This window comes from Vibrio sp. Isolate22 (assembly GCF_022398115.1).
Classification (GTDB): Bacteria; Pseudomonadota; Gammaproteobacteria; order Enterobacterales; family Vibrionaceae; genus Vibrio.
In genome coordinates, this window is the sequence record NZ_JAKEUW010000045.1 from 1 (window position 1) to 43,014 (window position 43,014).

General features: G+C 43.7%; 38 protein-coding genes and 3 pseudogenes. 24 read left to right on the plus strand and 17 right to left on the minus strand.

Annotation, left to right across the window (positions count from 1 at the left end):
- Positions 1 to 194: pseudogene (locus L1D55_RS19950) on the plus strand (IS5/IS1182 family transposase); the annotation flags it as partial.
- 264 nt (positions 195 to 458) lie between these two features.
- Complete coding sequence (cqsA, locus tag L1D55_RS19955) at positions 459 to 1,640, plus strand: alpha-hydroxyketone-type quorum-sensing autoinducer synthase (RefSeq protein WP_239918587.1); 1,182 nt, start codon at positions 459 to 461, stop codon at positions 1,638 to 1,640.
- 221 nt (positions 1,641 to 1,861) lie between these two features.
- On the opposite strand, the gene L1D55_RS19960 is transcribed toward cqsA, so the two are convergent.
- The 5 genes and pseudogenes from L1D55_RS19960 to L1D55_RS19980 all read right to left on the minus strand — a co-directional run bounded on the left by L1D55_RS19960 (position 1,862) and on the right by L1D55_RS19980 (position 10,177).
- Positions 1,862 to 3,910: a hybrid sensor histidine kinase/response regulator gene (locus tag L1D55_RS19960; protein WP_239918588.1), complete on the minus strand. Its 2,049-nt coding sequence runs from the start codon at positions 3,908 to 3,910 to the stop codon at positions 1,862 to 1,864.
- A 233-nt stretch (positions 3,911 to 4,143) separates the two neighbouring features.
- Positions 4,144 to 5,007 carry an AraC family transcriptional regulator gene (locus L1D55_RS19965; RefSeq protein WP_239918589.1) on the minus strand — a complete coding sequence of 288 codons (864 nt, stop codon included), beginning with the start codon at positions 5,005 to 5,007 and terminating at the stop codon, positions 4,144 to 4,146.
- Positions 5,008 to 5,215: 208 nt separating this feature from the next.
- Positions 5,216 to 6,993, minus strand: a pseudogene (locus tag L1D55_RS19970) (ABC-F family ATP-binding cassette domain-containing protein).
- Positions 6,994 to 7,304: 311 nt separating this feature from the next.
- On the minus strand, positions 7,305 to 8,120 hold the full coding sequence (locus L1D55_RS19975; protein WP_239918590.1) for a TauD/TfdA family dioxygenase: 816 nt from the start codon (positions 8,118 to 8,120) through the stop codon (positions 7,305 to 7,307).
- Between the two features lie 464 nt (positions 8,121 to 8,584).
- A complete protein-coding gene (locus tag L1D55_RS19980) occupies positions 8,585 to 10,177 on the minus strand; it encodes a S8 family peptidase (protein WP_239918591.1) in 1,593 nt (530 codons plus the stop codon).
- Between the two features lie 475 nt (positions 10,178 to 10,652).
- On the opposite strand from L1D55_RS19980, the gene L1D55_RS19985 reads away from it, so the two are divergent.
- On the plus strand, positions 10,653 to 11,054 hold the full coding sequence (locus L1D55_RS19985) for an ACT domain-containing protein (protein ID WP_239918592.1): 402 nt from the start codon (positions 10,653 to 10,655) through the stop codon (positions 11,052 to 11,054).
- Between the two features lie 13 nt (positions 11,055 to 11,067).
- On the opposite strand, the gene L1D55_RS19990 is transcribed toward L1D55_RS19985, so the two are convergent.
- Positions 11,068 to 11,961 carry a LysR family transcriptional regulator gene (locus L1D55_RS19990; protein ID WP_239918593.1) on the minus strand — a complete coding sequence of 298 codons (894 nt, stop codon included), beginning with the start codon at positions 11,959 to 11,961 and terminating at the stop codon, positions 11,068 to 11,070.
- A 101-nt stretch (positions 11,962 to 12,062) separates the two neighbouring features.
- Here L1D55_RS19990 and L1D55_RS19995 point away from each other — a divergent pair, with 101 nt between their 5' ends.
- Entirely contained in the window at positions 12,063 to 12,914 is an 852-nt protein-coding gene (locus L1D55_RS19995) for an alpha/beta hydrolase (protein WP_239918594.1), read from the plus strand.
- Positions 12,915 to 13,050: 136 nt separating this feature from the next.
- Here L1D55_RS19995 and L1D55_RS20000 read toward each other — a convergent pair whose 3' ends face one another.
- The gene (locus L1D55_RS20000) at positions 13,051 to 14,946 is read right to left on the minus strand and encodes a methyl-accepting chemotaxis protein (RefSeq protein ID WP_239918595.1); all 1,896 of its coding nucleotides are present in this window, start codon (positions 14,944 to 14,946) and stop codon (positions 13,051 to 13,053) included.
- A gap of 316 nt (positions 14,947 to 15,262) precedes the next feature.
- Between L1D55_RS20000 and L1D55_RS20005 the strand changes: the two genes are divergently transcribed.
- Entirely contained in the window at positions 15,263 to 15,964 is a 702-nt protein-coding gene (locus L1D55_RS20005) for a YafY family protein (protein WP_239918596.1), read from the plus strand.
- Between the two features lie 77 nt (positions 15,965 to 16,041).
- Complete coding sequence (locus L1D55_RS20010) at positions 16,042 to 16,401, plus strand: VOC family protein (protein ID WP_128160951.1); 360 nt, start codon at positions 16,042 to 16,044, stop codon at positions 16,399 to 16,401.
- A 55-nt stretch (positions 16,402 to 16,456) separates the two neighbouring features.
- Here the strand turns inward: L1D55_RS20010 and L1D55_RS20015 are convergent, their stop codons facing one another.
- The gene (locus L1D55_RS20015) at positions 16,457 to 17,173 is read right to left on the minus strand and encodes a DUF1826 domain-containing protein (RefSeq protein ID WP_239918597.1); all 717 of its coding nucleotides are present in this window, start codon (positions 17,171 to 17,173) and stop codon (positions 16,457 to 16,459) included.
- Positions 17,174 to 17,449: 276 nt separating this feature from the next.
- Here L1D55_RS20015 and L1D55_RS20020 point away from each other — a divergent pair, with 276 nt between their 5' ends.
- From L1D55_RS20020 to L1D55_RS20045, 6 genes are all read left to right on the plus strand, one after another.
- Positions 17,450 to 18,022, plus strand: a complete 573-nt coding sequence (locus tag L1D55_RS20020; RefSeq protein ID WP_239918598.1) for a YceI family protein — start codon at positions 17,450 to 17,452, stop codon at positions 18,020 to 18,022.
- Between the two features lie 196 nt (positions 18,023 to 18,218).
- The gene (locus L1D55_RS20025; protein WP_239918599.1) at positions 18,219 to 19,463 is read left to right on the plus strand and encodes an NADH:flavin oxidoreductase/NADH oxidase family protein; all 1,245 of its coding nucleotides are present in this window, start codon (positions 18,219 to 18,221) and stop codon (positions 19,461 to 19,463) included.
- A gap of 155 nt (positions 19,464 to 19,618) precedes the next feature.
- Positions 19,619 to 20,314: a VC0807 family protein gene (locus tag L1D55_RS20030; RefSeq protein ID WP_239918600.1), complete on the plus strand. Its 696-nt coding sequence runs from the start codon at positions 19,619 to 19,621 to the stop codon at positions 20,312 to 20,314.
- 352 nt (positions 20,315 to 20,666) lie between these two features.
- A complete protein-coding gene (locus tag L1D55_RS20035; RefSeq protein ID WP_004741779.1) occupies positions 20,667 to 20,942 on the plus strand; it encodes an HU family DNA-binding protein in 276 nt (91 codons plus the stop codon).
- 454 nt (positions 20,943 to 21,396) lie between these two features.
- Entirely contained in the window at positions 21,397 to 22,311 is a 915-nt protein-coding gene (locus L1D55_RS20040) for a VirK/YbjX family protein (RefSeq protein ID WP_239918601.1), read from the plus strand.
- Positions 22,312 to 22,604: 293 nt separating this feature from the next.
- The gene (locus L1D55_RS20045) at positions 22,605 to 22,820 is read left to right on the plus strand and encodes a hypothetical protein (protein WP_239918602.1); all 216 of its coding nucleotides are present in this window, start codon (positions 22,605 to 22,607) and stop codon (positions 22,818 to 22,820) included.
- A 28-nt stretch (positions 22,821 to 22,848) separates the two neighbouring features.
- Here the strand turns inward: L1D55_RS20045 and L1D55_RS20050 are convergent, their stop codons facing one another.
- The 3 genes from L1D55_RS20050 to L1D55_RS20060 form a co-directional block, all read right to left on the minus strand.
- Entirely contained in the window at positions 22,849 to 23,940 is a 1,092-nt protein-coding gene (locus tag L1D55_RS20050) for a transporter substrate-binding domain-containing protein (RefSeq protein ID WP_239918603.1), read from the minus strand.
- Between the two features lie 242 nt (positions 23,941 to 24,182).
- On the minus strand, positions 24,183 to 25,586 hold the full coding sequence (locus L1D55_RS20055; protein ID WP_239918604.1) for a HAMP domain-containing sensor histidine kinase: 1,404 nt from the start codon (positions 25,584 to 25,586) through the stop codon (positions 24,183 to 24,185).
- A complete protein-coding gene (locus L1D55_RS20060) occupies positions 25,570 to 26,244 on the minus strand; it encodes a response regulator transcription factor (RefSeq protein ID WP_239918605.1) in 675 nt (224 codons plus the stop codon). The genes L1D55_RS20055 and L1D55_RS20060 overlap by 17 nt, the downstream gene beginning before the upstream one ends.
- Positions 26,245 to 26,458: 214 nt before the next feature.
- On the opposite strand from L1D55_RS20060, the gene L1D55_RS20065 reads away from it, so the two are divergent.
- Positions 26,459 to 26,956, plus strand: coding sequence for a heme-binding protein (locus tag L1D55_RS20065; RefSeq protein ID WP_239918606.1), 498 nt, complete (start codon positions 26,459 to 26,461; stop codon positions 26,954 to 26,956).
- A 403-nt stretch (positions 26,957 to 27,359) separates the two neighbouring features.
- Here L1D55_RS20065 and L1D55_RS20070 read toward each other — a convergent pair.
- Positions 27,360 to 27,676 (minus strand): annotated as a pseudogene (locus L1D55_RS20070) (transposase).
- A gap of 118 nt (positions 27,677 to 27,794) precedes the next feature.
- On the opposite strand from L1D55_RS20070, the gene L1D55_RS20075 reads away from it, so the two are divergent.
- From L1D55_RS20075 to L1D55_RS27595, 6 genes are all read left to right on the plus strand, one after another.
- Positions 27,795 to 28,355 (plus strand): DUF1007 family protein, encoded by a 561-nt coding sequence (locus L1D55_RS20075; protein ID WP_239918607.1) that lies wholly within the window; start codon positions 27,795 to 27,797, stop codon positions 28,353 to 28,355.
- Between the two features lie 105 nt (positions 28,356 to 28,460).
- Positions 28,461 to 29,558 carry a nickel/cobalt transporter gene (locus L1D55_RS20080; RefSeq protein ID WP_239918608.1) on the plus strand — a complete coding sequence of 366 codons (1,098 nt, stop codon included), beginning with the start codon at positions 28,461 to 28,463 and terminating at the stop codon, positions 29,556 to 29,558.
- 283 nt (positions 29,559 to 29,841) lie between these two features.
- On the plus strand, positions 29,842 to 30,336 hold the full coding sequence (locus L1D55_RS20085) for a YcxB family protein (RefSeq protein WP_128160983.1): 495 nt from the start codon (positions 29,842 to 29,844) through the stop codon (positions 30,334 to 30,336).
- Between the two features lie 87 nt (positions 30,337 to 30,423).
- Complete coding sequence (locus L1D55_RS20090) at positions 30,424 to 31,149, plus strand: metallophosphoesterase (RefSeq protein WP_239918609.1); 726 nt, start codon at positions 30,424 to 30,426, stop codon at positions 31,147 to 31,149.
- A 182-nt stretch (positions 31,150 to 31,331) separates the two neighbouring features.
- Complete coding sequence (locus tag L1D55_RS20095) at positions 31,332 to 33,374, plus strand: FUSC family protein (RefSeq protein ID WP_239918610.1); 2,043 nt, start codon at positions 31,332 to 31,334, stop codon at positions 33,372 to 33,374.
- Positions 33,375 to 33,513: 139 nt separating this feature from the next.
- On the plus strand, positions 33,514 to 34,032 hold the full coding sequence (locus L1D55_RS27595) for a prepilin-type N-terminal cleavage/methylation domain-containing protein (protein ID WP_345772793.1): 519 nt from the start codon (positions 33,514 to 33,516) through the stop codon (positions 34,030 to 34,032).
- Between the two features lie 86 nt (positions 34,033 to 34,118).
- On the opposite strand, the gene L1D55_RS20105 is transcribed toward L1D55_RS27595, so the two are convergent.
- The 3 genes from L1D55_RS20105 to L1D55_RS20115 all read right to left on the minus strand — a co-directional run bounded on the left by L1D55_RS20105 (position 34,119) and on the right by L1D55_RS20115 (position 37,271).
- Complete coding sequence (locus L1D55_RS20105; RefSeq protein ID WP_239918611.1) at positions 34,119 to 34,961, minus strand: amidohydrolase family protein; 843 nt, start codon at positions 34,959 to 34,961, stop codon at positions 34,119 to 34,121.
- Entirely contained in the window at positions 34,958 to 35,206 is a 249-nt protein-coding gene (locus L1D55_RS20110) for a hypothetical protein (RefSeq protein ID WP_239918612.1), read from the minus strand. The genes L1D55_RS20105 and L1D55_RS20110 overlap by 4 nt, the downstream gene beginning before the upstream one ends.
- A 253-nt stretch (positions 35,207 to 35,459) precedes the next feature.
- Positions 35,460 to 37,271, minus strand: coding sequence for a PLP-dependent transferase (locus L1D55_RS20115; protein WP_239918613.1), 1,812 nt, complete (start codon positions 37,269 to 37,271; stop codon positions 35,460 to 35,462).
- A gap of 142 nt (positions 37,272 to 37,413) precedes the next feature.
- On the opposite strand from L1D55_RS20115, the gene L1D55_RS20120 reads away from it, so the two are divergent.
- Positions 37,414 to 37,869: an Lrp/AsnC family transcriptional regulator gene (locus tag L1D55_RS20120; RefSeq protein WP_239918614.1), complete on the plus strand. Its 456-nt coding sequence runs from the start codon at positions 37,414 to 37,416 to the stop codon at positions 37,867 to 37,869.
- Positions 37,870 to 37,902: 33 nt separating this feature from the next.
- Here the strand turns inward: L1D55_RS20120 and L1D55_RS20125 are convergent, their stop codons facing one another.
- Positions 37,903 to 38,373: a hypothetical protein gene (locus tag L1D55_RS20125; RefSeq protein WP_239918615.1), complete on the minus strand. Its 471-nt coding sequence runs from the start codon at positions 38,371 to 38,373 to the stop codon at positions 37,903 to 37,905.
- Positions 38,374 to 38,582: 209 nt separating this feature from the next.
- On the opposite strand from L1D55_RS20125, the gene L1D55_RS20130 reads away from it, so the two are divergent.
- Positions 38,583 to 41,069, plus strand: a complete 2,487-nt coding sequence (locus tag L1D55_RS20130) for an ATP-binding protein (RefSeq protein WP_239918616.1) — start codon at positions 38,583 to 38,585, stop codon at positions 41,067 to 41,069.
- A 134-nt stretch (positions 41,070 to 41,203) separates the two neighbouring features.
- Here L1D55_RS20130 and L1D55_RS20135 read toward each other — a convergent pair whose 3' ends face one another.
- On the minus strand, positions 41,204 to 41,824 hold the full coding sequence (locus L1D55_RS20135; RefSeq protein WP_239918617.1) for a type II secretion system protein: 621 nt from the start codon (positions 41,822 to 41,824) through the stop codon (positions 41,204 to 41,206).
- A 113-nt stretch (positions 41,825 to 41,937) separates the two neighbouring features.
- Between L1D55_RS20135 and L1D55_RS20140 the strand changes: the two genes are divergently transcribed.
- The 3 genes from L1D55_RS20140 to L1D55_RS20150 all read left to right on the plus strand — a co-directional run.
- A complete protein-coding gene (locus L1D55_RS20140; protein ID WP_239918618.1) occupies positions 41,938 to 42,324 on the plus strand; it encodes a hypothetical protein in 387 nt (128 codons plus the stop codon).
- A 22-nt stretch (positions 42,325 to 42,346) separates the two neighbouring features.
- Positions 42,347 to 42,688 carry a hypothetical protein gene (locus L1D55_RS20145; RefSeq protein ID WP_239918619.1) on the plus strand — a complete coding sequence of 114 codons (342 nt, stop codon included), beginning with the start codon at positions 42,347 to 42,349 and terminating at the stop codon, positions 42,686 to 42,688.
- A 63-nt stretch (positions 42,689 to 42,751) separates the two neighbouring features.
- Positions 42,752 to 43,014, plus strand: a 263-nt coding sequence (locus tag L1D55_RS20150; RefSeq protein ID WP_239918620.1) for a transposase, incomplete at its 3' end; no start/stop codon positions are given.

A 43,014-nucleotide genomic window follows, 5' to 3' on the forward strand; every position in this document is an offset into this window, starting at 1 on the left:
AGTATTGGAAAGAGCGGTATGGATACCACAAGCGTTCACTCTCAGAAACAGCGATGTATCGAGTTAAACAGTTGCTAGGAGGGAAACTGAGCTTAAGAAATTACAATGCCCAGGTGGGTGAAACTTACGCGATGATAAAAGCGTTGAACAAGCTTACTAGGTTAGGTATGCCTAAAACCTGTCGTATTGACTAAGAAATACGCGAAACGGGTTGGCTCTATATCTAAATTTAATTACGCAACAAAGCCCGTTATTTGTTATAAAAAAGGCATTTATTCTTCTGATTTAAACTGGGTTGAAGCCCGTTACCGTAAGGAAATCCACTCACCTTAAAACCCTTAAATGCTGAGTTTGCAAGGGTATGCCCATTTATGCAACTTAGCTAATGACACCTCATTTTTTGTCGTCAATATACACCCGTCAGCGCTGGCGTTTTACTGTATATGAAGAGAATTATTATGAGTGATAAAACCCAAAATAAACCACTACCTTCCTTTATTGAAGAACGCTTAAACCATTACATAGAAGATCTCATTACCCAGAACGAAAGCCAAACCCACTTAGTTCTGGGTAAACGTCCTAGGCGCAATTCAGTTATGATGCAAAGCAATGATTACCTCGCGCTATCGCACAACAAACAGATTCAACAAGCCCACCAGCAAGCGGTTGGTGAACATGATGACAATGTCGTCATGTCAGCTATTTTTTTGCAAGACGAGGATTCAAAACCCGCTTTTGAAAATGAGCTAGCGAGCTATGTAGGAATGGAGAGCTGCTTGCTGTCTCAGTCTGGTTGGGCAGCGAACATCGGCTTACTGCAAACCATCTGTCCACCACAAACTCCTGTGTATATTGATTTCTTTGCCCACATGTCTTTATGGGAAGGTATTCGAGCCGCAGGTGCGAGCGCGCATCCATTCATGCATAACAATATCAACCACCTGCGCAAGCAGCTTGAACGCTATGGCCCTGGCGTCATTGTTGTAGATTCCATCTATAGCACCATTGGCACGATTGCCCCACTCCGCGACATCTACGAAATGGCGCAAGAGTTTGATTGTGCACTCGTGGTTGATGAATCGCATTCTCTGGGGACTCATGGCACCAAAGGTGCTGGCCTTGTTGAAGCACTTGGGCTCACTAACCAAGTCGATTTCATTACTGTAAGCTTGGCCAAAACTTTTGCGTACCGTGCTGGCGCGATCTTAGGCCCCAAACAATTGTCTGAGACACTGCCCTTTGTCGCCTACCCTGCGATTTTTAGCTCGACCGTATTACCACAAGAGGTCGCGCGCCTAGAGAAAACATTAGCAGTCATTAAAAGTTCGGACGATAAACGAGAGGCTTTATTCAAACACGCTAAAGCACTCACTACGGGCCTTAAACAGATTGGCTTTAACATTCGCAGCGAATCTCAGATCATCGCTTTAGAGTGTGGTAGTGAGAGAAATACGGAACGTGTGCGTGATTTCTTAGAGGAACGAGATGTGTTCGGTGCGGTATTTTGTCGCCCAGCGACTGGCAAGAACAAAAACATCATCCGCTTTTCTGTGAATGCAGACATGACACCAAGGGATATCGATCATGTACTGACGGTTTGTCACCAGGCATACCATCATCCAGAACTAGAGTTCGTATAGCTCTGAACCCATTAATTTAATCACCAACCAAACGGCAGGACGGAATGGACGCTATCATGTCGCAAAACTAAAAGAGCCCAGCCTATTGCTGAGCTCTTTCTCGAGTTACTTGGTCTACTTCAAACTTCAAACTTCAAACCTCAAACCTCAAACCTCAAACCTCAAACCTCAAACCTCAAACCTCAAACCTCAAACCTCAAACACAGTCGCGTACAAGCCCACTATATCCAATGGGCAATCTTGTCGAACAATCGGTTCTTGTCTGCCGGTTTCACAATAAAGTCCGACATGCCTGATGACTCCATTTTCTCTAGCGTGACTGGCGAACTGTCCCCTGTATGCGCAATGATCGGCACCGAAGAATAAGGCTTATTCGCACTTCTAATGAGTCGAGAAGCTTCGACACCGTCCATAATGGGCATTTCAATATCCATCAAAACCAAGTCAATAGCCTCTGAGTCTAGAGCGTCTAATGCCTGTTGACCATCTTCTTTCTGTACCACTTCAAAGCCTTGTTTTTCCAACAACATCGCCGTAAAACGACGTAGAGACTCGTTATCGTCCACTACCATAATGGTACGCTTATTTGCATTTTCTATTGGCTTAGCGGCCACCGAAGGCATCACGTAATTCGAGTCAAACAGTAAACGGTCAATCGTTGCTTTGGTGTTCAACAGCCAAACTTGAGTTTCGACCCAAATCGGTTCAAATGAAATATTTCTCACCCGTTGAATAGGATGATGTTCATACAAGTAAACAATTCGCGCTTCTGTAAACGACAACAAAGACTCAAGCTTATCAAGGCTACTTGCCCTCAAATCCAAACTCTCCATGTCGACGAACACTAGATCAAATTCGAACTGATACTCTTTGTTTTTAAGTGCAGATGCCACATCCAAAGTCGTGAGGTCAAATCCCATAAATCGAGACATTTCCGTCATTTTCTTATTCAGGACGGTTTGATCACTCACCATCAATACCGACTTTAACTTTCTCAATTCACTCTTAATCTCGTTGACTGAATTTGATGTTAAAGATGGGAATGTCATCGTAAATTGAGTCCACTGGCCGACCTCTGATTGGCATCTAATCTCACCACCAAACGAACGCATCACCTTCTGACAGAATGGTAAGCCTAACCCGTAATTGCCTGATTTACCGGTCGTATAGAAGTCTTGGAAAATATGACGTATTGCATCACTCGAGATACCAGCCCCGTTGTCCGTCACCACAATTTGATTGCTAACGTCATCGCTACTCATGGTGACATGAATATGAAAGTCTTCCGGGCTACGGTGGTGGAACGCATTTTTGAACAGGTTGTACATCACGTACTTCAACAAAGTGTCGCTTCCTAAGAAGTCAAAGTCGCTTTGTACATCCAAAGAAATGGCTGATTTATCCGACGCGCGCTTGTAGTTAAAACTGTCGATTGAATATTCAATCACCGCTTGTGCAGAGTGCTTTTTAAAGGTTGAACGAGATACACGGTTCTCATCAATCGACGTCAACAATAGATCGATGGTCTCGTTACCTGAATGGATGATTTCCATGGCCTCGTCACCTACGTCACGTAGCTGTTTTAACTCTTCGGCGCTCAGTGCATATGGCTCTTTGATGTCACCACTCTTTGGGTTTGGCAGTATCGATTGAATAACATCAATAGAAGTTAATAAGCCACTAAGAGGGTTTCTCATTTCGTGTGCAATACCGGCACCAAAAGATTTTGCTAGGGATACCTTATTCTCGTGTTCCACCTGATTACGGAAATAGAACAGGTTACCGAATAGATAGATAAACAAGAAAATCGGCACATGCGTCCAGTTCATGGTTATCTCAAGATAGAAGCCTTGTGCTACCCAAGCACAAAAGGTCGCAATCCCTATTCCGGCAAAGGTTTGTGCAAACATCACTCCTGTGACATGAACCAAAAGAATATGGAGGAATATTGCCGACATGAAAGACATGACCCAAACATTGGACCAATTGTTCATCAGCAACATGTAAAAGAAGAAACATGGCAGACAGAGCGTAATCGCGACTTGATAATACGCTGGCAGATACTTTCGCCATTCGAATGGAACGTGTTTACGGAAAATGATTCCGAAGAACAACACCGAGCATAATAGACGGAGAGTCAGATTTTCATAAGGCTGCGGGAACAGATACTCCCACACGACAAAGTAAACAGGGAAACCGACAAAGCCCATCCAACCTACGAGGGTTAGATTCGGTTCAGCATATTGATAAACTTTACGAATAGCGTTCATACGAAATTCTTTATTCTCTAAGCCCAGACGTTTACTAGTTTTATGATTGAGTTTTTGTTTTTATTATAACCGAACGATTATATTACACATCACCTCCGAGCAGTGAGGTTTGAATCAAATATATACGCGCTTTTGCATTTAATCTGTTTCAACCTAGCAGCTAAATACATGAAGACCTCGTTGATACGAGGCCTAATATTGATTTCATTTCTTGTTATCTGTGACTCATAAAGCTAGCGTATCGGCAGGTAGATGTTAGTCAGTAAATCGCATTCATCCACCTCATGGACTAGATTCACGTACTGGAAAAAACACGGGAAATCTCTCAAAGATTCGCCACTCTTTGGTAGCCAATCACGATATAGGTAACTTACCGTGTCACCGATTAAATCATGGTTGCCCTTGTGTATGGCAACCGCACAGCGCCCCCCTGGAATAGTCCCCTTCTTAACACCAAAGACATTTTCTGGGACATCCCCGTTATGACTTCCGCAAATATCAAAGCGATATTCATCTTCAGGGGTATCTAAAGGGTCAGAATAAGCCACACCAAATGTGTCACTGGTTTTTACCGGAGAAAAACCCGTCGACTTCCTCCAATCAATAAACTTAGCAGCAGTATTGTAAACCAGCTTAGGGCTTCCTTTATGCTCAATCAATGCAACCTCTGTTTCGCAAAAATCGACGACTTTCACATCCATTATCTCTTCTCCACTCTTTGGTGAGTTAAACTCATATTTTGAACGCCAATATGGCCAATTGGGTTGTTTTCTAAATTGAGAAGGTGTCTGTTCAAAGTGCCTCGAAAATGCTCGAGAAAATGCTTCAAGGCTCTCAAAGTGAGCCTCCAACGCAATATCGGTGACACTATACTCCGGCTCAAAAGCTAAACGAAAAGAAGCGCGCTTTAACCGAGCAAACAACACATACTGAATAGTGCTAATCCCCATAAACGACTTAAAGATACGGTGAAAGTGGTACTTTGAACTTGCCGCCACTGAGCTCAGCTGCTCCAAAGTTAATGACTCATCCAAATGTCTGTCAATGAAGTCACACACATTTCGTATTCGTCGTTCGTAATGTTTCGCTACATTCATTTTTGTTACCCAATAAAGAATTCAGAGAGATAATACCGACGAGGCGTTAAGTTCGCCTGATTGAGATTGCGAGACTGATTTAACCGTTGTGTTTAATTCTATATTACGTGGCAACAAAAGGCTCTTTAGCCAATACGGCACTAAAGAGCCTCAACCAACTCAACAGTAGATATTGAGCACTGTTATAACCAGTTCATTACAAGCTAGGCTAATTCAGTTCCAACATGGCATTAATCCGAACTATTTCTTGCTGCCATTCCATTTGCAGGTCAGGCTTCTGATGCTTTGCTTTACGAGCTTGATCCTTACTGAGTAATTCTTCGAGCTCTAATAGCCTTTCTAAAAGGCGCTCTTCATCATTTTGCGACTGCTGGTCGCCTGTTTTAGACAGCTCAGAACCTGAATCGATACAGACTATAGAGTTAGACTGAATCAACACAGAGCTAGTTTCCACGTTATTTCCTTGATGGCTGACAGACATCGCCTCATACACCGCATCTAAGTAAGTCATTTCCACAAGTTGACCGTCATTGATGTACCAGAACCGATTGTATGATTTTTCGATCAACTCTCGATCATGGCTGACCAAGAGTAGCCCCCTTCGAATTGAGTTAAGCAATTCGCTAGCTCTTCCTTACCCTCAATATCAAGGTGGTTAGTGGGCTCATCCAACAATAGGAAGTGATACCGCGCTAGCGATAGCCCAACAAACAGCAATCGAGAACGCTCGCCACCGCTCAGCTCTGCGATCTTTTGCTCGTGTCTTTCATAGGAAAAGCCCGCGCTAATCAAAGCCATTTTCCTAGCTTCCTGAGAAACAGGATAAAATGAGTAGAGTGAATCCATTAGTGAGTGGTCATCACTTAGTTGGTGCAAGCTTTGGTCGTAATACCCGACTTCAGCATTTGGGTGAAAATAACCATTATCTCCAAGTTGAGACGCCTGATAATTCGCCCACAATACTTTCAGAAGAGACGACTTACCTGCCCCATTTTTGCCTAGCACAGCAATACGGTCACCACTCTTTATCTGCTGGAACAGCACTTCGAACAGTGGCGCTTGGTCGTCAGCGGCGGTAATTGGCACCTCCGACAATTCAAGTAGTCGATTGGCTTTCATGGATTCACCGGACAAGCGCAGTGTCCATGGTTCAACGGAATCTAAACGTGTCATTGTCGAACGTAACCCTTCGGCTCGCTTTTCCATGCTTTTTGCTTTTCGCGACAGACCTTCATTGTCAAAGTCACGCCCCCAAATCGCTAAGCGATGAGCGCTCTTTTCGATGCGGTCGATCTCTTTCTTTTCTGCTTGTTGCCTTTCAGCATCCGATCGGTCTTTATCTTCCAATGCTTTTCGTGCTTCGCTGCACTTTTGGCTAAAGCTCAGTATCCTTTTGTCACGTAACACCCATGTAGAATCGGTGACGTGGTCAAGCAACCTTTGATCATGCGAAACCATGACAAACGTCCCTCTCCAATCTTTCAGAAACTGCTCTAGCCAAAGTAACGTCGGTAGATCTAAGTGGTTACTTGGTTCATCTAGCAACAGGACATCTGGCTCAAGAATCAATGCTCTCGCGACTAACACTCGTGCGTATTGCCCGCCACTTAAAGTGCCTATCGGCAGGTTCCAATAGCTTTCATCAAACCCTAAATTAGAAAGAGTAATTTGTGCTCGCCATTGTTCTGTTTGCTGCATGTTTAAAGGAAGGTTATCGGTCACAGCATCGAGCATTGAGAGGCTTAACAGTCGCTTAGGTAAGTGTTGCTCAATCAAGGCAACTACGGCATTCGAGGCGAAGGAAACATTCCCAACAAAGTCAGGTAACTCTTTGTTTAACAGACGTAATAAGGTGCTTTTACCACAGCCATTACTGCCAATAAGGCCAATGCAGTCACCTTTTTTAATGGTAAAGGAAAGCCCATCAAATAATCGGCATGATGTTAGATCGTAAGAAATGGATGATGTAGATATTAATGTAGTCATTTGTTTACTCAAGTTTCAAGCGCAACAAAGCGCTGTCGTCATTCGCTGACAACAACCAAGTAAACTAGAGTGAAGAAACTCTATTGAAGGTTATATTGAAATGCTTCGCTCAAGTTTTGGTTATCGCAGCACGATAGTGTTAAAACTTGAGTTTTGGTCGTACCAAAAAATATGCGCGAAGTTAAATTCACACACTTTCATAAAAATCCTCCTTGTATTTGTTTTGAGTTGAGCATTAGCGCTAAAAATAAATCACATTAATCGGTGAGTCAAAATATTTAGGCGCTTCGACTGGTACTTGATTTACAACGTTAGGTCACTGTTACGCGGTGCATTTTTCTTGGAGTATCACCGTAATCAATCACAGCATAATGCTGAGTGACTCTGTTGTCCCATATCGCCATTGAGCCCTTGTTCCATTTGAAACGCACTTGATACTCTGGTCGTCGTGCAATTTCAAACAGCTGGCTAAGTAGTGCATCACCCTCGTCACGCTCGAGCTCATTGATGTAACGGGTAAATTGCTCGTTGATATATAACGTCTCTTTGCCCGTTTCTGGATGAACTTGTACTAAGGGATGCTCCACTGGCGGATTTTCTTGCGCGGTTTTGAGCAACGACTTATGCCAATCTAGCTCGATTTGGTCCGATTCAATACCCTCAAACGCAACTAACGAATGCGTTGCCGATAAGCCTCTTAGCTTATCTTTCATGCTTTCATCTAATGAATCAAACACTGCGGTCATCGAACACCAAATCGTGTCGCCACCGACATCCGGTACATGTTGAGCATGTAATAGCGAGGCTTTAGACGGAAGCTCCCGCCAAGTTAAGTCGGTATGCCAATAGCTTTCCATTGGCGCATTACCTCGAGTGGTTTCTATCACACTGACTTGCGGAACTTGTTCTACACGCGGGAAGAAAGGATGAGCGGGTTCAAGCTCTCCAAACCGTTTTGCAAGCGCTAAGTGTTGTTCAGGCGAGAGGCTTTGCTCATCCACGAAAATGACTTGATAAGTAACAAGTGCCTGGTACACATCATCGAGTTCACTCTCACTGCAATCCGAAAGATTTAATCCATGAATACGAGCGCCAATGTGAGGGGTAATGGGTTCAATTTTCAACATACTTTCGCTTATCGGTTAAGAGTTATTAAGGGGAGCCATTGAGCTACTCGTTATTAAACCGGACAGAAACGATTTTTCTTTCCTGACCACGCAACATAAAACGCGTTCATTCGAAAAACAAAAGAAAAGAGCCCCTACACTGGAGCTCTTTTTGTTTGTTGATACTTCCTGTATCCGTAGACAAGTCCAATCTGTAGTACTTTCACCGAAAGCCAGATCATCGATATCTCCAGTTGTGTATCACTACTAAATCTAGCATACAAACTTCAAGCTTTTCTGAGACGTAACCGAAAGTTCGTCGAAGTAGCGTCAATTCCTGCTTATCAATCTAAAAAACAACGCCATATCCTTTTGTTGCCTGCTACAAACCAAAAAAGCCCACAACAAGGTGGGCTTTGGCTATCTGGCTTCTAAACTTACCAAACTAGTGAGTAACTTTTTGAAACCGTCGTTCAAACCTAAATTTATAAGTTTGCTTGGAGCGTCAAACCACTGTAAGCCGAGTATGCATTCAACATCACGTGGTATCTGCCGTTTTGGGTGACATTGACCGTACAAGTCTCGCTGTTGCCCGAACGGTAAGGTCGGCAGTCCCACGTACTAAGCGTTGGTTTATCCCCGAAACGTAGATACAGATCCGCATCGCCTGTGCCACCAATGGTGACCACTGTCAGCTGTTGGCCCTGTTCTAAGTCCATGTAGAAATAGTCCTTTTGTCCTCGGCTGCCACTCAGTCCATTAACCGGCACGCCAGAAACTAGTTTTCCATCTGGATCTGGTCCAGGTGTTGGGCCACCGCAATCCGGTTCACAACCACTATCAGTCAAACTATACAGCAGTTTATTGGTGGTTCCTCTTGTGTCAGAAACCTTATTCTCCGAAGCTCTTGAGTTCAGTAACCCCGCAAGCTGAAGCGGTGTTAATCCGTTGTTTTCTTGTAAATACAAGGCAGCAACGCCGGCAACATGTGGCGTCGCCATGGAAGTTCCGCTAATCGTTTTATAGCCGCCATCATACCAAGCAGACTTGATTTGAGACCCTGGTGCGAATAGATCAACACAGCTGCCCCAGTTCGAGAAACTTGAACGCGAATCAGAGCTGGTTGTTGAGCCCACCGTCACACCACTTGCTACACGAGCCGGCGATGAATTACACGCGTCGGCATTTGAGTTACCCGCCGCCAACATAAAGCTCACTCCGGATTGAATTGCGCCTTGCACCGCGCTATCCAATGCAGTTGATCGACCGCCACCTAAACTCATGTTGGCGACTGAAGGCCCTGATGCATTTTGCGCTACCCAATCCACACCAGATATCACGCCGGATGTAGTTCCTGAACCCGAACAGCTAAGTACTCTTACCCCAACAATGTTAACGTTTTTAGCCACACCGTACTGGCTGCCGCCAATCGTTCCTGCAACGTGGGTACCATGCCCATTACAGTCACTTGAATCAGCATCGTTATCTACGAAATCATAGCCAGAAACCGATCGACCGCCAAATTCCTCATGATTATTATTAACGCCCGTATCAATCACGTAAGCCGTTACGCCAGAACCATCAAAATTGGCATTATAGTTTCGATCCAAAGGAAGACTTCTCTGGTCTATTCGGTCCAAACCCCAAATCGCGTTACTTTGAACGGCTTCATTTGAAACAACAGGATCGATACTGAGGATTTGGTCTTGTTCAATGTATTCAACTCGAGAGTCACGTCTGAGTTGCTTTAATTGAAGTACGTCTAGATTTGCCACAAAGCCAATAATGGAACTATCAAAAACGTCGTCAGTTTTGATTGAAAACGAATTGGCCATCTGACCCACCGTTTGTTGAGTGAACTGCTGTAATCCAACCGCGTCATTCATTAGCATCTGCGGTTGTTTCAATACCACAATATAGCGATCGGTGATCGCATCATCTGATGAAGCCAACATCAGTGGAGCAATAGGTTGTTGTGAGTTTTCAGTCGAATTTAAAGCAGAACCTTGAGCCAAACTTGATGCGGAATAAATACCAAATGTGGCTGCAATACAACAACTTAATACTTTCTTTAACATAGCTTGTTCCTTGATATTTTAGGTTTGTTGGTTGTTACCTGCGACAAACACGAAAATGCAGACAGCTAGCGTTATACGCTCAATACGTGAAGCAACAGTGTTACAAATTCAACCTAAGACAGTACGAATGAGATTGCTTATTAATTTGCATTCATCGCACTAGGAACTTCGAGTTGGGGCAAACTATTTTGAAAAGCTTATGCAACTGCATTTTATATAATTTGATCAAAAGCTCTAATTTCAATAAAAGTCGAATGGTTGGATAAAAATGGTGTATGCAAGAGTAATGATCTCCACTATTGACACAACACACACCAAAAATCCCGCAAAAAACAAAAAATGCAGCATCAAAAACACATGCGATTAGTCATGCTTATAGTGAATAAATATTATTAATTGTACTCGCCGACAGCTTATCTCTATCTTGGCTACATTACCCAACACCATAAACCAACGTGATTACGTAGGAAAAACGATGACCGCCATTACCGATTTAGACATTCTGTTAAAGTCCATGTCACCTGAGCTCATTCAAGGTGATTATGTTTTTTGTACGGTAGAGGGAGGACTAGCCGACTATGTCCACCTCAATCCGATGGCGACCTTTCGAGAAAAAGAAGGGTTAACTTTAGTACTAACAGAAGAAGTGGCGACTCAAGCGCAGTTAAGTTTCGACGGTGTGTTTAGCATGATCACTTTATCGGTACACTCGAGCCTAGAAGCCTTAGGGCTGACAGCCGCCTTTGCAACTAAACTTGGCTCGTACGACATCAGTGCCAATGTGATTGCAGGTTATTATCACGATCATATCTTCGTCCAAAAGCACAAAGCTGATGAAGCAATGAGCGCACTTCGAGAATTCTCAGAAGCTAACTAGTAACATAAGCGATCTAAGTAGATGAGTTCGCTCGTTCACGTATAAAGCTGACCAAGAGCTTGGTGAGATGCGTGTGATAGCTCATTGACCGATAATGGATGTAAATCGTTAGTGGGGCTAGTTCAAGATCTAACTGTTGTTCGACTAACGTGCCCCGCTCTAACTCATCTCGACAGAATTCTCTTGGTAGCGCCACAAAACCTAACCCTTTAACAGCTATTGCTTTAGCGATAAACCCACCATCAACATTGATGTCTGACTTAATGGCCACATTCTTCAAGCCTTCTGCATCACTAAATACCCAGGGGTTACCAGCAAACGCTTTGTAACTTGAAATACAAGGCATTGCTGACAGCTCCTCAACTGTGGTCGGTGAGCCATATTCTGCTAGACAAGATGGCGAAGCTAAAACCGCACTTTCCCATTGACACAATGGTCGTGAAACCCAGTCACGATCATCAAGCGAACCGCGCTCAAAACTAATAACGATATCAGGATCGCTGTTTAACGCGCTTTCTATCGACGTACTGTGTTCGCAAAACAGAGAAACATTGGGGTAACTCAGAGCAAAATCAGCGAGAACATCACCAATGAAAGGGATGTCCGGTGAGCTCACGCGAATACTGCCTTTCATTGACTCCGTTGACGTGCTGACGTTTTGCAATGTTTGGCTCAATTGACGAAGAGGCTCTCGGATTTCGTTGTAAAGCATTTCACCGGCAGAAGTTGGCGTCACCTTTCTGGTTGTCCGGTAGAACAATTTATTACCAAGCTCAGCTTCAAGCTGTTGAACATGTCTACTTACCGTTGAGCTAGGGATTAGCAAGCGTTCTGATGCCTTTACAAAGCTGCTCTGTTCAAAGACACACATAAATGAGTTCAACCAAGCATTATCGATCCTTTCCAATTCATTACCCCACAAATTGCAATACTGAATCTCATATTAGCCTATTTTTCAGGATTATTCATCACGATAAGGTACAGAAAATTCGCTAAGGAGAACAAATTATGACAACAAACAAATCGAAAGTTTTTGAGCGCGATGGATACCAACTCAAAGTAGAACAGCATGGTAAAGGCCCGAAATTATTGATTATTGGCAGTGTTGATTATTACAAAAGAGTGATGCCAACAAGGCTTCACGAACACTTTACTTGTCTGTACCTAGATCATCGAGGCTTTGCTCAAACCGTAAACGACAAGCAGAACAACACCATCACTCTGGACATCATTTCCAAGGATATTGAAGCTATCTGCGATTATTTCAATATTCGTAAAGCCAGTATTCTGGGACATTCCGGACATGCGTACATGGCACTTCATTTCGCGAGTTTGACCAATATTCAGATTAATAAAGTGATGGTAGTAGGTGCTCCGCCAAACCTGTCGGAGGCGATGAAAGCTAAGCAATTTCTTTACTGGGAGAACAATGCCTCAAACGAGCGAAAGCGCCTTTTGGAGCAAAGCCTTGGTAAGCTTGAACACGATATAAACAGAGAACCACATAGGAAATTTGCGCACTTGTGCCGTAGATTAGGGCCGATGCGTTGGGCAGATCCTAGCTTTAATGAGCTCCCTCTTTGGGAGCAAGTTACAACCAATACGGCGCTACTGGATTCGCTCTGGGGTGATGCCTTTGGCAAAATAAACCTCGCTACGCTACCCCATGCTAACCAACTGGATGTTACAGTCGCAATTGGTGAGCGTGATTTCAGCATCGCGCCTTTGGATACGTGGTTGCCTTTAAAAGAGACATTTGGCTCGCTTGAACTAGTGGCTCTTGAAGGTGTATCTCATACTCCGATGTTTGAAGCACCCAAGGAGTTTGTCGAGCTAATGTGTCATCACCTACTAAGTTAAACCAACGACCTGTCTAACAGACATTCGAAAATGAGAAGACTGCAACGAGCAAGCACAAAAAAAGCGACGCAATGTACGTCGCTTTGGCTTATTGCTTGACGCAAACAGGCTAATCAGACATCAGCCCATTAGACGCTTAAGCAAGCTTAAAAGTCGCCACTTTGTCACTTAAACCAGCGGCTTGGCTCTTAAGTTCATTCGACTCTGTTAAACTGTCCTGAGCACCTACTACCAAATGGTCAGTCACATCTTTAATGGTCGTAATGTTCTGAGTGATCTCACCCGTCACATGGGTTTGCTCTTCTGCTGCAGTCGCAATTTGAGTCGCCATGTCACTAATCAAGGCTACAGACGTATTGATCTCTTCTAGCGCGAGAGAAGCTCGGTCCGCATCTTCTACAGAATGTAGTGCTAGCTTAGAGCTCGTTTCCATCTGCTCAACGGCTTGTGCTGTTGTACGCTGTAGAACATCGATCGTTGCCTTGATCTCTTCCGTTGAAGAGTGAGTACGTTGAGAAAGCACACGAACTTCATCAGCTACTACGGCAAAGCCACGGCCTTGTTCACCGGCACGAGCGGCTTCAATTGCAGCATTCAAAGCAAGCAAGTTCGTTTGCTCCGCAATACCTTGAATGGTGGCTAATACAGTCGAAATTTCTTGAGCGTGTTTATTCAGATCGCTAATCACACTACCCGCTTCGTTCACTTCGTTCGCTAGGTTGTTAATCGAACCTTTAGTGTCGACAACCAATGCATGACCGCTGTTTGTGCTCGCCGCTGAGTCTTGCGCGGCTTTTGCCGTTTGCTCTGCATGCGATGCGATCTCTTGCGTCGCGCTCGCCATTTCAGTGACTGCCGTTGCAACCATAGTGATTTCTTGCTGTTGATGGTTCAGCTCATTCACCGAAAGGTTTGCACGTTGTGCACTCTGTTCAGATTGGCTATTCAACTGCTCCGATTGGCTACGGATATGGCCAATTAGCTGCTGCAAGCTACCAACAAACGTATTGAAGTTCTGAGCCAGCTCACCCACTTCATCTTGATTATCAACATGAATGCGTTGAGTTAAGTCACCACTGCCGTTCGCAATTTGCGCCAGAGCCTGAGACACATGATTTAGTGGACGGAATAGAATGGTACAAAGTAAGTTAAATAGTACCGTACAAACCACAACCACTAGCAATGTCACCAACACTTGACCGATAACAGCGTCAAAGAGTGGCGCCACTAAAGAGTCATGATTCACCACGCTAATCGTAATTAGATTAGTTCCATCAATTGCGCGCGCATACAGCACATAGTCGGTACCTTTCAACTCTATAGAGATGTCCTTACCGCTTACCAATGCCTTTTGCACATCTGAAAAATTCAAACCAAGTGAACTGATATCTTTGTTCAGTAGCTTAGTGTCTGCATGTGTATAAACCGTGCCCTTGTTGGTCGCGATGAACATGTAACCTTCACCAGGAAGAATGACTTTCTCAAGGCTATTTAGAATGTCGGTGATTTCAACATCTGCGCCCAATACGACCTGCTGGCCATGTAGTTGCATTGCAGTGCCCAGTGACACTACATTCGCTCCCGTTGCCGCCGCAACCGTAGGGTTGTCCATGAAAACCTTACTTGGATTAGCAACCGCATTGGTATACCAGCCCCACAAACGAGGATCATCATTACCCGGTGGTAACACTACCCCGTTGGCATTTTCTTGTGAGCCATCAGGATACGCTAAGAAGACATTATCAAAAGAGCCAGAATCGCGAACCTGTTTCAGGTGAGTAACCAAACTCTCCTTTTGAGACTCTTGAGACTCTTGAGACAGAGAAGTAAGCGCACGCTCTTTGGATAAGATCCAATCCGATACGTATTGATTGTATGAAGCCGATGCACCTTCTAAACGCTGTTCAACTTCTGTATCTAAACGTTGTAATGAAGCGCGAAATGAAAGTGCTTCAACCAAAATCCCCCCCAGGATGATGGCCAGACTGGCAGAGATCGCCAGCTTATTCTTAAGTGAGAGTTTCTTTAACATAGGAAACCTATAATTTTTGTATAAATAGCGCCGAAAACAGAACCGTTCTCACGCTGCAAGCAAGCTGATATATTTTACACATTAAAATAAATTATAAAATGCCCTAAGCTATTGTATTTAAGGTATATGTGCGCCGAAAGATAGATCCAGATCAAACCAAAAGGTCGAACATCATACGCTAAGGTTCCCATATTAATTCATCAATATTATGTGATTGCTAAATGCCACGCCTATTGCTTCATCTATCACAATCAAAATAGCGTTTACCCTATCATTCGATTAATCTTATAAGTCGTTATGTCCATAGAGTTTTCTTATGTCTCGAAGCCAACGCCTCTTTGATTTGCTTCAATTATTGCGCTGTCACAAATATCCCGTGCCAGCCGATCACCTTGCTCACGAGCTGAATGTCAGTACACGTACCATCTATCGTGATATTGCGACGCTACAAGCACAAGGCGCGGAAGTTGATGGCGAAGCTGGTGTTGGCTACCTGCTTAAACCCACCTTTACTCTGCCTCCTATGATGTTTTCATCGGACGAACTAGAGGCGTTGCGACTCGGCGCGGAATGGGTCGCTAAACAAGCTAATGGAGAGTTCAGTGAATCGGCTAGAAATGCAATTGCCAAGATCTCGGCCGTGCTCCCTTCAGACCATCAAGCTAAACGCAGTGAAGATATCATTCGTGTTGCTTCAATTATTGAGATTGCAGACTTAGGTTTTGATCTGTCGGAGATAAGGTTAGCGATTAAGCAACAGAACAAAGCTCGAATTCAATACACAGACGCCAAGGCAAAAGTCAGTTCTAGGGTCATATGGCCTATGCTGATCGGAGTATTTGAAAACTGTTATGTATTGGTCGCCTGGTGTGAAACACGCAGCGCCTATCGAAACTTCAGACTCGATAGGATTAACCAATGGGCCAAGCTGGAAGAAAAGTATTCGAAGTCACGGAATAGCTTACTCAAAGAATGGCAAAGCATGGAAGGAATTACAGACAAAGTGATTCGCTACTGACAAAAACTGTCACTAGTTAGGGATATATTTCTGTGGTCCAAAGAAACACAACACCAGATAACCTAACTAGGAGAGCTATGTTTACTATCGATTCATTTGTCCTTTATGTCACTGACATTCACCGCAGCATGGATTTTTATTCCAAAGCCTTTGATTGTGAGCCAACACTGCTATCACCAACGTTTGCAGCGTTAACTTTTGCAAGCAACGTGAAGATCACCCTCAAGCAATCTGATGCTTTAACGCCAACAAGCAAAGTAACTGGTGGCGGCACTGAGCTATCGATAGCATTGACAGATAAACAAGCTCTGGAAAACCTCTATAAAGAATGGAGAGCGAAAGGAATCCAGTTTGAACAAGCACCAGAAGAGTCCGTGTTTGGTATCAACTTTGTCGCGATTGACCCAGACGGCCACCGCATTCGAATCTTCGCCTAAATGAAAAGAGCAAGCGACACGCTAGTTGCTTGCTCATCTCATCAGCCAAAAAGAACTAACCGAAGTCTATGGTCAGTAACAGTCGAGCTTCTTCAGATGAAGTGACAGGCGAACGGTGGACAAGGCCTCTGTTTTCATTACCGCTCCAACGCTCTCCTTTCAATAACGCCACATCACCAGCGGCCATTTGCTGGATGTCAGACTCGTCATTGTAGAGGCCAGATGCTGAATCTGGCTGGCCATTACTTCCACGACCAAGTTTAGAACGGTCAACCGAGTCGTTTTCTAACCACTGAGTCGCAATGCCATGATAGGTTGTCACTAATCGGCAAGGTACTTGGTCAAAATGAAAGCGAGGACACATTGCCTTGTTCAGTACAGCCAAGCGGAGACCAACTTCTTCAAGCTCAAACAAGCAACAGAACATGTCTACCAGCTCAGCCATATCTTCTAGCAGGGCTCTTGAATCCGTTCCGTCTGTAGCGAATTCCAATTTGTCGAAAGCGTTTGCAGGTGACACGCTAACAGACTTACTAAAATTTGGGTTAGCCGCTATAAACTCATTGATTTCAGCCACCAAGCTCTCATCAAAGTTACGCTGCCATATCGCGACATTGATATCATCTTGGTAAATGTCAGCCAACACTGTCGGGGATGAAGCTGCACTACAAGATGGATTTCGGCCCTTCTGCCCTTTATGAGCTAGCGTTGCATCAATACTTGACGATTGATTACAACTCGTTGTCAAAGGTTCAGCTAAAACGGCATTCATTATCTCATCTCCTTGCTGCGCGCTCGTATTCTCTAGAGGCAATATCTATGCTTGCCAAAAGAACAAATTAGAGAAACGTTATAACATAACAATACACATTCAAACAACTCAGGAGATCATGGTTCCATAAGTACTAATATGAGATGAGTACCCCCTACCGAATTTAACACATGAGTAAGGTGTTGAGCTGAGCTTGCTCCTATACTTCTCGAAGTTGTTCAGAATACGAACAGCATTATTTGGTTCAACTGGCAATCCATTATGTGGTGACAACTTATGAAAAAACTACTTACAACAATCGGGCTTCTTTGCACCGTCATCTCAGCGCAGTCTTTTGCAGAAAGCGGCTACACATTAGATCCGAAGCTGTCGAATGTTACATTCGCAACCATTAAGAAGCAGTTCGTTGTTGAACCCGCTTCCATCAAGCCTTCGTCAGGCGGGCTTACTGAAGATGGGAAATTTTCAATCGTGTTGGACTTGAAAAGTATTAGCACAGGCGTGGCCATTCGTGATCAAAGACTAAACGAGCTGTATTTTGAGTCAATGAACTTTCCTGAAGTTAAGATCTCAGGATCCGTTGAGCCTTCGCTGTTAACAGGTGAGCCCCAGAATACAACGATAGCAGCAGAAGTTACTCTGCATGGTGTGACCAAAGCCATCGACTTCCCAGTTATGGTCGTACCCTCTGACAGTTTTATCATGGTGAATTCAACTTCGACCATCATCGTCAATGGTGCAGATTTTGGTATTTCGACAGACAATCTAAACAAACTTTCGGCAACAGTAGGCGGATTAGCGCTTTCCGATAAGGTGCCACTCAACTTCAACTTAATGTTCGATAAATAAAGGTCGATTACAGAGTGAGTTAACACGAGTCCAGACACTCATAGGGGAATCACAGCATTACCCTATGAGTGTGCGTAAAGTCCAAACCTCCACACACTCCCCAACGAAAGTCCAACCAACCACTCGGAAGCGACATTAAAATAGGACATACTAAGCCCTAATACCAACACTCAAAAGAATACAGCAACCACCCATTATGAACTCTATCAGCCTAAGCGACTCCTTTTCTCTTCCCAACGGTCAAATCATTAAGAATCGCCTATTCAAATCGGCCATGAGTGAGCAACTTGGCGACAAACAGCATAATCCTAAACCTGGGCTAGCTACCTTGTACCAACGCTGGGCGCAAGGCGGCATTGGTTTATCCATCACAGGCAACGTAATGGTTGATAGAAACGCTCTCGGTGAGCCTAACAACGTGGTTCTAGATGAACACAGTGACCTTACTCAATTCGAAGCTTGGGCAAGTGCAGGCAAGCAAAATGGCTCGCAGATTTGGATGCAGCTAAACCACCCAGGAAAACAGATCCCGAAGTTCTTATGTGACAAACCTGTTGCTCCATCAGCTATTAGTTTAGAGCGTGGATTAGAGAAAGGCTTCAATACACCACGAGCGCTAACCGATTCCGAAATCCATGACATCATCAACAAGTTTACCTTAAGCGCCAAACTAGCAAAGCAATCCGGCTTTACTGGAGTGCAAATACACGGTGCACATGGCTACCTTGTCAGCCAATTTTTATCTTCAAGACACAACCAGCGTGACGATAAATGGGGAGGTTCATTGGAGAACAGACTTCGCTTTGTGATCGAGCTATACCGCGCGATTCGTAAAGAAGTTGGAGAAAGTTTTCCTGTCGGAATCAAACTTAACAGCGCAGATTTCATGAAAGGTGGCTTTACCGAAGAAGAATCGATGCAGGTGGTTCAAGCACTGAGCCGTGAGGGTATCGATCTTATTGAGATATCCGGTGGCACTTATGAGAGCCCGTCGATGATGGGTTCTAAGAACAAAAGTGACCCCGTAAAAGCAAGCACAGCAAAGCGTGAAGCGTATTTCTTAGATTATATGGTGAAGGTAAGAGAGTTAGTTAGCACACCTCTGGTGGTAACTGGTGGCTTTAGAACGGCACCGGCAATGAATGACGCTTTGCAGACATCAGCCACTGACTTCGTTGGGATTGCTCGAACAATGGCAGTAGACCCTGACTTCCCGAATAAGTTAATGGCAAACCCAACTCACGGAATGCCATTAGACGTACCCACAACAGGAAAACCCGCACTGGACAGAATGGCAATGGTCGGGTTGGTTTGGTATGAACACCAAATGTGGCGAATTGCCGCAGGAAAAGACGCAGTTCCAAAGCTTAGCGCACTAGGAGTCGTGGTCAAAACCCTTCTAACGGCAGGCTGGCACGCCTTTAAAAAGCGTCGCGCATAATCCATTTATTAGCCGGCAATACGTGCAAAACACCCTAAAAGATGTCGTCGGTGTCACATGTCGTTACATAGCATGACCCCTTTAGGCTTTACATCTCAGGCGAGGTAAACAACAATCCCTGAGAATAAATCCATAACATAATGTATTTAGAAATTATGAGTAATACAGAAAACAAAAAATCGAGCCCTCTTTTCGAAGTCGTTTTTAACGTCTTTCTCCCTTCATTCATCTTAATGAAGTTCAGTGGAGAAGAGCATCTCGGAACTGGCTTAGCTCTGCTTGTCGCACTCGCCTTCCCTATTGCTTACGGTGGTATGGAGCTTATCCGCAACAAGAAATTTAACTTCATCGCCGCGCTTGGCTTTGTCAGCGTACTTTTAACGGGTGGCATTGGTTTCTTCGAATTAGACACGCGTTGGTTAGCACTAAAAGAAGCACTAATCCCTGGCTTAATCGGCTTGGCGGTACTTGGTTCTACCTTTACTCGCTACCCATTTATCCAAAAAGTGATCTTCACGCCAGCACTGTTAAACATCTCTCTGATTGAAGAGCGTTTAAGACAGTTTGGTAATCAAGCTAAGTTTGACCGTTGCCTAATGACATCAAACTACATGTTCGCTAGCACATTCGCTTTCTCATCTGCGATGAACTACTTCCTTGCAACTTGGATTGTAACCAGCCCTGCCGGAACTGCAGCTTTCAATGAAGAGCTTGGTAAACTGACACTTTACAGCTACCCTGCGATCGCTATCCCTAGCCTGCTTATGATGCTCGGTATTTTCTACTACATCTGGCGTCAGGTTCGTGACATGACATCGCTAGAGACAGAGCAGATATTTGTCACTAAGTAACGGTTACTGATTTCGTACAAAAACGCATATCAAAAAAAGCCCAGCACATACGCTGGTTTTTTTTTTGTACTCGCACAAAGGTGCCCATTAGGTATTACCTTTGATTGATCAAATGAATCACACTTAAAATTCGAAGCTATTTTTCTCAATTTTGCGTGAGTAACTAACTTTAAATCCATAATAATCAATGAATTCCAATGATTGAACCGACAGATGCTTTTATAGTCGATTTTGTTGATTACTTTACAAAGCCTTACCCAATCACTGACAATATCGTACTTGGTGTTGATAAAATCACTCAAGCTAGGTGCCAAAGGTAGACACCAGCCTTACTCACGAAGGAATCAAGAATATGAACAAATCTCAATTAGTTGAACACATCGCTACATCTGCAGACATTTCAAAAGAACAAGCGGGTAACGCGCTAAATGCACTTGTAGAAGGTATTTCAACAACACTTGCTAACGGTGATGAAGTAGCGATCCTTGGATTTGGCAGCTTCAAAGTAAACACTCGTGCAGCTCGCACGGGGCGTAACCCACGTACAGGTGAAGAAATTCAAATCGCTGCATCAAAAACACCAGCATTCAAAGCTGGTAAAGCGTTAAAAGAGGCGTGCAACCTTTAAACTAGAGCCCAAAAACGCAGAACTATAAGGAAAATAACGATAACTACGCCAAAGGAAAAAGCCAAAAGCAGTCGCGTTAAAAAAGCAGGAAAATCAACAGAAAACCAAGCACCTAAAACTCGACAACGTATTGAAGAGCTTCTAGAAGAGCGTAAACTGGCAAAACTGTTAGAACTTTAATTTAGCCCTGCGTTGATAACAAGCGATAGATAAACAATGCCACTGCATCTTTGCCGTGGCATTTTCGTTAGCCATCAAAATATCAGTGAACTACCCGCTTCGATCTGCGCAGAATCCACCCACTTAGTAATTGTTCCTATTACATTGTCATACATACCCATACATACCTAAATTTCACTTTTCATTATCATCGCAGCCTTGATGTTTATGAGTGTAAAGAACGTAAAACCCAACGCGAATGTGTTCGGGGGATGCTTCTTCTTTTGAGGTGATTATGAATGTAGTTCGTATGGGAATTGACGCTAATGTCCATAAAAACAAGGGCAAGTACAAAGCGATAGCTAAGTTTACAATTCGAGCATTGTTTTATTACTCAGATACGAAAAAAATGAATGAGAATTTCAACTCTGATGAGAGAAAGCTCTTATTTAAAAAACAACCAAATTTTCTATCTAAGTTTGTCACTCCCTACCTATGTAATGGCTTTAGCAAAAAGCAGAAAATCGAAATTTTATCAAAGCATTACGATTGGTTTGAAAATACGTTCAACACTCCAGCTCGACACAATATTTACAACGAAAGAATCAACCTTTTGGAGCTAGAAATTGGTGAACAAACTTACTTGCTGAATCTCAGCTTTGAACGTAATTCAAGAAAAGAAGGTGAGCTAACCCTGTCACTGACTGATTCACAATTGAATAAGATGTACACCCTATCATTCTCTGTCTTTAACAATGATATCTACATCGGTGGTGTTCAGGGTGGAGCCAACGATAACGGGTTCAGCCGAGCGTTCACCAAAGCTTTTTACGGCTTAAGACCTAAATCATTCATCGTCGAAACGCTAAGATTGATGGCTGCAGACCTGGGCATCACGCACATCTACGCCGTCAACGAAGCGAGCCATGTATCAAACTCATTCCGCTATGGAAAGAAGAGCAAAGACATCACTCTAAAATACGATGAGCTTTGGGAAGAGCATAACGGAGAGCAACACAACAAGTGTTTTTATGTATTGCCTTTACGCGCAACAAGAAAAGATCTTGAGCCGCTTAAACGCCAAAAACGAAAGCTATACCGTCAACGTTACGCTTGGTTAGACCAATATGAAGAAGATTTAAGAGCCGCTATTAACCCTCACCTACAGGCTCCTATCACCTTGACGGTTGAGCTAGCCAAAGCAAGCTAATGAGTTGAGGTTAACACTGCCAACCGAAAGGTTTTCGCACCAATGACAAGCGTTTATAGGTTATTATTCGTATGAGTCTATAATCGCTTCGATCAAGCGCAGTTCCTACACCTAACTACTCCCACTTCCAAAAACGAAATGTTAGCTTACTGGCTTTAGACTGATATCGCGTTGACGATGCCGTTTAAGAAGCGCATGCTTTTATTTCGAGCAGAGTTGTTCCTGACCGCTTTCATAAGCAAACCGAAAGAGAATATGCTCTGTGTAACGTATCTAATTGAGTGGCGAGTCAGATGAATAAAGTTGTTATGTTTGTAATGGGGATGCTTTTTACCAGCCGTTTGTTTGCCAGTATCGCCCCCCATGTTAAGCAATTAGAGCATGATGCGCCTATCCTACTCCGCTCTGCGCTGATCGTTTTTGTAGCCGCTTATGTCGTTTGGACCAGTGTTAAACATTACAAAAAACGCAAAACTTCAGCGCTGGAATCAGAGCAGACTAACAGCTAATACCTTACGCTATGTATCGCTGTCTCGGTTAGTTGTCTGCAAAATACTCGACTAAGATTTTACGCCACTTGCGAGACTCTCGAATTTGCAACAGAGCGCGGTTAATCTCTTCTTCGTAAGGGTTATTTTCTGTAATGATAAAACCGTAGTTTTGTTTCTCTAGCTGATACGGTAACACCTCTAAATCTTCAAATTGGCCACTCATTCTGCCATTCCCAATCATGTATTTAAGCACTACATCATCGGCTATAATGGCGTCGACTTCTCCTTCTTCTAAAGCAGCCAAAAGCCTTGGCATATCAACATAGTTCTCATGTCTGATACCAAAGCTGGTCAATAGCAGAGAGGACGTAGTCGCGACCTTGGCGCCTACTTTGACATTCGCTAGATCATTAATACCTTTGATCTGAGAAGATCCTTGGCTGAGCGTAAGTTTACTCGCTAACACAGCAGTAATACTGGCAATGAAAAGCATACTGAATACGCCAATAAACACCGTAGCAATCCGCCCCGTTAAACTCTTAAACTCAAAGTAATTAAATGGGCCTCGAGTAATAAAAAGTAAACCAAGAATAAAACTCTCTAGCCAGCGTCCAGTTCGGCTTTTCATAGAATAGAGCTTCTGATTTTCACCATGTTCGAGCATATAGAAAAATGCACCAATGACACCTGCAATAAACACGACCACACCAATGATCAACCACAAAGCTGGGTTGAAGAATATCGAGTGCAAGGTTTCAAGATAGCCTTTCTTTTTCACTGCGATAGCAAGGTGAGTTTCGTAAAACGAATGGGAAAAATCAGCAAAAATCTCTCGCTCTGGAGTGATTGAAATGCAAGACACACCTATGTCTATCCGTTCCGATTCAATAGCGCTAAGCAACTCATCGAGTGGATGGTTTTCTATCGTAAACTCCACGCCCATATCCCTGGCGATCTTTTCCCACAGCTCAATACTGAGGCCATCCCACTCATTATCCATCGAACCAATAACAAAAGGAGGACAAGGGTAAACGCCAACTTTAAGTGGTGCGGATGAAGTCATTGAGCTAAAGAAAGGGAGAAGTAAGAGAGAAAAAACGGCACAAAATCTAAGTGCCAATTTGAAGAAATTTTGCATCAGCAGCCCTCCAGAATGGGCAGCGATGAATTGAATCGAAGACGAAGGCTCATCAACTGAAAACGCACAGGTGAGATCAGAAGTGAAGGTATTTTATGATGAGTTCAATGCTGCCCTAGCTTTAATAGTTATTACCTTAACTATAGAAAAGCTCCTTTTGATTTGCAAAAGAGCGGGCTAAAGTGCAAAGTTTGAGATGACGGTATCAAACGTCAATACAACGCAACCTTAAAGCAAAAGTATCACAGTGTAAGAGTAAAGGTACTCCCTGCTCCCAACTCAGACTCCACCGTTAAGCTTCCTTCCAAGTTCTCAACCATTGCAAGCGCAAGAGATAATCCAAGACCATACCCTTCAACGTTACTTCGACTGCTGTCGACTCGATAAAGCCGTTCAAAAATCAAGTCCTGATATTTCTGATCTATTCCAACACCGGTATCTCGAACGCTAATCTCTACCTTATCCAAAGCATTTTTCTCTATATAAACCGTCACTTTCCCCTCTGGTTCCGTGTACTTAATGGCATTGTCTACAAGGTTAACCAACACTTGAGTCAATTTGTCAGGGTCTGACTGAACAACAGCCTCAAGCTCACCTTCGGCCACAAGTTCAATTTGTTTATCTTCTGCCACATCTTCATACCAGCTCACAACATTACCAACCACATCCGACACCTGTGTCGACACCTTCTGTGGCGTGCGCTTGCCAGTCAGTTCGTCGTTAAGCTTCATCAAAGCAGTAAGCATATTGCTAGCCTGCATCGCATGCTCAGAGCAGTCCGCCAATGCATCTTTCATAGCCTGCTCATCGACATTATTCAACAATGCAGTTTGGGACGCCAAGGTAATACGTGACAAAGGCGTTCGAATATCATGGGCTATCGCATCTACAGTGGTATTCAATGTTGTCGTGACATGCTGGAGCTTGGCAACAGCAGTATGAACGCTAGAACTGATGACGTTGAGACCTTGTTGTGTTTCAGGTTCGGCATCTTCCTGAATGCTATGGCTTGGCAGCTCTAACTGCCCTTTTTTAAGTTTATCGAGCAGGTCACCAAAAGTAATCAACGGCGACATCGCACTGTGAATAATTTTACGAGTAAACACCGCAGTAACCGCAACAAGTGCTAGTAAGGCATACAAGGTCATTAACCATTGATTGTAAGCGATATAATCTCTCGAACGATTGTCCAAGACCAACCAGAAATCACCTTGCTCACCTTGAATAGATAAAGACATATAGGGACTAAAGATGAAGCTTTCTAACCACGAACGATTTTCATCAATTTGGAAGTGAGATAAAGGCTGTGCTGGAGATAGGTTTGGTGTTCCCGCGATGAACGTTCTCTCAGATAAAGCACCCTTTTCAACCTTATAAGCAGCGATGTTGTTCTCAAGTAACCGATGGGGGTTAGCCTCTAAAACGTGAATCAAACGCTCGCTAGAATCGTAAGTCAGAATACGTTGATACTCCGTCGACATTGACGTAAGGATCTTCTTCTCGGTTTGATAAAGATCGAAAAAGAAAATGGCCCCAACGATCATTTCCACCAACAACAAGCAAAGTAGTAACGTAGACATAAAGCGAAATAACAAGTGTCTCTGCGTTTTAGCTAGCGCTTGTTCGATATTACGACTTGAGGACATAACCAACACCTCTAAGCGTATGAATCAATGGTTTGGAGAAGCCTTTATCCACTTTGCTTCGAAGGCGACACACCAGCACATCGACCACATTGGTTTGTGGATCAAACTGATGTCCCCAAACGTGCTCAAGAATCGCCGTTTTCGACATCACAGATTCTGGATTTTCAAGCAGTAACTTCATCAACATGAATTCACTCTGGTTGATAGTGATCGCCTGTTGCTCTCTCTGTAGTGTGTGTTTAAGAAGATCTAAGCTAAGGGGACCATAATGCAGCTCTAAGGCTTGAGGTGACGGCTGCTTTCCCCTACGAACCAAAGTTTGACAACGTGCGAGTAACTCTGGAAACGCAAAAGGTTTCACCAAGTAATCGTCCGCACCCGACTGCAATCCTTGCACACGTTCTTCTACCGAGTGCTTAGCACTTAATATGATGACGGGTGTCGAGTAGCCCTGCCCTCTTAGCTCAGCAAGCACTTCAAATCCATCTTTCTTTGGCAACATGATATCGAGAATGATCACGTCGTACTCTTCAGTAACGGCCTCGTGCAACCCATCAATACCATCTATTGCGTGAGTCACCGTCATCCCTTCTTGCTGAAAACCATTCACTAAAAATCGTGCGATATGAATGTCATCTTCGATCAACAGTATTTTCATTAACGTCCATTTATCTCTTCACTGTGCCTTAAATACACTTTATCAACATCCTGTCTCGAATATAACCAACATTGCAACTTTGTAATGTTCTAGAAAGCCAGTGGTAATCCAGCGTTCGTTAGTATGAACCTGTTGATTAAGAGTGGCTTGTCAATATCAGACCAGCACTCATCGAAACCCAATATACGAAAAAGAATGTCTTAATGGAGTAAACATGAAAATGACAAAACTAACTGTACTAGCAGCAACTCTTGGTTTCCTTAGCCTTTCTCAAAACGCAATGGCAGCAGAAACACAAACGGTCTCTTTCACTCAAATTTCATCAGAAGCGGCATTCAAGCTTGCTCATGAAGCGGTTAGCCAATGCGAGGCTGATGGTTACAAGGTGTCTGCTACGGTCGTCGGTTTATCAGGGAATGTAATTGCACAACTTCGCTCAGATGGCGCTGGTATCCACACGCTTGATAGCTCACGCAAGAAAGCTTTTACGGTCGCTAGCATGAAGCAGCCATCAGGTAATCTGATGAAGCTCATTGCAGAGAAGCCAATCATGCAACCACTACAAAATATGGATGACAACTTGCTGTTCTTAGCTGGCGGTGTACCAGTACAACTGAACAATGCCATGATTGGTGCGATTGGTGTAGGCGGTGCTCCAGGTGGACACTTAGATGTCGCATGTGCTGAAAAAGCGATTAAGAAATTCTTCTAGAATGTGAACTCCTTGCCCAATGTAGAACGCCTCGCACTTGCGGGGCGTTTTTATAAGTTCGACAGCTGACAATTAAAATGCTTATCCCAAGAACATAGCCTAAAATATGACACAAATTTGATGTGAACAGCACTACCGGTTGTTATAATATAACATTACATCAATTAACTATTATGCCTCATGAAACAGCTATTTAATCTAACCAAGGTGCTCAGCTGCCTCTCCTCACGATATCTATGTCGTTTCTCAACGCAATTACGCTCTGTTAAGCATTTACCACTTTGGTTAGCAATACTGACTTTTGCTCCGAACCTACAAGCACACCCCCACTCTTGGGTCGAAGTAAATTACCACCTTCTAAAGAAGGTGGCTTTGTGTGAGCCCCCTAAAAGGGGGCCTTTGTTTAGTCCAACGCCAGTTGCTGCTGCTCCACGCGCTCTTTTTTCTCTTGATGTCTTACATAGCGTCGAATGATTTCTTCATTAACCCCTACGCTATCGACAAAATAGCCCCTTTGCCAAAAGTGGTTACCCCAGAGTTTGTTTCTCCTTAAATATGGAAATTTACTAAAGAGTTTTAAAGCTATTTTNAAACGTTTATACATCGATAAACTTCTTTACCTACATTGTTTTTCAAAATCCTAAATCGATACTTTGGTGTCCACACTATGTGATATTGACATCTCCAAAATACGTGGGAAGCTTGATTATATCTGCTCATGTTATTTGTCCTCTTTGACTTCGCTAAAAATCAAGGGAGCATTTAACATGGGTAGAACTACAGGCAAAGCCAAACTGAATGATAACCACCTACTGAAGTAGGTGGTTTAGGGCTAAAAATGAAAACTCATATTGAGGGTGAGGATGGCATGATTACCGGATTCTCAATGGAGTGGTCTTTTGACGCCATGACCTCTATGTACATGCTGGACGGCGAAGACGTCTCTCCAGAAAAAGAAGAAGAGACGTTCAAGAACCTTGCCGCTTCAGTCATCGAAAACATGATGTACGAATACTACTTCACCTATTTCTACGACGGTGAAGAGCCAATTAAATATCAGGTTGCTGAACATGCGAAGTTCAAGCGTGATAAAGCCAAAATGGTACTCACATTCGATCTGCCTCTTTCAAAGCCAAAACCGGTCACTCGCGATTCGCTTCGCATGTTAATTTTTGATCCGAGCTATTTTGTCGATATATCTTGGATTGCCAATGAAGACGTGACGTTATCTCCAGAGCTCGCAAGGCAATGTAAGTTAGAAATTATCGAGCCGAATCCAACGCCTGAGCAAATGAGTTATGCGATGTCGTTACCTGTCGATGCCGATCCAGACAACACATTAGGTCAACTGTTCACTCAGTCGGTCGAACTTCATTGTGCCGCGGTTCCTGGTGCTTAACCAAGGCGGTTTACTTTTACGATTAGGCGTTTCAACAATTAAGCGTCTGTTCTCGTTCAGTCTCTCTAATCATCGAGAAAACGATTTCTGATAAAGGTGCTTTTAATGCATAAAAATCAATTAAAAACAAAGTACTACCTTATGGGCATTACAGCCTTAGTACTTGTTGCGGTAGGTGCGTACCAGCTGTGGGTTATGTGGCCATCACTAGTCATATCCAGCATTCAATGGCAAAGAGAAGTTAATTCAGAGCTTGCTGACCTTCTATATGAAGCGAAATCAAACCCTTGGGGTGCGGGCAGCTACCTTATCGGGTTCAGCTTTATCTACGGCATGCTTCACTCATTAGGCCCTGGGCACGGCAAAGTCATCGTTTCGACCTACTTAGCTACTCACCCAACAAAAGCAAAAGCCAGCTTAGTTCTGACTATCGTCTCTGCATTTTTACAAGCATTAGTCGCGATCCTATTAGTAAGCGTCTTGCTATGGGGCTTTAGCGCTTCTATGCGAATAGTGAATGACAAAGCAAACATGTTTGTTTCATTAAGCTTTGCTTTAGTTGCATTGGTCGGTGCATTGATCTGTTGGAAAGCACTTAGAAACATCTACCGTTCAATCCGCAAACCAAAATTGAAAGTAAAAGCCATAACTACATTAGCTGCCGATACGTCTTCGTCAATTTCAGTCCAATCACCGATGGCGCTTCGCTCATCAGCACCTGCTGGCTCAATCATGTTGAACCCATCAAACGCAAAACCACCTGCAGAACACGCTCACGCAGACCATTCTCATACGGATTGTGGATGCGGCCACCAGCATGTTGCCGATGCAGACGCTATAAACAAAGCTTCAACACTTCGTGAATATGCAGGCATCATTGTTACAATTGGCGTAAGGCCATGTACAGGTGCGATTATGGTTCTGCTTTTCGCCAATATGGTTGGCTTATATTGGATGGGCGTTGTCAGTGCCTTTGCCATGGCGATAGGTACCGCGTTCACGACCTCGACGATTGCCATAATGACACTAACAGGTAAGAACTTGGTAAAACGCTATTTGGAAGCAGGTAACAAGAATAACAGCGCGTCACTCAGAGCCGAAGGTCACTACTTACAACTGTTTGGTGGTGTTTTACTTGTCTTAATTGGCTTGTTGCTAATGAGTGGGCAAGACAGCGGTATGTCGCCTGTGTTTACTATGTAATTGATAGACATGCACTCTAAAATTACCAGAGGCCTCATAACATCCCCACAGACTAAAGGACTCTCAACAAGAGTCCTTTTGTACTTTACTGGCATGCACCTTATTCAAGCATTGCATTACTAATAACTTAAATACGACTTACCAGTATCATCGATTTACAAAACAGACCCAAAATTTCTAAATAAAAGCAGTGAGAAGCGATACAATAATCAAGTTGCGAGATTGCAGCGTGGGACCACTGCCCACGACTGTCCATTTACAGAGAACCTTAAAGTAGCCATACATGTCTAAAGATTCCGGTTTCACCACAGAGTACACCCTCGACAAAGCTTTCTTTGCTGAGTGTTATGATCAAACGAGCGTACCAACTCAATTTCCAAAAGCGTATTTAAAGGCGTTTTTGTTCCTTCTTTTTGGTTGGGTTCTACTTGAATTTGAACTATTGCCAAGCGGCTACGTTGGCTGGTTCTTCATTGTATTGAGTGTGATTGAAGCGTTCAGCGTGTATTGCAAACGAACCTGGTGGTTGTGGCGACAAAGAATCAGTTCCGGCGCTGGTAGCAAAGTAGTTTTCCAAGGTGATTTAGACGGCGTAAGTTACAAAAACTATAAGACCACCAACACGATAAAGTGGAGCCAGATCGACGAGCTTGAGCAGACTGACCTTGGCTTTATCATTCATATTGGCAAGCAGCGCCAATACGTGAGTAAGTCATGCTTAAGTGACGATGCAATTAGTTTTATGGTTGAACAGCACAAAGCGTCAAAAGCTAGCTAATCCCTATAAATGCCTGCCAATCTGGTGGGCATTTTTATTACCTACATTGTCACCAATTAACTTCATGGTCTTAACCGGATTACATCAATGAACACCATTTATCAAATCAGCGATTGCCACCTTTCAGATAACGCCAGCTATGACAACTTGCGTAAAGCGTTGGAGTTTGCGGATAGCGATCCAAACTGCGATACGATTTTCATAACCGGTGATATTTGTTGTAATCCAAAACCTGGCGACTACGTTGGATTGGAAGCGTTCATTAAGCAACATATAAGTGCTAAGTCGATTTACGCGATTGCAGGCAACCATGATGACTCTTGCTTAATGCGTGAAGAACTAAAAGGCTCGGCGATTTTTGTCACCGATAAAGCCACCATTTGTGAGCGCGAATTTCTATTTCTCGATTCGAGTTTCAAACCTAAAGACAGTGTTCACCCACTCGGTTCAGGGCGTATAGATAATCGAGGCATCGCCCAACTAAAAAGACAGCTGAGAAAAGCCGACAGCCCTATCGTTGTTGTTCACCACCCTGTTATTCCCGTCGGTGCCGATTGGATGCAAGCAATTCGTCTTGAGAACGATTTTATTTTAATGAAGGTACTTCAAAAATACGGCGTGCGTGAAGTCATTTGCGGCCATGGACATGATGGAATAACAGTGACCCGTCAGGGTGTTACTCAGTATATGGCGCCTTCAACGGCCTACGGGTTTGACCACACTATCGACGAATATAATCGTAACGAAAAGATTGGATTGAGTAAGATCTCACTTTCTTCAAATTCTATTGAATACCAAGCACTCTACCTTTAGAACTTCACTGGTACTCGAACAATAAAACCTGCCGAACATGGCAGGTTTTTCTTTATCGCCTCCCCCATACTCCCTTAACAGAGAGGTTTCTATACTCTCAATTTATCAACTTGTGATTGAAACCAGCACAACAATGGAGTTTGGCGTTACACTGAATAAGACACAGCAAGTAAAGAGGTTTTATGACGTTCTCCCCTGCCATTCTACGTAAAATCTGGTACTCCCCTTCGGTCAATCTTGGGCTTCGAGCCACCAGCGCCATTGTGTTGTTTCTTGGTTTAGGTGTGTTATTCAATCAAACGGCTGTCGCGATGACCGCGCTGATGACAATGCCTGCCGCTTTAATTAGTGGGCTGGATTCTGCTGGCCCAAAGCGTTGGACTCGCTTTGCTATTACCGCTACCGCTTGGGCGTTAACTCAAGCAGTCAGTTATCTGCTACTTATTAGCGGGCTGCCTTTATGGGTAACCTTTGGTCTCTTAGGTGCTTTACTTGCGAGCGCTGCAGTAAACGGTCCATTCTGGGGACGACTTGGCATGTCTAGCCTGTTGATAGCTATTGTCACCTTGTCACTTCACAGCTCCAAAACCACACTCAGCTTGTACCCTATGCTGATACTTGGGCCTCTTACTTTCGCACTGTTTAGTTGGTTATGGTTTGCGCTGTGGAAGCACTATGCGTTACGTGTCTGCTTAGCTGCAATTTACGAAGCATTGGCAGACTACATTCAATATCGCCAAGAGTTCTTGTTAGGTGGAGAAAATCAGGCGTTAAAAAGACGTATCAAGTATCAACTCATCGAGCTGTTCCAGCAGGCTCTACAGTCTGAGTCATTCCGTTCTAAACATGACGATGCTAACAAACTTCGGGAAGCTCTATACCTCGCTATCGATATATTTGAAATCGTAATAAGCAGCCACACCAGCAATCCAGATCTGTTAAACCAATTTCAATCTAACAAGCACAAGCGTGATTTACTGTTAGTTTGGAGCCAACATTGCCAGCAAAGATTAAAACATAAAGCCAAGCAACTTCTGCACAACACCAATGAAGACATACAGCACTTAAGCTCCTTAGAACAAGAAGCCGATGATTTGATTGAGGCGGTGAAGCTAGAAGATCAACCTCGCTTCCGTTATTGGGCGTTCGCCGTAAAACACATCTCACGTCGTATTGAGTTGAGTGAACCCGCGTATGAGCGGTCTTTTGAAGTACAACCGTTCGAATTATCATTTCGCCTACCCAAACGAGATAACCCTATTTGGCGCCACGTTGCCCGTGTAGGTTTAATGTTTTCCCTTGGTGCCGGCATCGCAGAATACTATGAATTAATTCGCCCTGACTGGGTACTTATCTCAATGCTGATGGTGATTCAGCCAAGCTTTTTGGCAACACGCAGTAAAACTTGGAAACGCTGCTTAGGCACTGCTGCCGGCGTATTGTTTGCGACGTCTTTGATTCAACTCGGTGTATCAGCCACAACAATGATAGTGCTGATCGCGATACTCTTACCCGTCGCCATGCTTAATATTATGCGCCACTACTCATTGGCTATTGGTTGTATTACCGCGCTATTGATTTTGATTTACCAAACCATGGCACACCAAGGGCTCGATTTCGCCGCGCCACGTTTGATCGATAATGTGATTGGCGGTGCGATAGTTCTATTGGGCTATGGTTTGCTATGGCCTCAATGGCGAGGCAAAGAGATCCATAATCAAGCGATAAAAGCACTCAATAGTTCAAAAAACTTGTTCCTGTATTGCTATGAACAACTTCAAATTGATGCCGAACAACATGACCATATTGAACTAACCAAGCAACGTGCCGCCATGCTAACCGCAGAAAGCGACCTTGAACTGATTTACAATGAGATGCAACAAGAGCCAAAACACACTCGCGCCGACCCTCACTACTACGAAGATATGTTGAGCCACTATCGCCTACTAAGCCATTATCTCTGCTTGCTCGTTCCGCTGGTAAGAAAAGGCACCCAATACCAAGGTTCCCAACAAGTAGAGACGCTAATACATGATGCGATGGATGCCTTAATCAACACCATCCGTGATAATCGCGTCCATGAATTGCCGACACTGACCAACAAAACCGATGCCAACCACCCAACTTCAACCGCCGGTCAGCAATCAGTAGAAGAGATCATCTGGTTAGCACTAATGACAATAAAGCAAATGCACGACTTAGTTAGGCGTAACTTAAAGCCATAAATGTCCGCGTTATTGAGTTGAAAGTCCCATCTCTGAATGTTCCGAATCAGGATCCATTCATAAGTTATTTATATTCTCAAAGGGATATGCAACACACGGTATGATCTCTTGGTTCGTAAATTTGGGCAGGATCAAAGCCGTGTTGAAGAGTCGTAAAGGGTTTACAGTCATTGAACTGGTTGTGGTTATCGTTGTTTTGGGCGTACTTGCAGTCATCGCGGCGCCGAGGTTCTTAAATCTCAGTTCTGATGCGCAAATAGCATCGTTACATGGATTAGGCGGAAGTGTAAAAGAAGCCAACCAACAGGTCTATTCTCAAGCGGTTATTAAAGGGAAAGAAAAGTTATCCGCAGGTAGTGTGACCTTTAATGGAGCAAGAGTTCAGACTCAGTGGGGCTATATCAAGCCAACCTACGAAGAGATTGTTAAAGTGATTGATTTTTCTTCGGAGCGATTAAAAGCATACTCTGATATACCTCAAGAGGAATGGGGCGTTTATGACCGGAAGCCTACTAACGAAGGCAAAAAAATTCTCTACTTCACTCCCAGAGGCACCGCAAATATACCTCAAGAGATCTCTACTTATTGCTTATTCCATTACTCTTTGCTTAGCACTTTGAGCGAGCCCCAATACTACTATTCCACTCGAGGATGTTAACTAAAGGGACTTACCCCAACTTTCAGGATAGCGATCCACAAAACAAAAAAGTCCGGCTAATTCGCCGGACTTTTTGGTGTTCAATCTTAAAGCGTGTTCTTGAAGATCTTACCGTCTTTCATGATAAGGTCCATTTCCGTTAGGTGAGAACCATCTTTCTTGGCATCGTTACCTTCACCAAACCAAGTATCACGACCACCAACCAGTGTAATGTCTTCCAGTGGGGTCGCAAGATCTGGTGAGAATGCGGTGAGGTTTGTAGCAATGAATGCTCCCTCTTTATTGAACTTATCCGCCATCTCTGCTTTGAACATAAAGCCATGCTCTAAAGACTTCACACCTAGGTCGAGCGCTTGATGCATCGCTTGCTCAGAATAAACGTGCGTTGCAACGTAAGAACCATAAGATTCTGCAATTGCCACTGCGGCTTTCATCTCATCGTCTAGGTAAGAGTTGTACTGCCATGGGTCAAATTTCGAAGACACGCCACCCGATTGGAACACCTTAGTGAACTGAGCCCCCTGACGGTAGTTGTATCGAGCTTGTTCTTTGATCTCTTCAACACCATTCGCGTTGCTCATGATATTAAGGATTTCCAAGTTTTGTGGTGAATCAGTAAGACGACGAGACTGTAAACCAACATCGGCATGCGAACCGATAGGTGCAATAGGCGCGCCTGATGCGTAAATACGCGGTACTTCTTTTAGGCGACCATCACGTTCCATATCTGTCCATGAACCATCAGCACCACCTACATCACGAATCGTACCGAAGCCCATGTCTAAATACATTTCTGCGAACTCTTGGCCGTGGATAGCAATCTCTGTCCAGCGCATATCATCAGTACCTAGCAAACCTTTTGGGATGGTTAAGTGCATGTGCGCATCAATTAAGGCTGGCATCAGTGTACGACCTTCACCATCAATCACTTGAGCGTCTGCTGGAATGTCTGCCTCGCCCTTAGTATAGCGGTGATCTTGTTATCTGTGACGACAACCGAGTGATTCTTGTACAGTTTATTTTCAGTTCCGTTGAAAACATTAACGTTCTTAAATACAACAACTTGTGGCGCTTCTGCAGCGACTGGTGCCGTTTCCTGAACGGGCGCTGGAGCAGCAATTGAGTAAGCAGCTGTCATAGCTAAAGAAGCGGCAATCAGTGTTTTCTTGAACATAAAATACTCTCTTAGTTAGTAGTGGTGCTCTGAAATCTGACGCCATATTACCCACCAGCAGAAAGCGTTAATTGCCATTTGATGACACGCGATCAAGTTCGCTATCCGAACTATTTACAACCGACCGTAAAGAATAAAAATCGAACACATAAAGAAAAACACCCTACCGACTCATGCGTCTGTAGGGTGCCCTTACTTGCTACTTTGAGCTTTAAGTTTCTTTACTGACTGAGCTCTTTGCTGACTAAGCTCTTTACTGACTAAGCTGTCCAAATTTGGGCAGACTCTTCACAAACCTTTGGTGTACGTCCATATAAGTTTGCATATAGATCTCGTCGATGTGCTCGTTACTTGGGAAGCTTGATGAGAAATCAACATGTTTGCGGTCAATCGACAACTTGGCGGCTTCGATAATGTGTGCAATGAACATACGAGGATCTTCTAAACCAATCGAGATACGCATAGTCGTTGGTTTGATACCCGCCTCATTAAGTGCTTCGTCGCTGAGTTCTGAGTGCGTGGTCAGTGCCGGACACAGTGCCACTGTATTGGTTTGCCCAAGGCTTACTTGCATACCGATAGCGGGTTCAAGCATGTCGAAGAACTGTTTGAATCCATCTCGATTGATTGGTGCGCGATTGCCGTTCCCTTCCATATCGATTGTAAACAGTGCGGCTGGAAGCCCTAAGTACATGTTGTTCTGGCAGTGTTCATAGTTATCACTGCCTGGTAAAGCGGGACATGAAACATTGATGTCTGGGTGAGCATCAAAAATCTTCGCTAGAGTCAGCGTGTTGATGGTTTTCTGCACCACACGCATCTCATAGGTTTTCATGCCGTTGAGCACTTCAAACGCTTTGTCTGCATCTAAGAAGGCGCCTTTAATGTAATACACATTCCAAAACAGGGTTTCGTTCCAAGGGATCGTCGCCTCATCGCCATTGGGCTTGGTAAAAGTCACCTCTTCTCCTTTTGGCACAAACATGGTCTCGTTACGGCCAATCACAACACCTGCTGTGGTGGTACCAGAACCTGCCAACTCTTTGGTATACGAGTGAATCACATAATCTGGCCTTTCCATCACATCATCACGTTTGAGTACTGGGTGTAGCAGTGGTGTACCAACAGTCGAATCCACAATCACATCCCAACCACGAGAATGAGTCGCCTTACTTATGTTGGCAACATCTAACACGTAGCCATGTGGGTTACACGGTGACTCAAGATAGACGTAGATCTTCTTACCTGCAGCGAGGCGGTCGGCATACTTGCGTGCGACCTCATCAAGACGAGTCGCAAACTCATCACCAGAATAACCATCCACCCACTCGACCGCGACATTCAAGTTCGACGGCTTACCAAACCAGTCTTCCAACAGTTGGTACGAACCGCCGTAGATGTTGCGTGAAGCCAACACAATGTCTTCATGCCCTAGCAAGTGACTGAGCAAGCCATCTATGGCCGCCATCCCCGAGTTAAAGTTCCACGCAAGATACTCATTGGCTCTTGATCCTGCTTCAAGATCAACCATATGGTTCGCCAGAGAGATTGAGGTTGGGTTCAGCAATCGAGAGTAAATATCGTGCAGTGGCTCTTTACCGTTGAATGCATCTTCAATCCATTCGGTACAAGCAAACAGATAGGTCGCCGTGCGCGTAATCACCGGGCTTGCGGAAAAGATTGCCGCCACATTGTCGAAAATCGGATACGCGCCTTTTGAGGCGAAATTACCGTTGTTAGTCGCAATGGATTGGTATGTCGCGCGCATCGGGTTTTGCAGGTTATCGAGGATCTTAGCGATCTGGAACGATAAAAAGCGTTTGGCGTTAAACCAAGCGATACGGTCACTCTTGTCCAGTTCTGAAAGGCCATCAACCGTCAATGCCCAAAGATCGTGTGTTTTGGTGTTGGCTTTGTACAGCGTCGTCGCCAATTCCACCAGCGTGGTACCGTAATCGCTGCTTGGATCAATACCAAAGTGTTTTGCTTGCTCAATGGCAAGAGCTTCTGCTTGTTCGTGTTTAGTGGTTTTGCGCAGTGGGCTAAGTTGAGTAGAAGTATTCATAATTGCTAAGTCATTCCATCCTTGTTGTACCTCCTTTAATTTTAGTGTTACATAGATGTTAAAGATTGCTATTTACGAAGTAAGACATACACTTTGAGCAATAATATTGCCGAGTACGGTTTGATATTGATGGAATATGCCAATGGATGAGATCGACAAAAAGATACTGTCTGAACTGCAAAGCAACGCACGACTCACCAACCAAGAGTTAGCCGACCGCGTAGCGCTTTCTCCCTCCCCTTGTTTACGCCGAGTTCGAGCATTAGAGAAACAAGGGATCATTCGTGGCTATCACGCCAGTGTCGATCAGGAAGCGTGCGGGCTGCCCGTAAATGTGTTTGTGTTGGTGAAACTTGAAAAGCCGACTGAAGAGAACATGCGAGACTTTGAGCAGCACATTGAAGTGATTGATGAAGTGTTGGAGTGTTTTCTAATGACGGGGAATCACGACTACCTATTGCATGTGGTGAGTGAGTCTCTCAAAAGCTACGAGCAGTTTATTCGCAAGCAGTTAACGCGCCTGCCCAATATTGCTTCGATTGAATCGAGCTTCGCCTTTGGACAGGTAAAGACAAAAACCAAATTACCAGTAAGGTAAGTAAATCCACTTTTATGAAAACTGAGAGACCATTTAGCCTTCTGTTTTTGCGATTGCCACAAGTTGCGTCACTTTGAGATCAATCTGTTCTACAACCTCTCTTACAAACTGAGTCCTTTCGCTCCCTGATAGCTCTAGGGCAGCAACCAGATTTGGGATAGCCCAATGGAGCCTATGGGGTACGTGAGAACAAACCACGTTGACGCATCCGACAAATAAGTTGCACTGCTCATTGCTCGATTGATCACAAAGCGTAATCACATAATCGAATTTTTCATTGGTCTTCTTGTATTCAAATACAGTTTTACTCTCGCCTCTTATTGCAAGGTCAAGTACGTTAGACAGCTCGTCTAAGATAACTTGAGGGGTTTGTCCCGCCTCAAAACCAGAGCAGCTAGCTTGAATCATCCCGTTAGATTGCTGATCAACCATCGCCTTCGCGATAGCCGCTCTTACACCTTTCTTCACGCACACAAACAGAATTTTAATGGGAGTGGCATTCATGTTTAACATACCCCTTTCGTATTAGCGTTCGTATATTAAGCATAGATATTTAAGCGCGTTTTTCAAATTCTCGGCTAACCAAGGGAAAAGAGAGTGGAGTAAGTCATCGCCTAGACTATTCGACAAAAAGGACAAACAAGCTCATAAACAAGATATCTATCCTATATTTTTCATATAACTCTGAAAAATAACATGGAAGTCATTTAAGCATGGCAAAGCTATCTTCAATTAGCCCCAAAGTGTTGCTTGTACTCTTTCTCTTGCTTACGTCTTTGACATACGGCGGTATTTCACTCTATTTGCTCTCTAGTTACAGCCAATCAACCGTCAAACAACTGCAAAGCGGTAACAGCAGCTTTGAGCTTGAATCGGCCAAAATTTTTATGGAGAAATACCTCGAGGTTGCAGAAGACCGCATCATTTTAGCTTCGCAATATCAAGGAGTCATCGACGCTGCATCGAGCTCAAATATAGAGAGCCTGTCATTCAATCTAGAGCGATTCAAGGGACAGAACCAATCGATGCAATTTGCCGTGCGAGATCGCACTGGTCAGTTGTTGTTTGAAGATACATTTCGTCACCCTGCATCAAAGCAAGAGCAAGCTATCTTTCAAGCAATTGCGAATCAAGAAGTTGACGATCGCATTCTGTACCTTTTGCACGATGACACCAATCATATTTGTATAAAACTATTTATGCCGTTACTTCGAGGCACTGATTTCGTAGGCGTGCTATATGGTGAAACCGCTGTCGATTACGATGATTTCTTTGGTTCTTTTGTCACCAATCGAGAACGTTGGTACGAACTTAGCCAAGTCAGCCCACCGATCGCTTCTCTCATCGAACAAGATGACGCCCATACACACTCACATAGCCATGATTCACACACACCAATTACCAATAAATACAGTGAGGAAGACTGGTTATTGACTCAAACGGCTTTAACAAGAGGAGACTTAGTATTAACCCAAGGGGTAAGCCGCTCATTTGTTACCGACCAGCTCTCAAGCTTACTGAAGGAGCTGTTAAATGGGCTTTTGGTTGTCTTAGCACTCAGCTCTATTTTAGTGTTTTTTATCGGGCAAAAATTGTTCGTTAACCCTCATAAAGAATTGGCTGGCTCCAAAAAACTGCTAGAGGAATCCAACAAGCGGCTAGCAGAACAAGAACGTGAAAGTCACCTTCTTGCCACCGTAGTCAAGACCGCCAGAGATGGCGTTGTGATAACGGATAACAAAGGGCGTATAGAGTGGGTAAACAGCGCTTTTGAACGAATGACAGGTTATCGTTTAGACTCCATCAAAGGGTTAAGACCAGGCTCATTTCTACAAGGTGAAGGAACTTCTGTTAGCACGGCAAATCGAATAGGTTCTGCGATTCAACAGGGGAACCAAGTAAAAGCGGAAATATTGAATTACGCGATCGACAAAACGCCCTACTGGATTGATATTGATATCGTGCCTTTACGCAACGTTAAAGGTGACGTTGAACGCTTTATCGCCATTGAACGTGATATCACAGAATTTAAGCAGCTTGAGAAGGAGTTAGAAGAACAGGCAAATAATGCACGCCAAGCCAATGATGCAAAATCACTATTCTTGGCGACAATGAGCCATGAAATTCGAACTCCAATGAATGGCTTACTGGGTATTCTACAGATGTTGGTTGAAGACTTGGAAAAAGCAGAGCAAAGAGAAGTTCTTCAGTTAGCCCTCGACTCAGGCGAGCACTTAATTGCCATTCTTAACGATATTCTAGACTTAGCCAAAATAGAGAATGACAGTTTAGAAATTGATCCGCACTCATTCAAAATGTGCGACATCACTAACCCCGTATTAAACACTTATCAAACCTTATGTTCAGAAAAAGGCATTGAGTTCTCTTTGCAAGATAACAGCAATGCGTCCTCTGTCTACAGCGGCGATTCAGTTCGGATCCGACAAGTCATTCTAAATTTAGTTGGGAACGCATTGAAGTTTACAGCGAGTGGTTCAATTACTGTCAGTATCAACCCACTGGCTCACTCTGCGATGGAGTTTACGGTCGAAGACACAGGCATCGGCATCCCAGCAGAAAGATTGAGCTCAATCTTTAATGAGTTTGAGCAAGCCGACGTCTCAACGACTCGACATTATGGTGGGACCGGACTTGGATTGGCCATTTGCCATAAGCTTGTGACCTTGATGAACGGCAAACTTACTGTACAAAGTGAGCTTGGTATAGGCAGCAAGTTCAGCTTTGTTATAAACCTACCATCCATTAAGGCCGAAGATGAAAAGCATCCAATAACAGAGCAAGTCGACCTGTCTCCATTTAAAATCCTAGTGACAGATGACAACAAAATGAACCTTATCATCGCCAAAGGTTTCTTGGATAAACTAAACGTTGAGTGTATTACCTGTAATAGTGGCTTTGAGGCTTTAACACACATAGAAACAGGTCGTTTCAACCTAGTCATTATCGATAACCATATGCCGAAAATGAATGGGTTGGAAACGGTTCGAAAAATACGACAAGCTGGACATGATGATCTTGTTATCTTTGGCTGGACTGCCGATATCATGCAAACATCAACCACAGCTTTCATTGAGGCAGGTGCAAATGAAGTGTTAACGAAACCACTGATTAAGTCAGACTTAGTGGAAGCCCTTTCTCGTTACCTCAACCAAATCAACCCCATAGATAGAGCAAGCTAGGCATATAGACAGAAATGCCAAGCATGCAGCGCAAAAACTAATAGCGTTTAAAGTAAAACGAGCCAGGCTTTTATACCTGGCTCGTTTTGTCATAAGCTTATTTTTTCTAATAAATGACGCGGTAATCTTCTGCTTCATTGGATAGAAGGCATTGGATAATCATCTCCAATCATGCATACCAGTGCCCCACTAAAAGCGTTGTCGTAACGTATTTTCCCTGTCGCATCCGAGTTTTCTTCGCTCGTATTACCGTCCACAATCCGATTGATTTCTTGCGCCACTTTGGTTGGCACCAACCAAACACAAGCAGCAAGAGAACAGGCTGATGACGACGCACTACAACCAGTCTCCGAGCTTCCTCGAACCCATCGACTCCCCTTTTCCTTAATCAGTAATTGAGTCGCTATGTAATCTGGGTGGTCGATGTACTGATCACCACCAATCCACGTATCGTCATAAGGTAGGTACGGCCCTTGCCATGTTGGTAAGTTTGGATTCTCAATTAAGTGATTGATATTTAGGTAGCCGAACCTCGGGTCAGTATCGGAAGTGATTGGCGGCAGAGAACCATTATCATGAGAATATTGCTCAGCAGCATCTAAAGCCGTATTCAATTGCCCGATTAAAAATTTAGCCTCATCAACACAAGACATGCTATTACCGAGCTGATGATTGAGATAAAAAGCGACAACGAGAATGACCGAGCTAAGCGACGCAAGCTTCCACTTTTTCATCTGACGTAACCGTTTCAACATGTCTTTTCTGTTTCTCATCTTAAAGGCGGTTGCCCAGTTTAGCCTGTGCCAAATGATACCCTCTATCTATCTGGCTGATTTACTCCGTTTTAGTTCTAGTGGTTTCTGGGTTTATGAATGGCTTATCTTATAAAGAACGAGCTGCTTCCGTAAAAGAAAATTATGAGCACCTTAAGACTCTATATGTTAGAGCTATCGAACTAGAGAAAACAGGTGAATCATGTAATGACCTAGCTTTAGAGTATGAAGCGGCACTCAATAAGTGCGAGAATCAAGCTCCCGCAGACTATCCAGAAGCTTTATACGATACTTTTTATTCAGCAATTGACCAATCAAAAGTCGAACCGCATCCAACACAATATCAAATCGATATTGCGCTAAAAAACCGGAAATATCGTAAGCTATATATTAGCTCCTTATACCTACTTCCTTTTGCAATAACCGTATTATTAAACGGGAATGATATAGTTAGCTTTGTCGCAAATGCTTACGATTTCTAGCTAAACTGGGCTGTAATTTATAATGAAGAATATTAGGACTCAATTCGATGAGCATTTTTCAGAAGAAAATTTAACTCGAATTTTTCAAGAAATAATTGTCTACTCCGGCGGGACTGGTATTGATAATATCAATCAATATACATTTCGAAATCAACAAGAAGAACAAATAAAAATCCTTTCTCGAAAAATGATAGCGGGGAGCTACGATTTTACAAAGTACAAACTTAGCTTAATTAGTAAAGGGAGAGGAAAGCCTCCACGTGAAATATCCATACCTACAGTTCGGGATCGAATATCCCTGAGAGCCATGTGTGATTTTTTACAAAAAAGGTTTAGTCAAAGTGGAGTGGGCGTTGTTGACTAAATCCGTTGGAACCTTTTCTCAGTCCTGCGATCTGATCCCATGTAGTAGAAGCATGGTGTTGTTATGGGTAAGTCGAAGAAGAAGAAGAAGATAGCGAACTGGAGTGAGTATAATGAAGCCTTGTGCAAGCGAGGCTCAGTAACGTTTTGGATTGACGACTCAGCCGTTGAAGCATGGCAATGTAAAAGTCACCATGGTAAACGAGGTAGAGGCTTTCAATTTTCTGATACTGCTATTGAAACAGCTTTGATGGTTAAAGGGATATTCTCTCTCCCGTTACGTGCGCTTCAAGGCTTTATCGATTCTATATTTGCTTTGATGAACGT

What these genes read in the sequence shown, in the direction of transcription:
- cqsA (WP_239918587.1), top strand. Translation starts at nt 459, where the DNA reads ATGAGTGATAAAACCCAAAATAAACCACTACCTTCCTTTATTGAAGAA.
- L1D55_RS19960 (WP_239918588.1), bottom strand. Translation starts at nt 3,910, where the DNA reads ATGAACGCTATTCGTAAAGTTTATCAATATGCTGAACCGAATCTAACC.
- L1D55_RS19965 (WP_239918589.1), bottom strand. Translation starts at nt 5,007, where the DNA reads ATGAATGTAGCGAAACATTACGAACGACGAATACGAAATGTGTGTGAC.
- L1D55_RS19975 (WP_239918590.1), bottom strand. Translation starts at nt 8,120, where the DNA reads ATGTTGAAAATTGAACCCATTACCCCTCACATTGGCGCTCGTATTCAT.
- L1D55_RS19980 (WP_239918591.1), bottom strand. Translation starts at nt 10,177, where the DNA reads ATGTTAAAGAAAGTATTAAGTTGTTGTATTGCAGCCACATTTGGTATT.
- L1D55_RS19985 (WP_239918592.1), top strand. Translation starts at nt 10,653, where the DNA reads ATGACCGCCATTACCGATTTAGACATTCTGTTAAAGTCCATGTCACCT.
- L1D55_RS19995 (WP_239918594.1), top strand. Translation starts at nt 12,063, where the DNA reads ATGACAACAAACAAATCGAAAGTTTTTGAGCGCGATGGATACCAACTC.
- L1D55_RS20000 (WP_239918595.1), bottom strand. Translation starts at nt 14,946, where the DNA reads ATGTTAAAGAAACTCTCACTTAAGAATAAGCTGGCGATCTCTGCCAGT.
- L1D55_RS20005 (WP_239918596.1), top strand. Translation starts at nt 15,263, where the DNA reads ATGTCTCGAAGCCAACGCCTCTTTGATTTGCTTCAATTATTGCGCTGT.
- L1D55_RS20010 (WP_128160951.1), top strand. Translation starts at nt 16,042, where the DNA reads ATGTTTACTATCGATTCATTTGTCCTTTATGTCACTGACATTCACCGC.
- L1D55_RS20015 (WP_239918597.1), bottom strand. Translation starts at nt 17,173, where the DNA reads ATGAATGCCGTTTTAGCTGAACCTTTGACAACGAGTTGTAATCAATCG.
- L1D55_RS20020 (WP_239918598.1), top strand. Translation starts at nt 17,450, where the DNA reads ATGAAAAAACTACTTACAACAATCGGGCTTCTTTGCACCGTCATCTCA.
- L1D55_RS20025 (WP_239918599.1), top strand. Translation starts at nt 18,219, where the DNA reads ATGAACTCTATCAGCCTAAGCGACTCCTTTTCTCTTCCCAACGGTCAA.
- L1D55_RS20030 (WP_239918600.1), top strand. Translation starts at nt 19,619, where the DNA reads ATGAGTAATACAGAAAACAAAAAATCGAGCCCTCTTTTCGAAGTCGTT.
- L1D55_RS20035 (WP_004741779.1), top strand. Translation starts at nt 20,667, where the DNA reads ATGAACAAATCTCAATTAGTTGAACACATCGCTACATCTGCAGACATT.
- L1D55_RS20040 (WP_239918601.1), top strand. Translation starts at nt 21,397, where the DNA reads ATGAATGTAGTTCGTATGGGAATTGACGCTAATGTCCATAAAAACAAG.
- L1D55_RS20045 (WP_239918602.1), top strand. Translation starts at nt 22,605, where the DNA reads ATGAATAAAGTTGTTATGTTTGTAATGGGGATGCTTTTTACCAGCCGT.
- L1D55_RS20050 (WP_239918603.1), bottom strand. Translation starts at nt 23,940, where the DNA reads ATGCAAAATTTCTTCAAATTGGCACTTAGATTTTGTGCCGTTTTTTCT.
- L1D55_RS20055 (WP_239918604.1), bottom strand. Translation starts at nt 25,586, where the DNA reads ATGTCCTCAAGTCGTAATATCGAACAAGCGCTAGCTAAAACGCAGAGA.
- L1D55_RS20060 (WP_239918605.1), bottom strand. Translation starts at nt 26,244, where the DNA reads ATGAAAATACTGTTGATCGAAGATGACATTCATATCGCACGATTTTTA.
- L1D55_RS20065 (WP_239918606.1), top strand. Translation starts at nt 26,459, where the DNA reads ATGAAAATGACAAAACTAACTGTACTAGCAGCAACTCTTGGTTTCCTT.
- L1D55_RS20075 (WP_239918607.1), top strand. Translation starts at nt 27,795, where the DNA reads ATGAAAACTCATATTGAGGGTGAGGATGGCATGATTACCGGATTCTCA.
- L1D55_RS20080 (WP_239918608.1), top strand. Translation starts at nt 28,461, where the DNA reads ATGCATAAAAATCAATTAAAAACAAAGTACTACCTTATGGGCATTACA.
- L1D55_RS20085 (WP_128160983.1), top strand. Translation starts at nt 29,842, where the DNA reads ATGTCTAAAGATTCCGGTTTCACCACAGAGTACACCCTCGACAAAGCT.
- L1D55_RS20090 (WP_239918609.1), top strand. Translation starts at nt 30,424, where the DNA reads ATGAACACCATTTATCAAATCAGCGATTGCCACCTTTCAGATAACGCC.
- L1D55_RS20095 (WP_239918610.1), top strand. Translation starts at nt 31,332, where the DNA reads ATGACGTTCTCCCCTGCCATTCTACGTAAAATCTGGTACTCCCCTTCG.
- L1D55_RS20110 (WP_239918612.1), bottom strand. Translation starts at nt 35,206, where the DNA reads ATGTTCAAGAAAACACTGATTGCCGCTTCTTTAGCTATGACAGCTGCT.
- L1D55_RS20115 (WP_239918613.1), bottom strand. Translation starts at nt 37,271, where the DNA reads ATGAATACTTCTACTCAACTTAGCCCACTGCGCAAAACCACTAAACAC.
- L1D55_RS20120 (WP_239918614.1), top strand. Translation starts at nt 37,414, where the DNA reads ATGGATGAGATCGACAAAAAGATACTGTCTGAACTGCAAAGCAACGCA.
- L1D55_RS20125 (WP_239918615.1), bottom strand. Translation starts at nt 38,373, where the DNA reads ATGAATGCCACTCCCATTAAAATTCTGTTTGTGTGCGTGAAGAAAGGT.
- L1D55_RS20130 (WP_239918616.1), top strand. Translation starts at nt 38,583, where the DNA reads ATGGCAAAGCTATCTTCAATTAGCCCCAAAGTGTTGCTTGTACTCTTT.
- L1D55_RS20135 (WP_239918617.1), bottom strand. Translation starts at nt 41,824, where the DNA reads ATGTTGAAACGGTTACGTCAGATGAAAAAGTGGAAGCTTGCGTCGCTT.
- L1D55_RS20140 (WP_239918618.1), top strand. Translation starts at nt 41,938, where the DNA reads ATGAATGGCTTATCTTATAAAGAACGAGCTGCTTCCGTAAAAGAAAAT.
- L1D55_RS20145 (WP_239918619.1), top strand. Translation starts at nt 42,347, where the DNA reads ATGAAGAATATTAGGACTCAATTCGATGAGCATTTTTCAGAAGAAAAT.